The organism is Neorhizobium sp. NPDC001467, assembly GCF_050275975.1.
GTDB lineage: Bacteria > Pseudomonadota > Alphaproteobacteria > Rhizobiales > Rhizobiaceae > Neorhizobium.
Genome location: NZ_JBNNPS010000004.1, coordinates 228,651 through 284,157 on the forward strand (window position 1 = coordinate 228,651; position 55,507 = coordinate 284,157).

Annotated in this window: 53 protein-coding genes, 1 tRNA gene and 1 pseudogene (2 of these 55 only partly in view); 23 read left to right on the top strand and 32 right to left on the bottom strand. The window is 61.6% G+C overall.

Features of this window, described 5'->3' with window-relative positions:
* From ACQKKX_RS11400 to ACQKKX_RS11410, 3 genes are all read right to left on the bottom strand, one after another.
* A protein-coding gene (locus ACQKKX_RS11400; RefSeq protein WP_427570803.1) for a translocation/assembly module TamB domain-containing protein crosses the window boundary here: on the bottom strand, positions 1–3,842 show its 5' portion. It extends 2,581 nt beyond the left edge of the window; only the first 3,842 of its 6,423 coding nucleotides appear in the window; it begins with the start codon at positions 3,840–3,842; its stop codon lies off the left edge, out of view.
* A 49-nt stretch (positions 3,843–3,891) separates the two neighbouring features.
* Entirely contained in the window at positions 3,892–5,787 is a 1,896-nt protein-coding gene (locus tag ACQKKX_RS11405; RefSeq protein ID WP_427570903.1) for an autotransporter assembly complex protein TamA, read from the bottom strand.
* A 300-nt stretch (positions 5,788–6,087) separates the two neighbouring features.
* Complete coding sequence (locus tag ACQKKX_RS11410) at positions 6,088–6,354, bottom strand: glycine zipper domain-containing protein (RefSeq protein WP_427570804.1); 267 nt, start codon at positions 6,352–6,354, stop codon at positions 6,088–6,090.
* Positions 6,355–6,680: 326 nt separating this feature from the next.
* Here ACQKKX_RS11410 and hemA point away from each other — a divergent pair, with 326 nt between their 5' ends.
* Positions 6,681–7,895: a 5-aminolevulinate synthase gene (gene hemA / locus ACQKKX_RS11415; RefSeq protein ID WP_427570805.1), complete on the top strand. Its 1,215-nt coding sequence runs from the start codon at positions 6,681–6,683 to the stop codon at positions 7,893–7,895.
* Positions 7,896–7,969: 74 nt separating this feature from the next.
* Here hemA and dxr read toward each other — a convergent pair whose 3' ends face one another.
* A complete protein-coding gene (dxr, locus tag ACQKKX_RS11420) occupies positions 7,970–9,139 on the bottom strand; it encodes a 1-deoxy-D-xylulose-5-phosphate reductoisomerase (protein ID WP_427570806.1) in 1,170 nt (389 codons plus the stop codon).
* A 148-nt stretch (positions 9,140–9,287) separates the two neighbouring features.
* Here dxr and ACQKKX_RS11425 point away from each other — a divergent pair, with 148 nt between their 5' ends.
* Positions 9,288–10,508, top strand: coding sequence for an FAD-dependent oxidoreductase (locus ACQKKX_RS11425; RefSeq protein WP_427570807.1), 1,221 nt, complete (start codon positions 9,288–9,290; stop codon positions 10,506–10,508).
* Between the two features lie 40 nt (positions 10,509–10,548).
* On the opposite strand, the gene ACQKKX_RS11430 is transcribed toward ACQKKX_RS11425, so the two are convergent.
* The 3 genes from ACQKKX_RS11430 to ACQKKX_RS11440 all read right to left on the bottom strand — a co-directional run bounded on the left by ACQKKX_RS11430 (position 10,549) and on the right by ACQKKX_RS11440 (position 13,860).
* Positions 10,549–12,315: a flagellin gene (locus tag ACQKKX_RS11430; protein ID WP_427570808.1), complete on the bottom strand. Its 1,767-nt coding sequence runs from the start codon at positions 12,313–12,315 to the stop codon at positions 10,549–10,551.
* Positions 12,316–12,548: 233 nt separating this feature from the next.
* Positions 12,549–12,625: transfer RNA gene (locus tag ACQKKX_RS11435), tRNA-Arg, on the bottom strand.
* 71 nt (positions 12,626–12,696) lie between these two features.
* Positions 12,697–13,860 (bottom strand): M20 aminoacylase family protein, encoded by a 1,164-nt coding sequence (locus ACQKKX_RS11440; protein WP_427570809.1) that lies wholly within the window; start codon positions 13,858–13,860, stop codon positions 12,697–12,699.
* A gap of 244 nt (positions 13,861–14,104) precedes the next feature.
* Between ACQKKX_RS11440 and ACQKKX_RS11445 the strand changes: the two genes are divergently transcribed.
* Positions 14,105–15,121, top strand: a complete 1,017-nt coding sequence (locus ACQKKX_RS11445; protein ID WP_427570904.1) for a D-alanyl-D-alanine carboxypeptidase family protein — start codon at positions 14,105–14,107, stop codon at positions 15,119–15,121.
* 48 nt (positions 15,122–15,169) lie between these two features.
* Positions 15,170–16,345 (top strand): CobW family GTP-binding protein, encoded by a 1,176-nt coding sequence (locus tag ACQKKX_RS11450; RefSeq protein ID WP_427570810.1) that lies wholly within the window; start codon positions 15,170–15,172, stop codon positions 16,343–16,345.
* Between the two features lies 1 nt (position 16,346).
* Here the strand turns inward: ACQKKX_RS11450 and ACQKKX_RS11455 are convergent, their stop codons facing one another.
* The 5 genes from ACQKKX_RS11455 to ACQKKX_RS11475 form a co-directional block, all read right to left on the bottom strand.
* The gene (locus tag ACQKKX_RS11455) at positions 16,347–16,595 is read right to left on the bottom strand and encodes a sulfurtransferase TusA family protein (RefSeq protein WP_427570811.1); all 249 of its coding nucleotides are present in this window, start codon (positions 16,593–16,595) and stop codon (positions 16,347–16,349) included.
* 7 nt (positions 16,596–16,602) lie between these two features.
* Complete coding sequence (locus ACQKKX_RS11460; RefSeq protein ID WP_427570812.1) at positions 16,603–17,928, bottom strand: L,D-transpeptidase family protein; 1,326 nt, start codon at positions 17,926–17,928, stop codon at positions 16,603–16,605.
* Positions 17,929–18,123: 195 nt separating this feature from the next.
* Positions 18,124–19,077, bottom strand: a complete 954-nt coding sequence (locus ACQKKX_RS11465; protein WP_427570813.1) for an acetyl-CoA carboxylase carboxyltransferase subunit alpha — start codon at positions 19,075–19,077, stop codon at positions 18,124–18,126.
* A gap of 53 nt (positions 19,078–19,130) precedes the next feature.
* Positions 19,131–20,081 (bottom strand): site-specific tyrosine recombinase XerD, encoded by a 951-nt coding sequence (gene xerD / locus ACQKKX_RS11470; RefSeq protein ID WP_427570814.1) that lies wholly within the window; start codon positions 20,079–20,081, stop codon positions 19,131–19,133.
* A 21-nt stretch (positions 20,082–20,102) separates the two neighbouring features.
* A complete protein-coding gene (locus ACQKKX_RS11475) occupies positions 20,103–20,273 on the bottom strand; it encodes a hypothetical protein (RefSeq protein WP_427570815.1) in 171 nt (56 codons plus the stop codon).
* A gap of 233 nt (positions 20,274–20,506) precedes the next feature.
* On the opposite strand from ACQKKX_RS11475, the gene ACQKKX_RS11480 reads away from it, so the two are divergent.
* The 3 genes and pseudogenes from ACQKKX_RS11480 to ACQKKX_RS11490 form a co-directional block, all read left to right on the top strand.
* A complete protein-coding gene (locus ACQKKX_RS11480; protein WP_427570816.1) occupies positions 20,507–21,118 on the top strand; it encodes a shikimate kinase in 612 nt (203 codons plus the stop codon).
* A gap of 5 nt (positions 21,119–21,123) precedes the next feature.
* The gene (gene aroB, locus ACQKKX_RS11485) at positions 21,124–22,254 is read left to right on the top strand and encodes a 3-dehydroquinate synthase (protein ID WP_427570817.1); all 1,131 of its coding nucleotides are present in this window, start codon (positions 21,124–21,126) and stop codon (positions 22,252–22,254) included.
* An 11-nt stretch (positions 22,255–22,265) separates the two neighbouring features.
* A pseudogene (locus tag ACQKKX_RS11490) lies at positions 22,266–23,129 on the top strand (HlyC/CorC family transporter); the annotation flags it as partial.
* Between the two features lie 32 nt (positions 23,130–23,161).
* On the opposite strand, the gene ACQKKX_RS11495 reads toward ACQKKX_RS11490, so the two are convergent.
* The gene (locus tag ACQKKX_RS11495; protein ID WP_427570818.1) at positions 23,162–23,443 is read right to left on the bottom strand and encodes a BolA family protein; all 282 of its coding nucleotides are present in this window, start codon (positions 23,441–23,443) and stop codon (positions 23,162–23,164) included.
* A 103-nt stretch (positions 23,444–23,546) separates the two neighbouring features.
* On the opposite strand from ACQKKX_RS11495, the gene ACQKKX_RS11500 reads away from it, so the two are divergent.
* From ACQKKX_RS11500 to ACQKKX_RS11520, 5 genes are all read left to right on the top strand, one after another.
* Positions 23,547–24,173: a J domain-containing protein gene (locus ACQKKX_RS11500; RefSeq protein ID WP_427570819.1), complete on the top strand. Its 627-nt coding sequence runs from the start codon at positions 23,547–23,549 to the stop codon at positions 24,171–24,173.
* Positions 24,174–24,238: 65 nt separating this feature from the next.
* Entirely contained in the window at positions 24,239–25,231 is a 993-nt protein-coding gene (gene cobS, locus ACQKKX_RS11505; RefSeq protein WP_427570820.1) for a cobaltochelatase subunit CobS, read from the top strand.
* A gap of 19 nt (positions 25,232–25,250) precedes the next feature.
* Positions 25,251–27,143 (top strand): cobaltochelatase subunit CobT, encoded by a 1,893-nt coding sequence (gene cobT, locus ACQKKX_RS11510; protein ID WP_427570821.1) that lies wholly within the window; start codon positions 25,251–25,253, stop codon positions 27,141–27,143.
* Positions 27,144–27,157: 14 nt separating this feature from the next.
* Positions 27,158–28,165 carry an esterase-like activity of phytase family protein gene (locus ACQKKX_RS11515; protein WP_427570822.1) on the top strand — a complete coding sequence of 336 codons (1,008 nt, stop codon included), beginning with the start codon at positions 27,158–27,160 and terminating at the stop codon, positions 28,163–28,165.
* A 45-nt stretch (positions 28,166–28,210) separates the two neighbouring features.
* Positions 28,211–28,777: a hypothetical protein gene (locus ACQKKX_RS11520; protein ID WP_427570823.1), complete on the top strand. Its 567-nt coding sequence runs from the start codon at positions 28,211–28,213 to the stop codon at positions 28,775–28,777.
* On the opposite strand, the gene ACQKKX_RS11525 is transcribed toward ACQKKX_RS11520, so the two are convergent.
* Both ACQKKX_RS11525 and rpmB read right to left on the bottom strand, forming a co-directional pair.
* Entirely contained in the window at positions 28,764–29,399 is a 636-nt protein-coding gene (locus tag ACQKKX_RS11525; protein WP_427570824.1) for a queuosine precursor transporter, read from the bottom strand. The genes ACQKKX_RS11520 and ACQKKX_RS11525 overlap by 14 nt on opposite strands.
* A gap of 108 nt (positions 29,400–29,507) precedes the next feature.
* Positions 29,508–29,798, bottom strand: coding sequence for a 50S ribosomal protein L28 (gene rpmB, locus ACQKKX_RS11530; RefSeq protein WP_427570825.1), 291 nt, complete (start codon positions 29,796–29,798; stop codon positions 29,508–29,510).
* Positions 29,799–30,034: 236 nt separating this feature from the next.
* Between rpmB and ACQKKX_RS11535 the strand changes: the two genes are divergently transcribed.
* Both ACQKKX_RS11535 and ACQKKX_RS11540 read left to right on the top strand, forming a co-directional pair.
* Positions 30,035–30,808: a DUF3108 domain-containing protein gene (locus ACQKKX_RS11535; protein ID WP_427570826.1), complete on the top strand. Its 774-nt coding sequence runs from the start codon at positions 30,035–30,037 to the stop codon at positions 30,806–30,808.
* A 35-nt stretch (positions 30,809–30,843) separates the two neighbouring features.
* Complete coding sequence (locus tag ACQKKX_RS11540; protein WP_427570827.1) at positions 30,844–31,071, top strand: hypothetical protein; 228 nt, start codon at positions 30,844–30,846, stop codon at positions 31,069–31,071.
* 118 nt (positions 31,072–31,189) lie between these two features.
* Here the strand turns inward: ACQKKX_RS11540 and ACQKKX_RS11545 are convergent, their stop codons facing one another.
* On the bottom strand, positions 31,190–31,618 hold the full coding sequence (locus ACQKKX_RS11545; RefSeq protein ID WP_427570905.1) for a cupin domain-containing protein: 429 nt from the start codon (positions 31,616–31,618) through the stop codon (positions 31,190–31,192).
* 8 nt (positions 31,619–31,626) lie between these two features.
* Positions 31,627–32,397, bottom strand: a complete 771-nt coding sequence (gloB, locus tag ACQKKX_RS11550) for a hydroxyacylglutathione hydrolase (RefSeq protein WP_427570828.1) — start codon at positions 32,395–32,397, stop codon at positions 31,627–31,629.
* Between the two features lie 88 nt (positions 32,398–32,485).
* Here gloB and ACQKKX_RS11555 point away from each other — a divergent pair, with 88 nt between their 5' ends.
* From ACQKKX_RS11555 to ACQKKX_RS11565, 3 genes are all read left to right on the top strand, one after another.
* On the top strand, positions 32,486–33,229 hold the full coding sequence (locus ACQKKX_RS11555) for a class I SAM-dependent methyltransferase (protein WP_427570829.1): 744 nt from the start codon (positions 32,486–32,488) through the stop codon (positions 33,227–33,229).
* A gap of 383 nt (positions 33,230–33,612) precedes the next feature.
* Positions 33,613–34,722 carry a histidinol-phosphate transaminase gene (gene hisC / locus ACQKKX_RS11560; protein WP_427570830.1) on the top strand — a complete coding sequence of 370 codons (1,110 nt, stop codon included), beginning with the start codon at positions 33,613–33,615 and terminating at the stop codon, positions 34,720–34,722.
* Positions 34,719–35,648, top strand: coding sequence for a prephenate/arogenate dehydrogenase family protein (locus ACQKKX_RS11565; protein ID WP_427570831.1), 930 nt, complete (start codon positions 34,719–34,721; stop codon positions 35,646–35,648). Before hisC ends, ACQKKX_RS11565 begins: the two co-directional genes overlap by 4 nt.
* Here the strand turns inward: ACQKKX_RS11565 and ACQKKX_RS11570 are convergent, their stop codons facing one another.
* Complete coding sequence (locus ACQKKX_RS11570; protein WP_427570832.1) at positions 35,649–36,650, bottom strand: DUF2125 domain-containing protein; 1,002 nt, start codon at positions 36,648–36,650, stop codon at positions 35,649–35,651. It abuts the gene before it with no gap.
* A 45-nt stretch (positions 36,651–36,695) separates the two neighbouring features.
* Between ACQKKX_RS11570 and ACQKKX_RS11575 the strand changes: the two genes are divergently transcribed.
* Positions 36,696–37,247: a gamma-glutamylcyclotransferase gene (locus ACQKKX_RS11575; RefSeq protein ID WP_427570833.1), complete on the top strand. Its 552-nt coding sequence runs from the start codon at positions 36,696–36,698 to the stop codon at positions 37,245–37,247.
* 4 nt (positions 37,248–37,251) lie between these two features.
* Here ACQKKX_RS11575 and ACQKKX_RS11580 read toward each other — a convergent pair whose 3' ends face one another.
* The 4 genes from ACQKKX_RS11580 to ftsE all read right to left on the bottom strand — a co-directional run bounded on the left by ACQKKX_RS11580 (position 37,252) and on the right by ftsE (position 40,672).
* Complete coding sequence (locus ACQKKX_RS11580; protein ID WP_427570834.1) at positions 37,252–38,043, bottom strand: lysophospholipid acyltransferase family protein; 792 nt, start codon at positions 38,041–38,043, stop codon at positions 37,252–37,254.
* 120 nt (positions 38,044–38,163) lie between these two features.
* Complete coding sequence (locus ACQKKX_RS11585) at positions 38,164–38,892, bottom strand: YdcF family protein (protein ID WP_427570835.1); 729 nt, start codon at positions 38,890–38,892, stop codon at positions 38,164–38,166.
* A gap of 69 nt (positions 38,893–38,961) precedes the next feature.
* Positions 38,962–39,912, bottom strand: coding sequence for a cell division protein FtsX (locus ACQKKX_RS11590; protein WP_427570906.1), 951 nt, complete (start codon positions 39,910–39,912; stop codon positions 38,962–38,964).
* 100 nt (positions 39,913–40,012) lie between these two features.
* On the bottom strand, positions 40,013–40,672 hold the full coding sequence (gene ftsE, locus ACQKKX_RS11595; RefSeq protein ID WP_427570836.1) for a cell division ATP-binding protein FtsE: 660 nt from the start codon (positions 40,670–40,672) through the stop codon (positions 40,013–40,015).
* Positions 40,673–40,888: 216 nt separating this feature from the next.
* On the opposite strand from ftsE, the gene ACQKKX_RS11600 reads away from it, so the two are divergent.
* The 3 genes from ACQKKX_RS11600 (at position 40,889) to ACQKKX_RS11610 (ending at position 42,763) form a co-directional block, all read left to right on the top strand.
* Entirely contained in the window at positions 40,889–41,638 is a 750-nt protein-coding gene (locus ACQKKX_RS11600) for a hypothetical protein (RefSeq protein WP_427570837.1), read from the top strand.
* Between the two features lie 53 nt (positions 41,639–41,691).
* A complete protein-coding gene (gene hpt, locus ACQKKX_RS11605) occupies positions 41,692–42,252 on the top strand; it encodes a hypoxanthine phosphoribosyltransferase (protein ID WP_427570838.1) in 561 nt (186 codons plus the stop codon).
* A 130-nt stretch (positions 42,253–42,382) separates the two neighbouring features.
* The gene (locus ACQKKX_RS11610) at positions 42,383–42,763 is read left to right on the top strand and encodes a response regulator (protein WP_427570839.1); all 381 of its coding nucleotides are present in this window, start codon (positions 42,383–42,385) and stop codon (positions 42,761–42,763) included.
* A gap of 79 nt (positions 42,764–42,842) precedes the next feature.
* Here ACQKKX_RS11610 and ACQKKX_RS11615 read toward each other — a convergent pair whose 3' ends face one another.
* The 4 genes from ACQKKX_RS11615 to argH form a co-directional block, all read right to left on the bottom strand.
* On the bottom strand, positions 42,843–45,638 hold the full coding sequence (locus ACQKKX_RS11615; protein ID WP_427570840.1) for a TIGR02302 family protein: 2,796 nt from the start codon (positions 45,636–45,638) through the stop codon (positions 42,843–42,845).
* Positions 45,639–45,808: 170 nt separating this feature from the next.
* Complete coding sequence (gene lysA, locus ACQKKX_RS11620; RefSeq protein ID WP_427570841.1) at positions 45,809–47,077, bottom strand: diaminopimelate decarboxylase; 1,269 nt, start codon at positions 47,075–47,077, stop codon at positions 45,809–45,811.
* Positions 47,078–47,090: 13 nt separating this feature from the next.
* Positions 47,091–47,300 carry an LPS translocon maturation chaperone LptM gene (gene lptM, locus ACQKKX_RS11625; RefSeq protein ID WP_427570842.1) on the bottom strand — a complete coding sequence of 70 codons (210 nt, stop codon included), beginning with the start codon at positions 47,298–47,300 and terminating at the stop codon, positions 47,091–47,093.
* A 109-nt stretch (positions 47,301–47,409) separates the two neighbouring features.
* Positions 47,410–48,813 (bottom strand): argininosuccinate lyase, encoded by a 1,404-nt coding sequence (gene argH / locus ACQKKX_RS11630; RefSeq protein ID WP_427570843.1) that lies wholly within the window; start codon positions 48,811–48,813, stop codon positions 47,410–47,412.
* 21 nt (positions 48,814–48,834) lie between these two features.
* Here argH and tlpA point away from each other — a divergent pair, with 21 nt between their 5' ends.
* The gene (tlpA, locus tag ACQKKX_RS11635) at positions 48,835–49,506 is read left to right on the top strand and encodes a thiol:disulfide interchange protein TlpA (protein WP_427570844.1); all 672 of its coding nucleotides are present in this window, start codon (positions 48,835–48,837) and stop codon (positions 49,504–49,506) included.
* A gap of 343 nt (positions 49,507–49,849) precedes the next feature.
* Here tlpA and ACQKKX_RS11640 read toward each other — a convergent pair whose 3' ends face one another.
* The 6 genes from ACQKKX_RS11640 to ACQKKX_RS11665 form a co-directional block, all read right to left on the bottom strand.
* Positions 49,850–50,731 carry a 3-hydroxybutyryl-CoA dehydrogenase gene (locus tag ACQKKX_RS11640; RefSeq protein WP_427570845.1) on the bottom strand — a complete coding sequence of 294 codons (882 nt, stop codon included), beginning with the start codon at positions 50,729–50,731 and terminating at the stop codon, positions 49,850–49,852.
* Between the two features lie 241 nt (positions 50,732–50,972).
* Entirely contained in the window at positions 50,973–51,902 is a 930-nt protein-coding gene (locus ACQKKX_RS11645) for an electron transfer flavoprotein subunit alpha/FixB family protein (RefSeq protein WP_427570846.1), read from the bottom strand.
* A gap of 21 nt (positions 51,903–51,923) precedes the next feature.
* Positions 51,924–52,670, bottom strand: coding sequence for an electron transfer flavoprotein subunit beta/FixA family protein (locus tag ACQKKX_RS11650; protein ID WP_427570847.1), 747 nt, complete (start codon positions 52,668–52,670; stop codon positions 51,924–51,926).
* Between the two features lie 174 nt (positions 52,671–52,844).
* Entirely contained in the window at positions 52,845–53,423 is a 579-nt protein-coding gene (locus ACQKKX_RS11655; RefSeq protein ID WP_427570848.1) for a cob(I)yrinic acid a,c-diamide adenosyltransferase, read from the bottom strand.
* The gene (locus ACQKKX_RS11660) at positions 53,423–53,620 is read right to left on the bottom strand and encodes a twin transmembrane helix small protein (protein ID WP_427570849.1); all 198 of its coding nucleotides are present in this window, start codon (positions 53,618–53,620) and stop codon (positions 53,423–53,425) included. The genes ACQKKX_RS11655 and ACQKKX_RS11660 overlap by 1 nt, the downstream gene beginning before the upstream one ends.
* A 56-nt stretch (positions 53,621–53,676) precedes the next feature.
* On the bottom strand, positions 53,677–54,510 hold the full coding sequence (locus ACQKKX_RS11665) for an SDR family oxidoreductase (RefSeq protein WP_427570850.1): 834 nt from the start codon (positions 54,508–54,510) through the stop codon (positions 53,677–53,679).
* A 115-nt stretch (positions 54,511–54,625) separates the two neighbouring features.
* Here ACQKKX_RS11665 and ACQKKX_RS11670 point away from each other — a divergent pair, with 115 nt between their 5' ends.
* Positions 54,626–55,507, top strand: partial view of a YihY/virulence factor BrkB family protein gene (locus ACQKKX_RS11670; RefSeq protein WP_427570851.1) — the 5' portion only. It continues 87 nt past the right edge of the window; 882 of the gene's 969 nt are visible here — the first part of the coding sequence; its start codon is at positions 54,626–54,628; the stop codon falls past the right edge of the window.

A 55,507-nucleotide genomic window follows, 5' to 3' on the forward strand; every position in this document is an offset into this window, starting at 1 on the left:
TTGCGCTCGCCCGACAGCGCGGCATTGCCGCGTGCAGTAAGTGACAGGTTCTCCGGCCCGTTCAAACTGGCCGTTTCGAGCGTCAGAACCTGGTTTTCCATGCGCCCGGCGACATGCGCCGCAAGGCCGGTCAGTGCGGTGTTTCCCGCACCGAGGGCAAGGCCGGAACCGCTGACATCGAAAACGGCATTTGGAGCCGATAGCGTGCCGCTGGCTTCGATCCGGCCGGAAAGGGAGCCGCTGGCGTTCAAGCCGGGACGAAAGGCATTGGCGAGCCTGGCCGGTAGCGCCGAGATCGTGGCATTCGCTGAAAACGGACGTTCACCCGCAGGATCGAGCCAGCCCGTCGCAGAAAGGTCGACGCCTTGCCCTGTCATCGATAGCCGGTTGAGCGTCACGCGGTTGTTTTCCAAACGTCCCTGCGTCGCGACCTGGAGCGGGCCGATATCGGCTGCCCGCGTCTGGCGAAGGGCGGCGTCGCGAAGGGTAAGGTCGAACGTAGCAGTGGGCGCGGCCAACGTGCCCCTGGCGGCGAGCCTGCCGGTCAGAAGACCCGCGGCATCGAGGTCGGGAACGAAGGCATTCGCGAGTGCTGCAGGAATGTCGGCCAGCTCGCCGTTGAGGTCGATGGGCCGATCCTCGCCCAAACCGATGGAGCCGCGAGCCGAAAGACCGAGCCGACCAGGACCGGCAATCCGGCCATCCGCAATCGTCAGCGTATTGTTCTCGAAACGTCCCGCGGTCTCGACGGTCAGACCGGAAAGACCTGCCCTTCGGGTCTCTGCGGTTTGCGCATCATGCCAGTGGATGTTGAAATCGGCGGTCGGCGCCGACATGACGCCCTTGACGCTGGCGGAACCGGAAATCGTGCCTGACGCGTCGAGGCCGGGGCGAAAACCGTCGGCGATCCTGGCGGGCAGTGACCCGACATCGACAGTGACATCCAGACCGGGGCCGTTTTCTACGAGACTGAGCGTACCATCCGCCGCAAGCGACAGGCCATCCGGGTTTGTGATGCGGGTCGTGCCGAAAGTGACCACATTGTTCTCGAAACGACCATCCGCCTCGATCAGCAGCGGCGCAATCCCCGCGGCCCTGGTCTGGCGCAGTTGCGCATCGCTCCATTGCAGATCGTAGCGAACGACCGGCGCGGCAGCGGTGCCGGTCGCCTCGATCTTGCCGCTAATGGCACCCGCGGCATCGATCTCGGGAACGAAGGCATTGGCAAGCGTGGCCGGAAGGGTCGTGACATCGGCGGTGAGGTTGAGCGCATTGCCCGCCTCGCCGTCCAGAGTTACCCGGCCGTTGCCCGCCTGAAGGGTCAGTTGCGAAAAGGCGGCGCGGCCATCCGCCCACAGGATGCGGGAGGGACGGGCGAGCGCCACGTCTATGCTGCGCGGTCTTGCCGTGAAATGATCGATGGCGATGGCCGTGCCGCGGTCACCGGAGGTCACGGCGGCGGCTGCCGATAGCGGTGCGTTATCGAGCAGGGCCTTAAGGTCGAACAGCGTCGCCTCATCATTCCTGCGGATTTGGAGGGTCACGTCGGTGAGCGCCTGTGTGCCGATGCCGATACCGGCTGCCCTGATCGTGCCATCTGCCGACAGAGAACGGAGATCCGGCATCGCGAGGTCGATCGAAGGCGTGGTGACGGTGAGGCCGCCGCGCGCCAAAATGTTTCCGTTGGCCTTGACGGAGAGCGACGGCCTGTCCTGCGCATTGACGAAATTAAGCGTGCCGCGCAGATCGCCGCGCGCCTGCTGGCCCGCGAAGGAAGCGAGCAGGGCGATTTCGGGGAAGTCGAAGTCGAGATCGCCCTGCGGCAGGAACTGTTCGGAAAAATCGAGCGCGCCGGTCAGCTTGTTGGCGCCAACGCTCAGCTCAAGGTTCGACGCCGACAATCGGTTGCTGACATAGGCGACGTCCGAAGCCGCATTGACCTGCTTGCCGTCGATGCGGGTGGTCAGGCCGATACGACCCCGTGGGGCGGCCAGATCCGCGGTGCCGTCCAGGTTGATGCTCAAGGCCTCGATCATGCGGCCGGAAAGGCGGGCCTCCGCCGAGTTCACGACGCCCTTCACGGTCATGGCCTCAAGAGGACCGCTTGCGGAAATGTCGTAGCCGGCAGCGCCCTTGGCGTCTGGGCGGAACTTGCCCAGATCGGGCAGGCGACCGGCCAGTCGCGCGTTTACGGTCTGGTTTTCGACGACCGCATTGCCATGCCCTTCGACCGTGCCCGAGCGGATCGTCAGGTTTTCGAGCGCCATGCGGCCGCCGATGACGGCGTTGACATAGGCCTCGACGCCGATTGCTTCGGAGAACTTGCCGGCAACGGCAGGAGGCAGCACGGCCGGATTGGCGGTCATGCGGATATTGCCCGTCACCGCCTGTTTCGACAGATCATAGGCGCCGCTGATCGTGCCGTTGAGATTGACGCTTTCGAGCGTTGCCGCATCAAGGCCGATCGCCGGCAATGCCAGACGGATCGGAGCATCGAGCGTGAATGGTGCGCGGATCACGCGGTCGAGGTCGGCATTGACGAAGGCGGAACGGCCGATGGTCAGCCGGCTGCGAACGCTGCCAGCGCGCTCGACAAGATCGAGATCCTCGCTCTCGGCCTGCAGCCGGACCTGTTCGAAGCGTCCCTGCGGCAGTTCCGCCGAACGGATCGCCGCCGTCGCATTGAAACGGGCCGAAGTGGCAGCGCCGGTCAGGGTGAAATTGACGTTATCGACGGAAAGACGCGCCTGCTGACCGCGCTGCAGGGGCCAGTTGACGGCGACCGGGCCATTGGCGCCCGCGATACTTGCGGTCAGGCTGTTGTCGCCCTTCTGATCAAGCGCGCCGGATGCCGATACCTTGACCGCACCGGTGCTGATATTGCCCTTCTCGATATCGATGCGTTCGTCCGTGCCGAAGCGGGTGGCGATATCTATGGCGGTGATGCCGGAGAAAAACGGCCGAAGTGCCGGCGGCAGCATTTCCTGCAACTGGCCGCCACCGGTCAATTGCAGGCGATGACGTCCGTTGTCGGTCAGCGTGTGCTTGCCGTTGACGCTGATGACCGGGGCACCGTCGACCTTGCCGTCCAGATCGCCGGTCCAGTTGGACAGCGGGCCGCTGCCATCGAGCGTCATGGCCACGGACGGGTTGCCCGGCAGTCTCAAAAGTCGCGCGATCAGCCCGCCCTGCGGCTCTGCGACCGAGGCCTGCAGCTTCAATTCGTTCTGCGCGGGCGCATAGACGATATCGGCCTGCGCCATCGCATCGGGCAGATCCTGCCGGTGCGCGGCGAAATTCAGGCCGACGCGCTCGGATGTCGCATCGACGGCTCCACTGGCGGCGAGAGAAAAGTCGCGGCCGGCCAGGGCTTCGGCCAAACGGATGTCAGGCAGTTCGAAACGGTCGATCTTGAGCTCGACAGGGAGCGAAAATCCGCTGCCGCCACTCGTCGTGTCAGCGGCTGTTTCGCTTTCGGCCGGTGCCCGCGTCAGGGATACGGACTGGATCGAAATCTTTTCGGCGTGAAAGGTCGCGGTCAGAAGCGCAAGCGGCGACCAGTCGACGGCAATGTCTCTGATTTCGCCGAACGTGCCCTGACGATCGGAGAGCGACACGCCCTCGATCCGCAGTCGGCCGGTGAGGACGCCCTTCAGACGGGAGATCCGGATCGTCTGGTCTGGTGTCGAGATGAGCGAGGAAAGCGTGTCGGCGGCCATGCGTCCGCCAGCTGGGACAAGCCCGACGAACAGGATGACGGCAATGGCCAGGACGAGCAGGATCGCGACGACACCGGCAACGGCGCGCATGATCCACTTCATCAGGCGAAACAAGACTGTCATCGGACGCGATCAGACCTTTCGAACTTGCCATTCGGCTCGCTGCATTCTTTTAGAACGACTGCCCTATGCCTGCATAGATGCCGTATGAACTGCCGCCTTCATATCGATCGAGCGGCAGGGCGAAATCAATGCGCAGCGGCCCGAACGGCGTGCCGTATCGAAGGCCGATACCGGCACCCATCCGAATATCGGAAAAATCGGGCACGATTTCGGTGGCCACTGTACCGACATCCAAAAACGGCACAATTCCGATCGTGTCAGTAATTTTTATCCGCGCTTCCAACGAGGTTAACAGGTAGGAGCGGCCGCCAAGCGCATCGCCGTTGTCGTTATAGGGCGAGATTTCGCGATAGGAATATCCGCGGACCGACCCGCCGCCGCCTGCATAAAAGCGCCGTGTCGCCGGAATGCTTGCCAAACCGTCGGCGCCGATCAGCGTTCCCGCCGCAAGCTTGCCGGCCAGAACGACGCGGTCTTCCTGGGCGAGCCCCAGATAACCGGAAATCGAACCTTCGAACGAGGAGAACACGCTTCCGTTCAGCGCCTCGTAACTCGGCTTGGCCAGGAGGGTGCCGAAATGGCCCTCCGTCGGATCCAGCTTGTTATCACGTGTGTCGCGTTCGTAGCCGATCGGCAGGCTGAAGGTCAGGTAGTCGTTGTTGCCATAGACGTCACGGGTCTGCGTGTAGGCGATTTCGCCGCCGCCGGTAAACGTGTCCTGATCCGTCAGTTCGTAGGTGAACTGGCCAAGCGCGGTGACGGATTCGGCGTCGTAGCTGTCATAATTTTCCGTCTTCGCTTCCAGGCTGGCATCGAAGGTGATCCGCGGCAGAAACATGCCCGGCTTCCTGAAGTAAACGCCCGCACGGTAGTTGAGGTCGGTGACATCGGTTCCCGCCGTGGACCCGAGACCCGAGACCTCGCCCTCGAAGCGCAGCGATTCCGCCTGGCCGAACAGGTTACGATGGCCCCAATAGCCGGACAGTCCGCCGCCATCCAGAGATGAATATTCGGCGCCGAAACCGAAATAGCGGAATTTTCCTTCCGACACTTCGATCGACAGCGGGATCGAGCCGTCGGGCGCCAGCATCTTGTCTTCCTGGATGGTGAGGCTGGAAAAGACGCTGAGTTCGCGCAGCCGGTCCGCGGCCTTCTTCATCTGATCCGGCGAATACTGCTGGCCCTGATCAAGACGGGAATAGCGCCGGATGAAATCGGGATCGACGGCGCGTGCGCCTTTGACCGCAACGTTTCCGAAGGGCGCCACCGGCCCGCCACGCGCTTCAAGGGTGACGTCCACCTTGTTTGTGGCATGGTCGGCAACGACTTCGCGCCGCGTCAGCGCCGCGAGCGGCCGGCCCTCGTTCTTGAGGTCATGGACGATCGTTTCGCCGGCCTTGATGATGAGGCGTGATCCCGCCTTGCCGTCCGGCACGAGATCGTATTCTTTCGGATCCCGGCCGGCTGCATCGCCGAGCATGGTGATCCGCCCCAACGTGAAGACCGGACCCGGCTCGACGGATACCGTCACCGGAACAGGGTTGCTGCGGTCGAAAGTCGGGTTCGGCGGTAGTCTGTCGAGATCCTGTCCGGCAATCGTGATGGTCACGATGCCGCCGTAGCGGGCCTCCTCGAACAGCACGGCCACCAGCCGGTCACGGTCCTCGCGGGCCTTGATGACGATGCCGAGGTCTCCGGAGACCGGATTTTCCTTGTCGGCGACCAGCGAGGCGGCATTCTCCAGGCGTTCCTCAAGGTCGCTATCGGCATTGCCGGCGTCGAAGGCAACATCGTAGCGAACCGGATCGATCACCTCGATCTTGTCGTCATCGCTTTCGAACAGGGTCAGACCAAAGATTTTCAGCGCATGCGCGCGGTCGATGAGAACGGGTGAGCCTGCCGCAGCCACTGCGAGCGCCACAATCGTTGCGCCTCTGGAAGCCAGGCGAAAAACCGATGCCGAACGAAGGCGCTTCTGCCGTGCTTCTATTTTCCCGCCCTCGCCGGTCGTCGCCGTTGTCTTTAATGCTAATTAATTCGCAAAATCAGGGTGAACATACGTCTTTTAATGAGCCAGGTCGAATCTTTCCGTGAGGTGACCCGGGCGTTAGGCAAGTGGTGTTGCCTCACGGTCGCGCAGCGTACCGTTGGTGCCGATCGGGCTGCGACGGTGCGGGCGATCGCGTAAAAGGCCCGGGGCCATCGGCGCCGGACCTTCGTTTGTATACGGATAGGGCGCGTGGCGTCAGTAGCCGCCGCGCGGGCAGCTGTCGATGTAACGGCGGCCGTAACGGTCGCGATAGTAGCACTGGCCGGGCTGTTCCGAGACGTTGCCGATCACGGCGCCGGCGACACCACCGATCGCGCCGCCCACGGCAGCGCCACGGACATTGCCGGTTGCCAGGCCGCCGATAACGGCGCCCGATGCAGCACCGATGCCGGCGCCGCGTTCGGTCTGCGTGCAGCCTGCCAGCGAAAGGCCGGCCAGAGCGAGGACCATCAGTTTTTTCATAACTCTCTCCACTTCGTTGAAGACGGCTGCAGGGAGTGATCTCGCCTCTCACCGCATCCCGCGAGCAGCATCGTCAACAGCAAGAATAGGATTCGGACGACATATGTCCAGCCCGCCGCCGCCTACCCTTTTCGGAAAGCCCGTTCACGAAAATGCAATCCATCAAAATTTGACATCGATCAGGACGGGGGCGTATGCCCGTTCGATCTCTTGACTAGAACAGTTCAAAAAAGTGGGCCATTTGCCGCAGTGTCCTCTATTAGGCATTGCTGGGGTTGACGGAAGAAAAGGCAGAACTCACAAAAGTGCAGTTTCTGGAGTGTGACATGGATTTCGAGGCATTTTTCAAGAACGAGCTGGATGGACTTCATCAGGAAGGCCGCTACCGCGTGTTCGCAGACCTTGAGCGCCAGCGCGGAAGTTTTCCACGCGCGACGCACCACACGCCTGATGGCACGAAGGATGTCACCGTCTGGTGTTCCAACGACTATCTCGGCATGGGCCAGCACCCCGCCGTCATTGCCGCGATGCATGAGGCCATCGATCACTGTGGCGCGGGTGCGGGAGGCACCCGGAATATTTCTGGCACCACCCACTATCACGTTCTTCTGGAGCGTGAGCTCGCAGATCTGCACGGCAAGGAAGCCGGCCTGATTTTCAATTCCGGCTACATGTCCAACTGGGCCGCCCTCGGCACGCTCGGTCAGAAGATCCCGGGCATGATCATCTTTTCCGATGCGCTCAACCATGCGTCCATGATCGAGGGTATCCGCCACGCCAAGTGCGAGCGCGTCATCTGGAAACATAACGATCTCGCCGATCTCGAAGCCAAGCTCGCCGCTGCCGATCCGGGCGCGCCCAAAATGATCGCATTTGAGAGCGTCTATTCCATGGATGGCGATATCGCGCCGATCAAGGAAATCTGCGATCTCGCCGACAAATACGGCGCCATGACCTATCTCGACGAAGTGCATGCGGTTGGGATGTACGGCCCGCGCGGCGGCGGCATTGCCGAGCGTGAGGGTCTGATGGACCGCGTCACCGTCATGGAAGGCACGCTCGGCAAGGCGTTTGGCGTGATGGGCGGTTATATCACGGCATCAACCGCGCTTTGCGATTTCGTCCGTTCCTTCGCATCCGGCTTCATCTTCACCACGGCACTGCCGCCGGCTTTGGCCGCCGGTGCGATCGCGTCCATCCGGCATCTCAAGGGCAGCCAGTTCGAGCGCGCCCGTCATCAGGAGCGCGTGCGCAAGCTGCGTTCGATGCTGGATGCCAAGGGCATTCCGCATATCACGAACCCCAGCCATATCGTGCCGGTCATGGTCGGCGATGCTGCCAAGTGCAAGTGGATCTCGGATCTGCTGATGGACAATTGCGGCATCTACGTGCAGCCGATCAACTACCCGACCGTGCCGCGCAAGACCGAGCGCTTGCGCATCACGCCCACGCCTTTGCATTCGGATGCCGATCTCGACCACCTGGTCGATTCGCTGCACCAGTTGTGGTCGCGTTGCGCGCTGGCCCGCCAAGTGGCGTGACCTCCGTCGCGAAGGATGACTGCGCAAGGCCCGGTCGCGTTCGAACCGGGCCTTTGTCGTTCCGAGCGTTCTGCTCAGCCGATATGCTGGGCCGCGAGACGGCGGGCCTCGGCATCGGCCGCAAATACATCATCCATGCTCGATGCCGGCGGCAGTGTCGCCAGATCGGTCATCACCTTTTCGGTGATCTCCGCCATTCTCAGAAATCCGGTGCGGCCCGCGATGAAGGCGTCAAGCGCCACTTCCTTGGCGCCGTTCAGCACGGCACCCTGCACGCCGCCGCGTGTCATGGCGAGCCTCGCCAGCCGTAGCGCGGGAAAGCGGGTCTCGTCGGGCGCCTCGAAGTCCAGCCGCGCTAACTTGGCGAAATCCAGCCGTTCGACGGCCAGGCTGGCGCGCTGCGGATATTGCAAGGCGTAACCGATGGCGGTGCGCATGTCCGGACAGCCGAGCTGCGCCAGAACCGAGCCATCGCTATATCCGACCATGGAATGGATGATCGATTGCGGATGCACGATCACTTCCACCTGTTCGGGTTTGAGGTCGAACAGGTGTTTCGCCTCGATCATCTCCAGCGCCTTGTTGAACATGGAGGCGCTGTCGATCGAGATTTTCAGCCCCATCGACCAGTTGGGGTGAGCGCGTGCGACCTCGGCCGTCACCCCGGCCATCTGTTCAAGGCTGTATGTACGGAACGGCCCGCCCGATGCGGTAATGATGACGCGCTCCAATGCGTGGCGCTGGTCTTCCTGAAGAACCTGAAAGATCGCATTGTGTTCGCTGTCGACGGGCAGCAGCGCGCCGCCGCCGCGTTTCACCGCATCAATGAACAGGTCGCCAGCCGAGACGAGGCATTCCTTGTTGGCGAGCGCGATATCGGCCCCGCGTCTTGCCGCTGCCAATGTGGGTGCAAGGCCGGCCGTGCCGACGATTGCCGCCATGACCAGGCCGGCATCCATCTGCGCCGCCTCGATCAGGCCGCTGCGACCGGCCGCCACCCGAATGCCGGTCCCCGCCAACGCATCCTTGAGGTCGCCGTAACGGCTTTCGTCCGCGGTCACGGCAAGCTTGGCATCGAAGGCGCGTGCCTGTTCGGCGAGAAGGCCGATATTGCCGCTGCCGGTCAGGGCCGCCACTTCGAAAGCCTCGCGTCCAAGATGTTTAACCACATCCAGCGTGCTGACGCCGATCGAGCCCGTGGAACCGAGAACGGTGATGGAACGCGAATGCTGCGTCGATGCCATGAAATACCCGTCTGCTTTTCAGATCGCCGGTCTATCGCCGAATGGGCGCGCTCACAAGTCCCGGCCGGAGTGGTGCGCAGAGGGCTGCGACACTGCACTGGCTTGATCCGGTCGCGCCGCCGGTAGAAGGTAGGGTATGGACAACAAAATGACGCCCCTGGTCGAACAGATCGAAACCACTTGTGCCATCGTCGGCGGCGGCCCCGCCGGGCTGATGCTCGGATTGATGCTGGCGCGGGCCGGGGTCGACGTCGTCGTTGTGGAAAAGCACGCGGATTTCCTGCGCGACTTCCGCGGCGATACCATTCACCCCTCGACACTCGAAGTCATGCGCGAACTCGGCCTCGACGAGACGTTTCTGCAATTGCCGCATACGAAGGCCCCGAAACTCTCCGCGGAGATCGGCGGGCGGCAGATCACCATTGCCGATTTTTCAAGGCTGCCGGTGCAACACAAGTTCATCGCCTTCATGCCGCAATGGGAGTTTCTGGATTTTCTCAGCCGTGAGGCGGCGCGCTATGCGAACTTCCGGCTGATCATGCAGGCGCGTGTGGAGCAGCTTGTCGAGGATCAGGGGCGTATCGCGGGGCTTTGCGCCTCCACGCCTGAGGGCGCGATCGAGATCCGCTCCCAGCTCGTGGTTGGCGCCGATGGCCGTCATTCCGTAGTGCGTGCAAAAGCCGGGCTCGAGGTCGAAACTTTTGGCGCACCGAGCGAGGTCGTCTGGATGAAACTGTCCAGGCAGCCGGGCGATCCGGTCGAGACGATGGGCCATGCCGGACCACGCCAGGGTCTCGTGTTGATCGATCGCGGCGATTTCTGGCAATGCGGCTTCGTCATCCGCCGCGGCACGTTCGCCCAGATGAAGGCCGGGGATATCGACGCCTTCCGTCAGGCGGTGATTGCGGTCTCGCCGCTGCCGGCCGAACGGATGGCCGAAATAAGGAGCTGGGACGATGTCAGCCTGTTGCAGGTGCGCATAGATCGGCTGCGGCGCTGGTGGCGGCCGGGGCTCCTGTGCATCGGCGATGCGGCACATGCGATGTCCCCGATCGGCGGCGTCGGCGTCAATCTCGCCATTCAGGATGCGGTCGCCGCCGCCAATCGTCTGGCCCTGCCGCTCAAGACGGGCACGTTGACCGATGCCGATCTTGCCGCAGTCGAGGCCCGCCGCGCCTTTCCCACCCGCGCGACGCAGAAATTGCAGCTGATGATGCGCAGCTCTCGCCGTGCGGACGAGGGACATGACGAAAGGCGAAAAGGCCCGCCCGCCTTCATTCGCGGCATTGCCCGTTTTCCGCTGTTGTCGCATCTTGCCGGACGGCTGATCGGGTTGGGCTTTCGCATGGAACATGCGCGCAGGCGGTGATGCCAGCAAAAAGGGTGCGGTCGCAGGGTGGGCGTTACCCTTATTGCTGGAACAGCGACAGGATGCTTTGCGAATTGGTGTTGGCGATCGAAAGCGCCTGGTTGGCAAGCTGCTGCTGTGTCTGCAAAGCCTTCAACCGCGTCGAGACTTCGTCCATATCCGCATCCACCAGCCGGCCCACCCCTTTGTCGATGACGTCAGTCAGGTCGGCGGCGAGATCGCTCTGCATGTCGATACGGGTTTTCAACGCTCCGAGCGTTGCCGCCGCATCAATGATGTCGGCACTGACGACGTTGATGTAACCGATATATCGATCCAGCTTTTCCGGGTGTTCGACGATGTCTATATCGACGAAATTCTGATCGGCCAAGGGTTCGATGCTGACGCGCATACCGGTAAAGCCGATAGCGGTCCGCAGGCCCGACAACCGGTCCCACCCCGTATCCGACCGTACGGAAATGCTGCTGGTGCCCGTTGCCTCGATGATCAGGGTCGGCCAGTCATCGTCCAGAAAGGATTTGAGCAGCGTGACCATTTCCTCTGCGGTTTCGATCTTGCCGGTATCCTTGCCCAGCAACGCGTTCACGTACGGCCTGTCGAACTCGTAGGTCTTCGGCGCGGCACCATTGACCGAAAAGCTGAAGGATACGGAGACGCCTTCGGGATTGTCGCCATCGGTATAGACCTCGAACGGGTCGAAGGTCAGGGACATGCCGGATCCACGAACCCCATAGGTGAGGACATCGGCAAGTCCGCCGCCTCCCACATCGCTGGCGAAGTTGCGAACTTCGACCGACGAACCGTCGAGGCCGGAATTCTCGTTGGTCCAGATGGCGACCCGTTGCGGAATGACATTACCCTGGTAGTCATAGACGCGCCCTCCGGATGCGCCGCTGCCTGCCGCGGACAGCGCCTGGCCGAGGATCGTCGCATACTGTGTATAGGTCGACACGACGCCGTTGGCTGCCGGGTAGAGGCTGTCCACCAGCGCGCGATCGATGGTGATATGGGTGGATTTGCCCGGGTTGTGGGGGCCGGGCAGGTCCGCCGGATTGTCGGCGTCGACGACGATGTCGAACTGGATCGTGTCGCCGGGATCGAAGGTCAGCGGACCGGCGAAGGTGAAAGTATGCTGGGCGTTGTCGCCGCGGACTGTGTTCGACTGGTCCATATGGATGATGCCGTCGCTGTCCATGTACGTATCGAAGTTTCTGATCCCGCCCAGCGTCTTCAGGTGACGCGTATCTGCCTGCAGCAGGCCGCCGCCATTCGCATTGAACAAGGCGATCTCCGACAGGTGGAAGTCGGTCTTGCCGAGCGAAACGCCGTCATCGGTGCGGATGAAGGAAGAGACCATCTCGACACGGTTGAGATCGCTGTCATTGATATCCGACACATTCGTGCTCAGCCAGTTCACGCCGTTGAAGCTGGCCGATCCGGCGATGGTGGTGACCTGATCCTTCAACTGGTCGAGTTCGGCCTGGATTTTGCTGGGACCGACGCCGGGTTCCTTGGCGGCCACCAGCTTGGCCTGGAATTCGGCCATGATGTCGATAACCGCTTCCATGCCGGTAGAGGCGACATCGATCTTGGCGGCGGCGAAATTGAGGGTATCGGCAACGGCGAGCATCGCTTTGTTGTCTGACCGCATCGTGGTGGAGATCGACCAGTATGCGGCGTTGTCGGCCGCCGCCTCGATACGGTATCCGGACGCCACCTGGCGCTGCGTCACCTCCATCTGGCCGCCGATGGAGCGAAGGGTCCGAAGGGCTGAAACGGCTGCGGTATTCGTATTGATGCTGGTCATGACACGCTCTCGTGGACAGCCGCTGGTTTATGCTGGTTGCAGCCGCATACAACCGATACATGGTTAACGAGAGGTAAATTTTAACTGCGAGAACCGTTGGGGAAAAATACCCTTTGGTTGTATTGGAGGTGGGAAAGCTGGGGGGCTGGATGGCGGAGCACGAGGAGGAGACGTCGGCAGATCGGTTCGACTGGCGCCACAAATCCGTCTGTTGCGACAACGTGGTGCGCAAATGGTGATTCCGACGCGATTCGAACGCGTGACCCTCAGATTAGGAATCTGATGCTCTATCCTGCTGAGCTACGGAACCACTGGTGCCATCCATACAAAAGGCCGGGCGGCAAGCCAAGCCCTTTTAAGGGATAGGCGTCGCCTGTTCTGTCAGCCGCCCAGGCGTTGTTCCGCCAGTCTCGCCCAAAAGGAAATGCCGTAGCCAATCGCCTCGTCGTTGAAGTCGTAGGCCGGGTTGTGCAGGCCGGCGCTGTCGCCGTTGCCGATGAAGATGAAGGCGCCGGGGCGGGCGTTGAGCATGAAGGAAAAATCCTCGCCCGCCATCATCGGATCGGTATCGGTGTCGACCTTGGCGGCGCCGGCGATGGCGATCGCAGCTTCGGCCGCATGAAGCGTTTCGGCGTCGTGGTTGATGGTTACCGGGCAGGCCCGCTCGTATTCGAATGTCGCTTTCGCGCCGTGGACGGATGCAATGGTCTCCACCAGTTGGCGCAGGCGCCCCTCGGCGAAATCGCGCACCGCCTCGTCAAGTGTTCTGACCGTGCCTTCGAGTTCGGCCGTTTCCGGAATGATATTGTGCGTGGTACCGGATTGGAAACGGGTGACGGAGACGACGATCGAGCGCAGCGGATTGACGTTTCGCGCGGCAATCAGCTGGATGTTGCTGACGATGTGCGCGCCGATGGCGATCGGGTCGATCGTGTTGTGCGGTTCGGCGGCATGGCCGCCGCGGCCGGTAAGCGTGATGGCAAACTTATCGGGCGCGCCCATGATGGCGCCCTTGCGGATGGCGAAGTGGCCAAGCGGAATGCCCGGACGGTTATGCATGCCATAGATTTCCTGGATGCCGAAACGCTCCATCAGGCCGTCCTTGACCATCGCATCGGCGCCGCGCCCGCCTTCCTCGGCGGGCTGAAAGACAACCGCCAACGTGCCGGTGAAATTGCGGGTCTCGGCAAGATATTTGGCAGCGCCCAGAAGCATGGCCGTGTGGCCGTCATGGCCGCAGGCATGCATTTTTCCAGGTGTTTTCGATGCCCATTCCGCACCGGTGACCTCGGTCAGCGGCAGCGCGTCCATGTCGGCGCGAAAGCCGATCGTGCGGCTGCCGGGATTTTTGCCGCGGATGATGCCGACAACACCCGTCTGCCCGATCCCTGTCTCAACCGCATCGACGCCGAATTCCTTAAGCTTTTCCGCAACGAAATCGGCGGTATGGTGGACATCGTAAAGAATGCCGGGATTTTCATGGATATGGCGGCGCCAGCCGGCAACTTCGTCCTGCAGTTCGGCAGCTCTGTTCAAGATCGGCATCCGGTATCCATTTCCATCGTGCGCATGTCATTGTCTTGTCCGTGCCATATTGCGCTGCGGAATTGACGGAATCAACGATCTTTGCCATTGCTAGGCCATAGTGGTCCAATAACGGCCATGCTCGTCACGCCAGAGATTGTACGAGGACGACCCCTTGCCCAAAGCGCAGACTGCTTTCCCGCTCGCATCGAGATCGATCGGCGCCCTTGTGGCTTTCTCGCTTGTGTCGGCTGGTTTTGCACCAATGGCCCATGCCAACCCGAAGATGGTGGTCGATGTGCGCACCGGCCGGGTGATCAGCCATACGGAAGCCTTTCGCAAATGGTATCCCGCCTCGCTGACCAAGCTGATGACGGCCTATGTCACCTTCCGTGCGATCAAGAGCGGCCGCCTCAGCCTCGATAGCGTCGTGACGATGAGCAAGCGGGCGGCCGACCAGCCGGCCAGCAAGATGTATTTCAAGCCGGGAACCCGGCTGACGCTCGACAATGCGCTGAAGATCACGCTGGTGAAATCGGCCAATGACATGGCCGTCGCCGTGGCGGAGACGGTGGGCGGTTCGCATGACCAGTTCGTGGCGATGATGAATGCGGAAGCCGCGCGGCTTGGCATGAATGCGACGCGCTTCATCAATCCGCACGGTCTGCCGGGCAAGGGCCAGTACACGACGGCGCGTGACCTTTCGATCCTGACCGTGCAATTGAAACGAGAGTTTCCGGAATATGCCGGTTATTTCTCGATCGAGGGCATTGATGTCGGCAAGAAGCAATATGCCAATTTCAACATGCTGATTGGCCGTTTCGACGGCGCCGACGGCATGAAGACCGGCTTTATCTGTGCCTCCGGTTTCAACCAGATCGGTTCGGCCACGCGCAATGGACGATCCGTCGTCACGGTCGTACTCGGTTCCGACAGTCTCGCGGGCCGGGCCGACGATACCGCAAACCTGCTTCAGGCGGGCCTGACCGCCGGTGCGAACCAGGGCACGCCGCTTGCCGCGCTGGCGCCCTATGGCGATACGGCCGCCGTCAACGATATCAGCGCCGAGATCTGCAATCCGAAGGCGGCCAAGATGCGCAGCGAAACGCGCGACGAAGCCGGCCGCATGATTACCCATTCGCCCTATATCCGCGAATTGTCCCATCCGATTTCCTACACATTCGCCGGGCCACTGCCGGGCACGGAAACGGTTACCGTTGCCGGCGGTGCCGGCCCGTCCGCCAATGTGCCGATCCCGATCCCGCGTCCGAGCACGTTCTGACGGCGTCGATCCGGTCCGGTTTGAACAGCAAGTCAGAAAGTACAGACCATGCCGACATTGCGTGACCGCATTCCGGTTGCCATCCTAACCGGTTTTCTCGGTGCGGGAAAATCGACCCTGCTGAACCGCATTCTCAAGGATCCGGCGGCCAGAGATACGGCAGTCATCATCAACGAGTTCGGCGAGGTGGGGATAGACAATCTTCTGGTCGAATCCTCCGGCGATACGCTGCTGCAGCTTTCCAACGGTTGTCTGTGCTGCACCATCCGCGGCGAGCTTGTCGATACGCTGGCGACCCTGATCGATCAGGTGCAGACGAAAAGAATTCAGTCTATTCGACGCGTCGTCATCGAAACTACCGGGCTTGCCGATCCCGCGCCGGTGATGCAGGCGGTGATGGGCAATCCGGTCATCGCCCAGAATTTCGAGCTGGACGGCGTGATCACGGTCGTCGATGCGGTCAACGGACTTTCGACGCTCGATCGTCACCCGGAAGCGGTCAAGCAGGCGGCGGTTGCCGACAGGCTGATCATATCCAAGCAGAGCATGGCGGATAGGGACACGCTCGCGGCGTTGAAGGCGAGGCTCGGCGCGCTTAATCCGCGTGCACCGATGATCGATGGCGATAGCGGCGAAGCGGCGATGGCGGCCGTCCTCGCCAATGGGCTTTATGATCCGCAGACCAAGATCGCTGATGTCGACCGTTGGCTGCGTGACGAGATGGCTGCGGACGCGCATGATCATCAACACCACGATCATCACGATCATCATGGTCACCATGACCACGGTCGTGACCACCACGATCATGGCCATGTTCACCATCACCACCACGATTTGAACCGTCATGGCGAGGACATACGTTCCTTCTCGATGGTCCACGACACCCCGATCTCGCCGATGGCGATCGAAATGTTCGTGGATCTCATGCGCTCGGCGCATGGCGAAAAGCTGTTGCGCATGAAGGCGATCGTTGCGTTGTCGGATAATCCGGATCGACCGCTGGTGCTGCATGGCGTGCAGAGCATTTTTCACCGGCCGGAACGGCTGGCGAAATGGCCGGAAGGCAGCGATCGGCGCACACGCATGGTGCTGATTACCCAAGGCATGCCGGAAGCGTTCGTGAAGGATCTGTTCGCCGCCTTTACCGGTGAGCCGCGGATCGATCGTCCCGATCGTGCGGCGCTGGAGGACAATCCGCTGGCCGTGCCCGGCCTGAAACTCTGAGTCAGACCGCGGGCCCCTTGCGGATCAGGAAACGGTGGCCGTCCCCGGTCTTTTCGGATGACAGGATCGTGTGGCCGTCTGACCGGCAGAAATGCGGAATGTCGATACCGGCAAGCGGGTCGCTGGTCTCTATGAGAAGGGTATCGCCTGCCCGCATGTCCTTCAGCCGCCGGCGCGTCTTCAGCACCGGCAGCGGGCATTTCAGGCCCCTGAGATCATATGAAATGGTCGGGTCGCTGCTGTCGCCCATGTGGCGACTACCACAGCTTCCAGAATGCCTTCTTCTCTTCCGGTGCGGGGGCAGGGGCCTGCGTATAGGCCAGAGGGTTCTGGGCGGGAACCGGAATGGCGCCGGTCGTCGTCGTGCCGTCGCGGTCCGTCTTGGCGGCCACCTTGGTCTGTGCGTTCGCGACATCGGCCACGGCGGAAGCGCCACGGCGTTTCTGCGTCTCCGCTTCCATCACGGCAGCGGCGCTGCTGCGGGGCGGCGTTGCCGGAGCGCCTGCCGAACCGTCGGCCGGGGCGGATGCGACGATTGGACCGGCCGGCTTGGAGCCGCTGCCCATGCGGGCCGCCATCATCTTTTCGAACTCGGCCTGTTTCATCAGCTTGCCGGCCTCGAGCGAGGTGCCGGTGGGGGCAAAGGCCAGTTCGCGGCCCTTGCGCTTGTCGGCAACGACGGCCTTGCGCTCGGCTTCGCTGGGTTCGTACCAGACCATGCCGTCAAGCTTGTTCACGGCCTTGGTATAGGCGAGATCGTAGTTTTTCTCGTAGGATGCAAGCGCTACGTTGAGCGCCGGAGGCGTCGACATGGTCGGGCAGGCGCCGCCGGCACTGAAGTTGCCGCTGGCCTGCTGGTTGAAGACATATTTCTTCTCGCAGACATTCACTTCGGGCGGACGCTTGGTGACTTCGAAATTGTCGTAGCCGACCTTCAGCATCTTCCAGAATTCGAAATGTTCGCTGCCGCGGTGGCGCGCCATGTTTTCCGCCGTCATACGGAACGGAAAGGCCTGCAGCTGCACGGATGTCTGGCCGCCCTTGAAGGCGTCGCGAGCAAAGCCGTAGATTTCCAGGATCTGCTCGTCCGTCATCGAATAGCAGCCCGAGGAGGAGCAGGCGCCGTGGATCATCAGATTGGTGCCGCTGCGACCGTTCGCGGCATCATAACGATTTGGAAAGCCGGTATTGATGGCGAGGTAATATTTGGAATTAGGGTTCAGATGCGCCGGTGTCAGGCCGTAGAAACCTTCAGGCGCCTGTCGGTCGCCTTCCTTCACCTTCGGGCCGAGTTTGCCCGACCAGGCGCAGATCTGGTAACTGGTCAGCTTGTCGAACCGGTTGTCGGCCTTGGCCTTCCAGATTTCCAGCACGCCTTCTTCCTTGAAGATGCGGATCATGATCGGCGAGGTCCGCGGCATGTCTTTCTTCTGCATTTCCGCAATGATGCGGGCAGACAAAGGCTGCTCGACCTTGTTCTTGACCTTGGAAATATCGATGGTCGATGCCGAATCCAGCGTGTCGTTACAGCCGGTCAGGACCGTCCCGACGAGAAGGGCGAGGGCGATGTGTTTTAGGCGCATCACGGACAACCACGTATTGCTGACGATACGAACGAAGCAGGGCGGTGCCAAGCTTCCCATCCATTCTCAATAGAATGGTAATCTTTACATCTTCCTAACCGCATACGACGATGCCGGTCGCAAATCAAGCGACCGGCATCGACTAGGATGGCAATTTGACCGTCAATGCGGTGGTTTCGCGGCGAGCTGGCCCGATTACAGGTTTCTGCCGATCGCCAGAAATTTCTGGCGGCGAGCGTTGCGCACGTCCTCGCCCGACATCTGGCCGAGTTCGGCCAGCGCCTTTTCGATGACGTCGCCGGCGGCATTGATGACCGTTTCCGGCTCGCGATGGGCGCCGCCCAAGGGTTCGGCAATGATCTCGTCGATGACGCCAAGGCTCTTCAGATCTTCGGCGGTGATCTTCATGTTGGTGGCGGCTTCGCGGGCGCGGGTCGAATCGCGCCACAGGATCGAGGCCGCGCCTTCCGGCGAGATGACCGAATAGATCGAATGTTCGAGCATATAGACCCTGTTGCCGGTCGCGATCGCGATCGCGCCGCCCGAGCCGCCTTCGCCGATGACCAGCGAAACCATCGGCACTTTGAGGCCGAGGCACATTTCGGTCGAGCGGGCGATGGCTTCCGCCTGGCCACGCTCTTCGGCGCCAACACCGGGATAGGCGCCGGCGGTATCGATCAGCGAAATGACCGGCAGGCCGAAACGGTCGGCCATTTCCATGATGCGGATCGCCTTGCGATAGCCTTCCGGCCGCGGGCTGCCGAAATTGTGCTTGATGCGGGTCTTGGTATCGTGGCCCTTTTCCTGGCCGATCAGGGCAACCGGCTGGCCGCGGAAACGGGCAAGACCTGCCTGGATCGCGGCGTCTTCACCAAAGGAACGGTCGCCGGCCAGAGGCGTGAACTCGGTGAACAGGCTTGCGGCGTAATCGACGAAATGGGGGCGCTGCGGGTGGCGCGCGACCTGTGTCTTCTGCCAGGCGGTCAGTTTTGAATAGATGTCCTGGATCGCTTCGCGAACCCGAACTTCGAGGCGCCCGATCTCATCCGAAGTGTCGATGCTTTCGTCTTCGGAAGCGAGCTTTTTCAGCTCATGGATCTTGCCTTCGAGATCCGCGATGGGTTTTTCGAAATCGAGATAAGTCTGCATAAGAACCGTTTTCCGATCTTGCTGGCTGATGGCTGGCCGCGCGTTTGCCCGCTCTATTCCCGGTTTTTGGCCTGTTTTGCAAGAGGGTGATGCGTTTCCACCAGTTCACGGAGCCTTTCTTCCAGAACATGTGTGTATATCTGAGTGGTGGAAATGTCCGAATGGCCAAGCAGTTCCTGCACCACGCGCAGATCCGCACCGTTGGCGAGAAGATGGCTTGCGAATGCGTGTCTCAGCACATGCGGAGAGATCGCCGACGGCGGCAGACCCGCCCTGATCGCAAGGTCCTTGAGGTCGCGGGCAAAGACCTGGCGCGGCAGGAAACCCTGCTTGCCGGATGAAGGGAAAAGCCACGAGCTTTCCTCTCCGCCCTCCTTCTCTTTCGCCGCTTCCGCCTTGGCTGCGCCATAAGCGCGCATTGCATCGATCGCAGCGCGCGACAGCGGCACCAGCCTTTCCTTGTTGCCCTTGCCCTTGATCACGAGGAAACGACCCTGCTGGTCGAGCACGCGGGCCGGCAGGGAAACCAGTTCGCTGACGCGCATGCCGGTCGCATAGAGAAGTTCGAGCAGCGCCAGCATTCGCAAGCGGGAAAGGCGGCCGGGCGCAGGATCCTCGGCTTCCGCCGCCGCCAGCGCCAGCAGTTTGCCGACATGATCCTCGCTCATGGTCTTCGGCAGCGGGCGACCTTTCTTGGGCGCATCCAGGATGGAGGTCGGGTCGTCCGGGCGAAGGTTCTCGGCGTAGAGGAATTTATAGAACTGGCGCATGGCGGACAGTCTTCTTGCCTGCGACGACGCGGCAAAACCCTGCCGCCCCAGATGGGCGAGGTAAGCGGAAAGATCCGTGCTCGTCGCCAGCGCCAACGTCTGTTTCTTGCCAAGAAAGTCGCGCAGGTCGGTGAGATCGCGCTCATAGGAAGCAAGCGTATTTGCGGCGGCTCCGCGCTCCGCGCTCATCATTTCCAGAAAGGCTTCCAGATGTGCGCCAGAAAGGTCCATCACATCACGTCCGGTCCGTTTCGTTCAAGGTCTGGCCGGGGCGACCGGTGCCGGCGGGTTCAGGCGCTCGGAAGGCACATGCACCGTTACATCACGGTCCTTCGGTTCCACCAGCAGAACGAGCGCCATCATGCTTCCGTAGATCACCCCGGCGATGACGGCGAGGATGAAGAGAAACCGGAAGAGTGAGGGCATGCGGGGCTCCGTGTGATTGGCCCCTTTATGAGCAAAGCCTGGCGGCAAGGCAAGCAAGGATCTGCGAACATTCGGAAGTCTTGGAAGGGTCTCGTATCGCGGCGCGGATCGCCTGCGCAACGTCGCGACGATCAGCCGGTTGCATCTTTCCAGGGCGACAAGCCTTGACGCTGCCGGTGCATTTGTCGATAGGGTTTGACATGGAAGACCCCAAGGAACAGGCCCACCGGGCAATGACGGATCTTGTTATGCCCGAGGCGCTGAAGGCAGCGCCGTCGCTAAGCGACAGGGCGCGCGAGGCGCTGGCTGGCCGCAACCTAATCTTTGTCGGACTGATGGGGGCGGGCAAGTCGGCGATCGGCCGGCTAGTGGCGCAGCAGCTGTCGCTGCCGTTCGTGGATACGGATGCCGAAATCGAAAAGGTTTCGCGCATGACGATCTCGGAACTGTTCGCGGCCTATGGCGAGGCGGAATTCCGTGCCCTCGAAGCCCGCGTCATGGAGCGTCTGCTGCATCAGTCGCAACGGGTGGTTTCGACGGGGGGCGGTGCCTTCATCAACGAGCAAACGCGTTCGCATATCAAGGCCGGCGGCCTGTCTATCTGGCTGCGGGCCGATCTCGAGCTGCTATGGGAGCGCGTGCGCAAGCGCGATACGCGGCCCTTGCTGAAGACCGAAAATCCGAAGCAGACGCTCAGAAACCTGATGAACCAGAGATACCCGATCTATGCGGAAGCCGAACTGACCATCGAGTCCTGCGATGTCCGCAAGGATGCCATGGCGCATAATGTGCTGGCTGCGATCGCCGGGCTTTCGAACAGCCGGCAAGCCACCGGCGGAAAGTGATGGAAATGACGAGATCGGCTGTGCAGGACGAACGATTGGTGCATGTGCCGCTGGGGGATCGCGCCTACGATATCCTGATCGGGCCCGGCCTCATCGCACGTGCAGGCGGCGAGATCACCAGCCGCATCAAGGGGCGCAAGGCGGCCATCGTCACCGACGAGAATGTCGCGCCGCTTTACCTCGAACCGCTTACGGATGCCTTGCAGACGGACGGTATCGAGGTCGCGTCGCTGATCCTGCCGGCCGGCGAGAAGACGAAAAGCCTCGATCATCTGGCCGCCGTCTGCGACATGGCGCTGGCGGCCCGCGTTGAACGCAATGATGCGATCATCGCGCTGGGCGGCGGCGTCATTGGCGATCTTGCCGGTTTTGCGGCCGGCATCGTGCGTCGCGGCGTGCGTTTCGTGCAGATGCCGACCTCGCTTCTGTCGCAGGTCGACAGTTCCGTCGGCGGCAAGACCGGCATCAATTCGCGCCACGGCAAGAACCTGCTCGGCGTCTTCCACCAGCCGGATCTGGTGCTTGCCGATACCGATACGCTGAATACGCTGAGCGAGCGGGAATTCCGTGCCGGCTATGCCGAGGTTGCCAAATACGGGCTGATCGACAAGCCGGACTTCTTCGATTGGCTGGAAAAGAACTGGCAGGACGTGTTTTCCGGCGGCCCCAGCCGCGCGCAGGCAATTGCCATCAGTTGCCAGGCCAAGTCGGATGTCGTCGTCGAGGACGAGTTCGAGAACGGTCGCCGCGCGCTGCTCAATCTCGGCCATACCTTCGGCCACGCGCTCGAAGCGGCGACCCAGTATGACAGCAGCCGTCTGGTCCATGGCGAAGGTGTCGCCATCGGCATGGCGCTTGCCTATCGCTTTTCCTCAAGGCTCAATCTGGCCAGTCCCGATGATGCCGAACGCGTCGAGGCGCATCTGAAGGCTGTCGGCCTGCCGACGCGCATCAGCGACATTCCGGGCGATGCGCTGCCGGTCGAAAGGCTGATGGACGCCATCGCGCAGGACAAGAAGGTCAAGAGCGGCAAGCTCACCTTCATCCTCACCCGCGGTATCGGCGAGTCCTTTGTTGCCGACGACGTGGCGGCTTCCGAGGTCCTCACCTTCCTGGAGCAGCAGCCGGCACGATGACGTCGAAAGCAGGGGTTCTATCACGCCTGGTCAATGCTCTCGTGCGCGGCATGCTGCGCGCGACGGGCACGTCGCTTTCTCCCTCGACGCTGACATTCGCCTCGCATGACGATCTCCATCAAGCGCTCGACGAGGTGCATCGCGAAGGCGCCTTCGACAAGCAGGATCGCGATCGCCTGCGTGGCCTGTTCGATCTGGAGGAACTCGAAGTCTCCGACGTCATGGTGCATCGCATGGCCATGCGCGCCGTCAACGCCGCCGATCCGCCGGAACAGGTGGTGCGCACCGTGCTGGAAAGTCCCTATACGCGCATGCCGGTCTGGCGCGGGACGACCGAAAACATCGTCGGCGTGATCCATGCAAAGGATCTGTTGCGGGCGCTGTCAGAACCGGATGTGCAGCCGCAGACCGTCGACATCGTCAAGGTTGCGCAAAAGCCGTGGTTCGTGCCCGATACGACCACCCTCAAGGACCAGCTCAACGCCTTCCTGCGGCGCAAGGTGCATATGGCAGTGGTCGTCGACGAATATGGCGAGATGCAGGGCATCGTCACGCTGGAAGATATTATCGAGGAGATCGTCGGCGACATTTCCGACGAGCACGATCCATCGCTGCAGGGCGTGCGGCAGGACGCGGACGGCTCGATCCTCGTCGATGGTTCCGTGCCGATCCGCGACCTCAACCGTGCGCTCGGCTGGAGCCTTCCCGATACGGAAGCCACGACGATCGCGGGCCTTGTCATCCACGAATCGAAACTGATCCCACAGGAACGGCAGGCGTTCACCTTTTACGAAAAGCGTTTCATCGTGCTCAAGCGCGAAAAGAACCGCATCACGCGCCTGCGCATCCGGCCAGCCGTCGCGCCGATACCGTAAGTCTTGCTCGCGGGATCGTCATCAACGGATTGTTACCAACGGGTCGGCTCGCCCGGCGCCGATGCTTCGACCGCCAAAGCATGCAGGCCGGCTTGAAGTTCGGGCTTCAGGATATCATTTATGATGCGGTGCCGCTCGACGCGGCTTTTCCCCTCGAATGCCCTCGATACGATGCGGACCCGCATATGGGTTCCGCCCTGTCCGGCAAATTCCGGCTTGTGGCCGGCGTGCTGATGGCTTTCGTCGATAACGTCCAGCCGTTCCGGCGCAAGGGCATGGGTCAGGCTCGCTTCGATACGGGCTTTTGTCGTCATGATTTTGCTCCGAAGCAGCGTGAAAGGGCATCCCACAAACCAGCAGCAAAGGGATTTGTCAATTCTTGTCCTGTCTTGCCATGCAGCCCATAATGTACGCCTCATGAACCTCGATTCAAAATATTTCGACCGTATCCGGACGCGACGGAACCGCAAGCAGGAGGAGCCCGCGCAGGCTCCGACCTGCCAATGGGACGGCTGCGACAAACCGGGCGCCCACCGCGCCCCCGTTGGCCGCAACGCCGAGGGGCAGTTCTTCCTGTTCTGTTTCGAGCACGTGAAGGACTACAACAAGGGCTATAACTATTTCTCCGGCCTCTCCGACAGCGAGATCGCGCGCTACCAGAAGGAAGCGATCACCGGGCATCGCCCGACCTGGTCGGTTGGCGTCAACAAGGACGTCAAGGATGCGCCTTTGCATGCGACCGTGCGCTCCGGCGGCGCTGCGAGCCATAACCGCATCAAGGACCCGTTCGGCTTCGTGCGTGAGGGGCGGGCTGGCGCCGGCACGCGTGCGCCCCAGGCGCGCAAGCTGAAGACGCTGGAGCAGAAGGCGTTCGATACGATGGAATTGACGGCGGGGGCGACTTCGGCGGAAATCAAGAGCCGCTACAAGGAGCTCGTCAAGAAGCATCACCCCGATGCGAATGGCGGCGACCGCGGATCGGAAGAACGTTTTCGCGCGGTCATTCAGGCATATCAGTTGTTGAAACAGTCCGGTTTCTGCTAAGCCGTTACGAACAGGATGCAGCAAGAATTGCTGCCGGGCCTTCGTCCGTCCGGCATGGAGTGGTGATGAGCAAAATTGATCTTGATATTTCCAACCTTCCCGACACGACCGTTTCGGTCAGAGACGTCTTCGGCATCGATACCGACCTGAAGGTTCCAGCCTACAGCAATGGCGACCCCTATGTTCCGGACCTCGATCCCGACTATCTTTTCGACCGCGACACGACGCTCGCCATCCTCGCCGGTTTTGCCCATAACCGCCGCGTCATGGTCTCCGGTTTCCACGGCACCGGCAAATCGACCCATATCGAGCAGGTCGCCGCCCGCCTCAACTGGCCCTGCGTGCGCGTCAACCTCGACAGCCATGTCAGCCGTATCGATCTCGTCGGCAAGGACGCCATCGTTCTGAAGGACGGCAAGCAGATCACCGAATTCAAGGACGGCATCCTGCCCTGGGCCTACCAGCACAATGTCGCGCTCGTGTTCGACGAATATGATGCCGGCCGCCCGGACGTGATGTTCGTCATCCAGCGCGTGCTGGAAAGCTCCGGCCGCCTGACGTTGCTCGATCAGAGCCGCGTCATCCGTCCTCACCCCGCCTTCCGCCTGTTCGCGACGGCAAACACCGTCGGCCTCGGCGATACGACCGGCCTCTATCACGGCACGCAGCAGATCAACCAGGCGCAGATGGACCGATGGTCCATCGTCACCACGCTGAACTACCTGCCGCACGAAAAGGAAGTCGATATCGTTGCCGCCAAGGTGAAGTCTTTTGGCAGGACGGCCGAAGGTCGCGAGACGGTTTCCAAGATGGTTCGCATCGCCGACATGACGCGCTCGGCCTTCATCAACGGCGACCTGTCGACCGTGATGAGCCCGCGTACCGTCATCACCTGGGCTGAAAATGCCGAGATCTTCGGCGATGTCGGTTTCGCGTTCCGCGTCACCTTCCTCAACAAGTGTGATGAACTGGAGCGCACGCTGGTGGCCGAACAGTACCAGCGCGCCTTCGGTGTCGAGTTGAAGGAAAGCGCCGCCAACATCGTTCTCGGGGCTTGAACGCACGGAAGCACTAGGCATGGCAGGTCGCGGAGACAATTCGAAACCCAAGGCAGGCGGTCCGGTCGATACCGAGCCGTTGCGCCGGGCGATTACCGGGTGCGTCCGTTCGGTCGCAGGTAGTGGCGAAGTGGAAGTTACTTTCGCCAACGAGCGTCCCGGCATGGCCGGGGAGCGCATTCGGCTGCCGGAAATTTCGAAACGTCCGACGGCGCATGAGCTGGCTGTCACCCGCGGTCTCGGCGATTCGATGGCGCTGCGGCTTGCCTGTCACGATACCAATATTCATGCGAGCATGGCGCCGCAGGGTTCCGATGCGCGGGCCATCTTTGATGCGGTGGAGCAGGCGCGCGTCGAATCCATCGGCTCGCTGCGCATGGCCGGCATGGCCGCCAATATCGGCAGCATGAACTCGGAAAAATACGCCAAGGCCAATTTCACCGGCGTCGAGCGTCAGGAAGACGCGCCGATCGGCGAAGCCATGGCCATGCTGGTGCGCGAAAAGCTGACCGGCGTTGCGCCGCCGGAAAGTGCGGGCAAGGTGCTCGATCTGTGGCGGCCGTTCATCGAGCAGAATGCCTCTTCCGACCTCGATAACCTCAAGAGCGTGATCGACGACCAGCAGGCCTTCGCCAAGCTCGTCCGGCACATGCTGTCCTCGATGCAGATGGCCGAGGATTACGGCGACGAGGAAAGCGAGCCGGAAGAACTCGAAAATCAGAGTGAGGAAGAGCAGGCCCGCAGCAACGAGACCGAAAACGAAGAGGTCGAGGAAGAGGCGGGATCGGACGCGGCGCCGGCTGAACAGAGCCAGGCCGCCGAAGACGAGATGGATGACGGCGAGATGGACGGCGCCGAAATCTCCGACGACGACATGTCGGAGGAGAGCGACGAACATTCCGAGACGCCGGGCGAGACCAAGCGTCCCAACAGCCCGTTTGATGATTTTAACGAGAAGGTCGACTACAAGATCTTCATCAAGGAATTCGACGAGGAAATTACCGCGGAGGAACTTTGCGACGAAGCCGAACTCGACCGGTTGCGCGCCTTCCTCGACAAGCAGCTGGCGCATCTGCAGAGTGCCGTTGGCCGTCTCGCCAACCGCCTGCAGCGCCGCCTGATGGCGCAGCAGAACCGGTCCTGGGATTTCGATCTGGAAGAGGGGTATCTCGATCCGGCGCGTCTCGTGCGCCTCGTCATAGACCCGATGCAGCCCCTTTCCTTCAAGAGGGAACGGGACACTAAATTCCGCGATACGGTCGTCTCGCTGGTGATCGACAATTCCGGGTCGATGCGCGGCCGCCCGATTACGGTTGCCGCATCTTGCGCCGACATTCTCGCCCGCACGCTGGAACGCTCCGGTGTCAAGGTTGAGATTTTGGGCTTTACAACAAAGGCCTGGAAGGGTGGACAGAGCCGCGAAAACTGGCTCGCTAGCGGCAAGCCGGCAACGCCGGGCCGTCTCAACGATCTGCGCCACATCATCTACAAGTCGGCCGACGCCCCTTGGCGCCGGTCACGCCGTAATCTCGGCCTGATGATGCGCGAAGGCCTGCTCAAGGAAAACATCGATGGTGAGGCGCTGATGTGGGCGCATAACCGCCTGATCGGTCGCCGCGAACAGCGCAAGATCCTGATGATGATTTCCGACGGCGCGCCGGTCGACGATTCGACACTGTCGGTCAATCCGGGCAATTATCTCGAGCGGCACCTGCGCGCCGTCATTGAGCAGATCGAGACGCGCTCGCCCGTGGAACTGCTCGCGATCGGTATCGGTCACGACGTAACGCGCTATTATCGTAAAGCTGTCACCATCGTCGATGCCGACGAACTGGCGGGCGCCATGACCGAGCAGCTGGCTTCGCTCTTTGAGGAAAGCACCGGGACCGGCCGCGGCCGTCGCACGGGGTGAGAGCCGGCCCGCGCATGCGCTACACGGTTTCCGGTTTTCGCATTTCAGTCGTCGCGGTTTCGCTGATGGCGGTTGTTCCGCTGCCTTCGAAGGCGGCGCAGGTTGATGCGCCGATCAAGGCGCGTGCTTTCCAAGCGTTCAAGGCGGGCCAGCCGGACAACCGGTTCGGTGCGCTCGAATTTGTCGGTGGCATTGAATACACGTCCGACAACGAGTTCGTCGGAGCCGTCTCCGGCATCCGCTTCCGGCCGGACGCAAAGAACTTTGTAGCCGTGCTCGATACCGGGCACTGGATGACCGGCACGATCGATCGCGACGGACAAGGGCGCCTGTCGGGGATGCGCGATGTCCGCATCCTGCCCATGGTGGATGCCACGGGGCGGGAGCCGCGTTCCAAGGGTGATATCGATGCCGAGGGTGTGGCGCTGCGCGACGGCGAGGCTATCGTCAGTTTCGAGCGGCGCCACCGCGTGGACGTTTATCCCGATCCGGGTTTTGAAACGTCCCGCCCGACAAAGACGCTGGATTTTCTCATTCCGCGCCGTGAGTTGCGGGCCAATGGCGGCATGGAAACGGTCGTCGCTGCACCGAAAAACGGCCCGCTTGGCGGTGCCATTGTCGTGGTTGCGGAAAAGAGCGTCGATGAGGACGGCAATTTCTACGCCGCCATCATGGAAGGGCCGCGCAAGGGCCAGTTCAAGGTCAAGCGCCATCATCCGTTCGATATTACCGATGGCGCCTTTCTGCCAAATGGCGACCTCGTTCTCTTGGAGCGGTCTTTTAGCGTGCTCGGTGGCGTCGGCATGCGCATTCGGCGCATCGATGGCGACAGCCTTAAGTCGGGCGCGCTGGTGGATGGCGAGATGTTGATCGAGGCGGATATGGGCCAGCAGATCGACAATATGGAAGGCCTCGATGTGGTGGCAGGACCGGATGGTGCGCCACATCTGATCGTCGTGTCCGATGACAATCATTCGATCTTCCAGCGCAACCTGATGCTGGAGTTCAGGTTGATGCCGTGATCGTGCTTCTCTATCCTTCGCGTCCGGCGGTTTGGGAGGAAAGAGATGGTTCGTATTCATGTCATGGGCGCATCCGGTTCCGGCACGACCTCGCTCGGCATGGCGCTGGCGGAAAAGCTCGGCATTCCGCATCTCGATTCCGATGATTTTTACTGGATGCCGACCGACCCGCCTTATACAACGCCGCGCGAGATCGGTGCGCGTATCGCCATGCTGGAAGAGCAGGCTTTGCCGGATGACGGATGGGTGCTGACCGGCTCGGCCCTCAAATGGGGCAGGTCGATAGAGCCGTTTTATCATCTGATCGTGTTTCTGAGGCTGGATCCGGCTGTGCGGATGGAGCGCATCCGCAAACGGGAAGCGGCGCGTTATGGCGCAAGGATCACCGCCGGCGGCGATATGGCGCACAAGAGCCAAGCATTTCTGGAATGGGCGGAAAGTTACGATACGGCGGGGCCGGAGCAGCGCAGCCTTGTGGCGCATGAGGCATGGCTGTCAGCGCAGACAGCGCCCGTTCTGCGGCTGGATTCGATAAGCCCGGTGACGGAGCTTGCCGAGGCTTTCTCCGTCATCCGATTTTCAGGACGGGTGTTCGCGTTTAGCGGGCGGTAACCTGCGGCATGGGCTTCAGCACGTTCATAAGCGCGCCATAGGGCAGCAGCAGTACGACGCCGACCACGATCTTGACGACGAGATCACCGAGCGCCCAGGAGATCCAGCGTGGTGCTTCCGTCGCCATGACGCCGAGGATCGGTGCAGGGGCTACCGCAAAATCGAGGTTGGGGCCGATGAAGGCGAAGAAGGGTGCGAAGGCGATCGAGAAGAACAGGATAGTATCGAGAACCGTGCCGATCATCGAGGCTGCCAGCGGCGCCTTCCACCAGCTCTTGCGGCGCAGCTCGTTGAAGACCGAGATGTCGAGCAACTGGCCGACAAGGAAAGCTGTGCCGGAGGCGATGGCGATGCGCGGCTCAGACAGCCAGAAGGAAAGCGCCACGCCGACGACAAAGCCGACATAGACGATGCGGCGCGCCACGGCGGGGCCGAACTGGCGATTGGCGAGGTCGGTGACGAGAAAGGCGACGGGGTAGGTGAAGGCGCCCCATGTCAGGAGATCGCCGAGGGCAATGCCGAAAAGCGTTCCCGTCAGGTGAAACTGTACAAGAATGTTGGATGCGACCACGATGGCCGCCATGACGAGAGCATAGGTAAGGGTGTGACGTGTCGTCAGCATTTTTTTATCCTGGGTGATGCCACCAGTTGACGTTTAGCAAAGGAAAAGGCCTGTGCGACAAACGCCCAAGCCTTCACCAGAACCGATGATGTGTAATGTCGAAGCTGATTAAGCGGCTTCGGCGGTCTTCTTGACGATCTGGCGGCGCAGCAGACGAGCGCGCATCGACAGTTCGGTTTCATCCGACTTGATGAGGAAGGCATCGAGGCCGCCACGATGTTCGACCGAACGCAGGGCGTGGGCCGAAACGCGCAGGCGGAAACGCTGGCCGAGAGCGTCGGAGATCAGCGTGACCTGGCAGAGGTTCGGCAGGAACCGACGACGGGTCTTGTTGTTGGCATGGCTGACGTTATTGCCGGTCATTACGCCCTTGCCGGTCAGTTCGCATACACGAGACATGGGATACACCTTTGTTTTCTTCTGCAATCGGAGGCTCATCCGGGCAATGCCCGTCACGCCGATCCAACTGGTCCTGATTGGAAAGTTGCGGTTCTATAGTCAGTGGGGCCGCGCGCGTCAAGCCAAACCTTCAGCCGAATCGGGATAATCCCGGGGCAGGCGCCACAAGCCGCTATTTTCTTGCCATAGTGACACGCCTATATGACGTCAACAATTCTTAAGGTCAGGACTGGTTCATGGTCGCCAAGGCTTCCGCTGCATTCGTCGCCGCCATCGTTAGCGTCTGCACGGCTCTGCCCGCCGGCGCCGCCGGCATCCGTCACACGAGTGAATACAGCGTGTCGCTCGGCATCCTGCCGGTGGCGAGAATGTCGTTCGCAAGCGAGTTCAACGAAAAGTCCTACACGATCAACGGCAGTTTCCGCTCCGCAGGCCTCGTTGACGTGATCGCCAAGACCTCGGCCGAGACGACGGTCAAGGGTTCGATGGGCAATGATCGACTGCAGGCCAATTCCTACACGCTGGTCTATACGACGAAAAAGAAAACCCAGACCTATGACGTTCAATATCGCAACGGCAACGTCGTCTCGACCACGGTGAAGCCGGAGCCGAAAGCGCGACCGGCGAGCTGGGTGCCGATCGGTGACGGTGACCTGCGGGCGGTGCTCGATCCGCTTTCCGGCATGATCTTTCCGGCCGATGCGAAGATCTGCCCCGGCAGACTGCCGATCTACGACGGCGAGTCCCGTCTCGATCTCGTGCTGACGGCCAAGGGCACGGAAAAATTCTCCACGTCCGGCTTCAAGGGCGATGCCATCGTCTGCTCGATCCGATATGTCCCGAAGTCCGGCTATCGCAAGGGTCGCAAGGATATCGAATACCTCAAGACGGTTTCGATGGAGGTGTGGTTCGCCAAGGCCGATGGCGCCAATGTCTATGCGCCGGTCTACGCCTATATCCCGACGCGGATGGGGCCGCTTTATGTGAAGGCGACAAAATACGGCGGGTGAGAAATACAGCAAATCCGGCTTGGGGGAGTTGGGGCATGTCGGCCATTCATAACGAGCAGACGAAATATATTGCGAATGCCTTTGATCGCGCGTCGACGTCCTGCCTCACGGTGGGTGTTTTCGCGCCCATTGCGGCGGCTGTCTACGCGCCTTTGGCAACGGGAGGCGGCATGCTTCCCTTGATGTTCTTTGGTGTCTGTTGGCTTTTCGCCGCCGCCATATTACATTTATCGGGTAAAACGATCTTGAGGAGACTGCGATGACCGGTTTGCAGATTTATGCATTCATTGTGCTGCCGCTCTCCATCGCGGCGATTGGCTGGACCTACGCTTATCTTTGGGTGCGCAACGATAAGCGCAAGCACGGCGAATAACGCCGGCTTCAAAGCCGATCCGGCTGCCAGTCTGCCGGCGCCATTTCGAAACTGGCGAAATCAAAGCCGGGCGCCACAGTGCAGCCCACAAGCGTATAGGCGCCCAGCGGTTCGGCGGATTGCCAGGCATACGCCGGCACCACCGCCTGTGGCCTTTGACCGGCTGCGAGCTCGTTTCCGAGCGTCACCGTTCTTGTCGCGCGACCATCGGTGGAAATTCTAAGGAGCAACGGATCGCCGGCATAGAAATGCCAGACCTCGGAGGCATCGCGCACCCTGTGCCAGTGCGAGCGTTCTCCGGCCTGAAGCAGATAGTAGATCGCCGTCGAGTGTCCGCGCGGCGCACCGTGTTCATCGCGAAAGGTCTCGACATACCATCCGCCTTCCGGATGGCGCTGCATGCCGAGCGTCGCGATGATCTCTTCGACACGGCCCATGGCAGGCATCAGAAATTGTCCTTGCGCTTGCGGATTTCAGCAAACACTTCCTCATTGGTCTTGCCTTCCATGATCAGGTTGCGGCGGATCGACGGGTCCGCGGCGCGCAGAAACGGGTTGGTTTCCTTCTCCAGCCCCATCATGGTCGGGATGGTAAAGCGACCCTCGGCGCGGGCTTCCTCGATCTGGACGACACGGCGCTGCAGGGCTTCGTTGTCGGGATCGATGGTCAGCGCAAAGCGGGCGTTGGCAAGCGTGTATTCGTGGCCGAAATAAATAGCGGTTTCATCCGGCAGCACAGCCAGTTTCTGCAGCGAATGCCACATGTCGGCGGCCGGACGTTCGAACAGGCGGCCGCAGCCGAGTGCGAACAGCGTGTCGGCGGCAAACAGAATCTTGTCTTCGGAAAAATGGAAACAGATATGACCGGCCGTATGGCCCGGTGTCTCGATCGCCCGCACCAGATGTTCGCCAAACAGGAATTCGTCGCCATCTTCAACGCTGCGATCAAGGCCCGGAATGGCCACGGCCTCGTTGACCGGGCCAATGATTTCCAGATCGAACCGCGCCTTCAAGGCGAGATTGGCCTCGACATGATCGGTGTGATGATGGGTCGTGAAAATGTGGCTGATGGTCCAGCCGCGGCGTTCGGCGGCGTCCACGATCGGCTTTTCTTCCGGTGCGTCGATCGAGGCCGTCAGGCCGGTCTCGGGGTCATGCACCAGCACGCCGTAATTGTCGCTACGGCATGAAAAGACTTCGATCTCCAGCGATTTCATCAATCCGCCTCTCTTGCTTGAATGGCCCTGCGAACAATGTAGAGGGTGAGACGCTGAAGTCCAACCGCTTGTCCGATAGCAAATTGCCATGCACGCCGATATCGTCGATCTGAGAGAATTCTATCAAACCCCGCTCGGCCGTGTGACCGAACAGTCGATCGCGATGGCTTTGTCGTCCGTATGGGCACGGCTGCCACAGGAGCGGCTGGTCGGCCTGGGATACGCCGTTCCCTATCTCGACCGGTTCCGCAGGGACACGGAGCGGACATTCGCCTTCATGCCGGCCGGACAGGGAGCGGTGAACTGGCCGCCCGGCGAGCTGTCTTCGACGGCCTTGGTGTTCGACGAGGAACTGCCGCTACCGGATTCTTCGATCGATCGGTTCTTGTTGGTGCATTCACTCGAATTTGCCGAGAACCCGCGGGAAAGTCTCAAGGAGATCTGGCGGGTTCTGGCACCCGGCGGGCGTCTGGTCATCGTCGTGCCCAATCGCCGTGGGGTCTGGGCGCGGATGGAGCATACGCCCTTTGGTTCGGGCAGGCCCTATTCGCGCGGCCAGCTCACATCGCTGCTGCGCGAAAGCAATTTCACGCCGTCGGCAAGCGCCGAGGCCTTGTTCTTCCCGCCCTCCAAATTGCGGTTCCTGCTGAAACTGCGGCATCTCCTCGAACAGGGCGGGCGACGTTTCTGGCCGGTGTTTTCAGGCGTGATCGTGGTGGAGGCGCAAAAGCGGCTCTATCAGGGACTGCCGGTGGCGGCCCGCGCCTCACGCCGCGTATTCGTGCCGGTCCTCGCACCGCAGGGCGTGCCGACCACGCGCAACCGCGACTAGAGCAAGTCGCAGCTAATCTGCGCCATTCTGTTGGCTTAGACGGCGTCGGATATTCGTTCGGTTGGCGCGCGTCGTCGCCAAAGCATACGGCCAAGCCGGCCGAACGAATAGGCGGCCCGTATCAGCCACCCCCCCATTTGATCAGAAGGAAGGGAGCCGGGCATCTTTCCGCCAGGATCAGAGGCGATCGACTTGAACGTACCTTAAGGTATGCCCCTCGCCAATCGCCTCTGCCCTGACGAAAACCTGCTCCGGCCGAATGGCGCAGATTAGCTGCGACGTGCTCTAAGACCGACGCCACTCGACAAGACGGCGCTTCCGTTTTATTGCCTCAAGGCAATTCTTCGCCGGCTTTTCCGGCGTGTTCCCTGGAAGGTCTGTCGATGAGCACCGAGATGATGAAACCCGTTCCGCGTCCGGGTATCCTGGATATTGCCGCCTATGTACCCGGCAAGGATCATGCGGGAGGGGTCGCTCGCGTCTACAAGCTCTCGTCCAACGAAACGCCGCTCGGTGCCAGCCCCAGGGCGATCGAGGCGTTTCGCGAGGCGGCCGGCAATCTCGAACTTTACCCGGATGGTCAAGCGCATGCCCTGCGCGAAGCGATTGCTTCGGTCAACGGCCTGAACGCCGCCAACATTCTCTGCGGCAACGGGTCCGATGAATTGCTCGGCCTTCTCTGCCACGTCTATCTTGGCGCGGGGGACGAAGCTGTTATCACCGAGCACGGTTTCCTCGTCTACAAGATCCAGATCATGGGCGCGGGCGCCACGCCGGTCACCGTGCCTGAGAAGGACTATACGGTCGATGTCGACGCTATTCTTGCGGCCGTGACGCCAAAGACCAAGCTTGTCTTCATTGCCAATCCGGGCAACCCGACGGGAACCTACGTGCCTGTTACCGATATCCGCCGCCTGCAGGCCGGACTGCCGAAAAACGTCATTCTCGTTCTCGACGCGGCCTATGCGGAATATGTGCGCCGGAACGATTACGAAGCCGGTATTGAACTCGTATCGTCCAACAGCAATGTCGTGATGTGCCGAACCTTCTCCAAGGTCTACGGTCTGGCGGCGCTGCGTATCGGCTGGATGTATGGCCCGCTCGAAATCGTCGATGCGATGAACCGCGTGCGCGGACCCTTCAACCTCAATGCTCCAGCGATCGCTGCCGGTGCCGCCGCCATGCGCGACCAAGCTTTCATCGGCAATGCGGTGGAATATAACAAGCTGTGGCTCGACAAGTTGACCCACGCCTTCGAGGCGATCGGGCTCACGGTCACGCCTTCCGTCACCAATTTTATCCTCATCCATTTCCCGGATGTCGATGGCAAGCGCGCGCCGGATGCGGATGCCTTCCTTTCCAGCCGCGGTTACATCCTGCGCGCCGTCAAGGGTTACGGCCTGCCGAACGCGCTGCGCATGACGGTCGGCCCGGAAGAGGCAAACCGTGGCGTCATCGAAGCGCTCGGTGAGTTCATGGCGAAAAGCGCATGACCGACCCGCAGTTTAACCGCATCGCCCTGATCGGCATCGGTCTGATCGGCTCCTCCATCGCCCGCGATGTGAAGGCGCTCGGTCTGGCCGGTCAGGTGGTGATTTCCTCGCGCAGTGCTGAAACGCTGAAGCGCGCGGAAGAACTCGATCTCGGCACGCATTACGTATCGTCCGCGACCGAGGCCGTGAAGGATGCGGATCTCGTCATCGTGTCCGTCCCGGTCGGATCCTCCGGCGCAGTTGCCGAACAGATCGCGCCGAACCTCAAGCCGGGTGCGATCCTGACCGATGTCGGCTCGACCAAGGCGTCGGTCATCGCCCAGATGGCGCCGTTTGTGCCGGAAGGCGTACACTTCATTCCTGGCCATCCGCTGGCAGGCACGGAAAAATCCGGACCCGATGCCGGGTTTGCGGGCCTGTTCCAGGACCGCTGGTGCATCTTCACGCCATTGCCGGACACGGATGCCGCCGCTCTGGAAAAGCTCAAGGCTTTCTGGATCGCGCTTGGTTCGCGGATCGACGAGATGGATCCGCAGCATCACGACAAGGTGCTCGCCATCGTCTCGCACCTGCCGCATATCATCGCCTACAATATCGTCGGCACGGCGGATGATCTTGAAACGGTAACGGAATCGGAAGTCATCAAATATTCCGCCTCCGGTTTCCGCGATTTTACCCGCCTGGCCGCGTCCGATCCCACCATGTGGCGGGATGTCTGCCTGCATAACAAGGATGCGATCCTTGAAATGCTGGCGCGCTTTTCGGAAGATCTCGCCTATCTGCAGCGGGCGATCCGCTGGGGCGAGGGCGACAAGCTGTTCGAATTGTTTACCCGCACCCGCGACGTGCGCCGCTCGATCATTCAGGCCGGCCAGGACGTGGACGCCCCGGACTTCGGACGCCACGCGCTGGACCAGAAAAAATAATCAGATCGGCGGAATTTCACCCACCTGGATGAAGCCGCCGACCAGAATTTTTCCGTTCCTGATGGTGAAGTCGATCGAAGCGCGATCGCCGCCACCGAGCGCCGACAACATGTTGGTGGCGTTGTTCAGCATCGGACCAATGCCGGGAACGACAGTTTCAAGGCTCTGTTTCCATGCTTCCAGCTTTTCCACGCGTAGCTTCATCTTACCGTTGATGCGCCCATCCGCCGTGACGCTGAACGGGCCCGACAGGCTGATGATCCGCCCGTCGCCCAGATCGGCAGACAGATTTCGGATAGTGCCTTCGGCGCCGTAAAGCGAGACGTTGCGATCGCTGCCATCGATCAGCCCGGCCTTGCCGGCCAGCGTCACGTCGGCGCTGGTCGTCAGCGCCGGCAGGCCCTGCGGCACGCTTTCACCCGTTACGCTGGCATTGGTCACGGTCATCGCGGCATCGAGATCGGCGCCGTTCTGGCGCAGATGCATTTCGGTATTGGCGGCCGCAAGATTGAAGGTCTGGCCGCTGGCGGACGAAACGATCGCAGATTTAAGCGCGGCGATGGCGGTGGAGGACCGCTCCACGCCTCGACCCTTGGCGGTAAGGCTCGATTGCAGGCTTTCCCACTGCGAGGAAATGCTCAGGCCGTGGCCGGTGCGGATTTCGGAAGGTCCGTCGAGTTCCCAGACGACATGTTTGGGATCGTAGACCTGGGCGGCCGAACGCAGGCCGCCAAACGTCGCCGAAACGCCGTTGTTGCGATCCTCCACCGAAACGCGTGAGCAGAAAAGGCCGATGCGGAAAGGATAGCCGCGATATTCGGCATCCGTGCATTCGGCGATCACGCCGGCCTTTTCCTGGCTACCCAACAGCGTCAGGGTGCGGTCCTTCAGCAAGGAGGCGGCGTAGAACCAGCCGCCGGTATAGACGCCGATGAGCAGAATGATGACGGTTGCAAGAGCCCAAATCCTGCCGCTGACGCTCCGCCGGCTTGACGCTGCCATGATGTTCTCCAATGGTGCTTCGATTGCAGAGGTGTTGCGTCGGATATGGACGAATTTTGGGTGTTTGGCTACGGCTCGTTGATGTGGAATCCGGGCTTCGAATATGAAGAGCGCATGGCGGCGCGCGCTTTCGGATATCGCCGGTCACTGTGCGTGCGGTCCTTTGTACATCGTGGAACGCCCGAAAAGCCGGGTCTGGTTCTGGGTCTCGACCGCGGCGGCTCATGCCGCGGCGTGGCGTTTCGGGTGCGTGGCGCGCTGCACGGACCGGTCATGACCTATCTCGCCGAGCGCGAACTCGTGACAAATGTTTATCGCGAACGCATGCTGCCGCTGATGCTGGCCAATGGTGTGAAGGTCTCGGCGGTCGGCTATGTCGTCGATCGGGGTCATCTGCAGTATGCCGGCGCGCTCGGTGTCGAGGAGGCGTCGCGTATCGTGCATGCGTCCAGTGGTCGGTCCGGGCCGAACGATGCCTATGTTCTCAGCACGCTGGATCACCTGCGCGAGATGGGCATTCGCGATCTGTGGCTGGAAGCCGTGGGTGCGCGTGTTCACGCCCTGCAGGCGCAGGATGAAGCCTCGGCGGTCGGCTGATCGGTCAGGAGACTGTCTGCGCCTGCAGCTCCGTCAGACGCTTGACCGCCGTCGGCGGCAGCGGCAGATGCGGGTTGTTGATCGCGGTCTGGACCAACAGTTCGTCGCTTGCCTGTTCCAGTGTCGCGATCAGATGGGTGTAGAACGCATCCGGCTCCATTCCCGGCTGGATCGGCGGCAGGATTTTCACCTTGAAGCGGCCGGGGTGCTTGATCAGCTTGCGGCGGCCCCAGAACAGACCCCAATGGGCGACGATCGGCACAACCGGAACCTGCACGTCGCGATAGATGCGGGCAATACCATAGCGGTAATCTGGCGCATCACCCGGCGCGCGGCGCGTGCCTTCCGGATAGATGATCAACTGCCGGCCGGAATCCATTTCCTGCCGCGTCCGCTTCATCATCTCGACCATGACCTTGCCGCGCGCGCCGCGATTGACCGGGATCATCCGCTGCTTGGCGACATACCAGCCGAACAGCGGGATCCACAGCAGTTCGCGCTTGAGGATATAGACCGGATCGCGCTGGTAGGGCAGGAGGGCAAACGTGTCCCAGGCCGACTGGTGCTTTGGTGCAAAGATGCAGCCGCCTTCGGGAATGTTTTCCATCCCTTCAATTTCGAACGTCGCGCCGACGATCTTCTCCATCAGCCAGTTGTTGGAAGCCGCCCAGGCTTTCGGAATGCGATAGGCGACCCTTCGCGGCAGCAGGAAATAGATCGGCGAGAGCACGATCATGCGGACGATGGTGTTGGTATAGAAGGCCGTGTTGAACAGGACCGAACGCAAGAGCAGCATGAACGCATTTCCGGATAAGGGACTAGGCGCTGCCTACACGATATCGAGAGACGAGGAAAGCTGGCTTGTCCGGGTCGCGCATCGGTTGCCTTGTGTCGGCGGCGTGGGGTGCAGGAAAGATCACTGACCTTTGGAGGGCGTATTGTCGGCGTCGGTCCGCAATCCGCTGCCCTGGCTCATGCCCGCCCAGTCGCGCATCATCGCGGCGGCCATCTTGCCGTATTCCCCCAGCATGATGCGCAGCGCGTCGGGGTCGGTGAACCACGCCTTGCGGGCAAGGTCGGCATTGATGACCGGATAGGGAATGAAAGTCGTCTGCGCATCGCGCTGGCGCAGTTCGTGCAGGCTGCGGGGCATGTGGTAATTGTTCGTGACGACCAGAACCGAGCGGTAGGCATGGTCATGGATCCAGCGGATGATTTCGTTGGCGTTGCCGATCGTGTCGATCGCGTCATAACCGATATCGACGCAGCAGGCGAACAGATCGGCCGAAACCTGCGTTGTCTTGCGGATCTGGCTGGGTGTGGCCGAAGGATGCGCGCCTGAAATCAGCAAGCGCCTTCCTGCGCCATCTCGCAACAGGCCGACGGCCTGGTCGATGCGCTGATAGCCACCCGTCAGAACGACGATCGCATCCGCCCGGGCGCTGTCCGGCGCCTTCAGCGACGTGACCTCGTTGGCAAACCAGAGGAAACCGCCGCAGAACACCGCAATCAGGGCGAGGCCGGCAAAGATCACCCGGCGCGCGAAGCGGCGGAGCGGACTGCGGCGTGACAACCAGCCGCTGCGTTTCCGGCGTTCCGGCTGGCGCTGCGGGTCCTGATCAGTGCTGGTCTTAACCGATGTCATGCTCAGTCCTTAGCCCGAGATCTGCGGCAAGAACAGGGCCATATTTCGGAGCGGATCGCTCATGGACGGTCAGGACGAGGGCAACCCGTCCGAGCGCGCCGGATCGGACCGGATCAGGTCGATCTCGTCGATCGTGCGCATCACCGTGAAACGGGCCGTGAGCGTCGTCAAAAGCGCAATCACCGCAATCGTGGCGACAATGCCGACATATCCGCCGAGCCCGATCGTGAACGTACCGAACAGAACCGTTGCCTGGTCGCTTTGCGGCGTGGCCAGCGAGCGGCTTTGCCAGAAGCCGGCAACCGCGAACAGAATGGCGGCCAGCACGCCGCCGGCGGCCGAACCTTTGAGGCTGATCATCAGGAAGTGTTTCTGGAATTCCCGAGCGACAAAGCCGCTTTCGGCGCCGACGAAATGCAGCACCTCGACGATATGGCGATTGCCAGACAAGGCGCCGCGCGTGGCAAACACGACGGTGAGGATCATTGCGGTGAACACGAGAACGAGAATGCCGGCGCCGATCATGACGGTGGTGCGGGCCATCGAGACCAGACGGTCGACCCAAGTGCGGTGGTCATCGAGAAAGGCCTGCGGAATTTCGGCATGCAGGCGGTCGCGCATGGCCTGGAAATCCGGTGGGTTGCTTTCATCGATGGTGATGATGACAAGGCGCGGGACCGGCAGTTCCTTGAGATCGAGGCCGCTGCCGAGCCAGGGCTCGAGCAGGCGCGCGGTGGCGCCGTCATCCATGATCGTGCCATTCGTCGTGCCGACGAAGCCGAGCGCGATGTCGCGGGCCTTTTCGAGCGTCGCATTCATGTCGAGCCCGTCATCGGGCTTGATCTGGATGGTGATCTCCCGCGAGATCTGGCTTTCCCAGCTGGAGGCTGTGGCGCGAACCATGCTGACGCCGCCGAGCGTGAGGCAGGCGAGAAAGGACATGATGGCGATCACCACCATCAGCGCATTGCCCTGGATGTTCGATGGCGGCAGGATCGGACCTGTCGGGCGGACATGCATTCCGGTGCGGCGCGGCTGCTGTTCCGGCAGGTCATCGGTGGCAGGAATGGATCGCTTCAGATCCGTCTTCGGCAGGCGCGACCGCCTGATGCGCTCGAACTCATTCATAGATATCGAGCCGCCCTTCGGTAAGGATCATCCGGCGCGCATCCACCTGGTCCATCAGCGCCAGGTCGTGGGTGGCGATGACGACGGCGGTGCCGAGCCGGTTGAGTTCGAGGAACAGGTTGAGCAGGCGGCGCGCCATCGGCGGATCGACATTGCCGGTCGGCTCGTCAGCCAGAAGGATCTCCGGCTGATCCATCAGCGCGCGAGCGATTGCGGCGCGCTGCTTTTCACCTCCGGACAAGACTGCCGGCAGGACGTTGATACGCTCGCCAAGGCCCACCCATTTCAACAGCTCGATCACGTCGTTGCGATAGGAGGTCTCCTCCTTGCCACGCACGCGCAAGGGCAGCGCCACGTTCTCATAGGTGGTCAGGTGGTCGAGAAGGCGAAAGTCCTGATAGACGATGCCAACACGCCGGCGCAGCATCGGCATTTCGCTGCGGGGGATCTGCGACAGGTCGCGGTCGAACATGCGGATCAGACCGCGGGTCGGCTGCAGCGACAGAAAAAGCAGGCGCAAAAGCGTGGTCTTGCCGGCGCCTGACGGGCCGGTCAGGAACTGGAACGAGCCGCTCGGGATGTCGAACGTCATGTCCCGAAGAATTTCCGGACCCATCCCGTACCGCAAACCGACATTTTCGAAATGGATCAAGCGATCGTCCAGTCCTTGAGCTTGTGTCTTGCGCGTGCGTAAACCTCGAAGGTTTACGGAGCATGAATCGTCCGAGGAAAGCAGCGGCCTGCTGCGCCGTCTTTGCGAAGCATTAACCATTTAAATTTACGTCTGGGCGGGATTCGTTTCAATGCCCCGCCTTCGGCCCTTCACCGGACCCCGGGGATAACGAGGCTGGAGGAGGCCGGTAACGCCATGAGCGCATTCCGTTCACGCCACGATGGTCGTTCACACCAACGGAACACGACCGCTGACTACGACATCCTGCCGCCCGCGCCAAGCCGTCGTTCGCAGGCGCAGGACCGACCGGGTTTTGGCGGCGCGGCATGGGGCCGGCACGCAGCGGGCCGGCCGACACAGGCGGAGGCTGTCGACGCACATTTCGTGACGGTTCGCGATACCCGTTCGCGCCATCCTGCCGAGACCGCTCCCCGCAACGACAACCGCCGCGCCCCGCGCCGTCCGGCGGTTAACCGTCCCGCGCCACACACCGGTCTGCTGGCGCGGACGCTGGATCGATGCGAGCAGGCGCTGATGCGGCTATCGGCGGATTTCTTCTCGGCGATTGTCGCGCTCGTCTTCGTTTTGGTGTTTGGCGCGTCCGGTGGTTTCTCGCTGATCGCCGGGGGCCCGGCAGATGCGGCATCGGTCAGTGCTCTCGGCCTTACCCATGTGAACCTGACCCCGCAGGATGCCAATGGCATGCCGGTGATGCTGATTACCGGCATGATCGAAAACAGCGAGGCCGACGTCCGTTCGCTGTCGCCGATCCGCGCGGAACTCCTGCTCGACGGGCGGGTGGTGGCGCAGACGATGATCGCACCGCCGGCCGCCACGATCGGGCCGAAACAGAGCCGCGGGTTCTCCGCAAAGATGGCCTATGCCGGTGGAAAAAAGCCGGAGTTGCGCCTCTCCATGATCGACAATGGTGCCTCAGGCTCCTGATTGTGCTATCGGCCCGGTTTCACACCAGAGGCACCAGGCCCAAGGAGATGCATATGCCCGTGGTCCGCGGAAAGAATATCGAGCCGCTCTACACTGCCGAGCAGATTGCCGAGCGCAACCATGCGATCGCCGCCCAGATCGCCAGCGGTCCGACCAAGGACCTGTTGGTCATCGCCATTCTCAAAGGCTCCTTCATCTTCGCCGCCGATCTTCTGCGCGCCATGCACGACGTGGACCTCGCCCCGGAAGTCGAGTTCATCACGCTTTCGAGCTATGGCACCGGCACGGTTTCGCAGGGTGTCCGCATCGTCAAGGATATTGACAGCGACGTGCACGATCGCGACGTGCTGCTGATCGACGATATTCTCGAATCCGGCCGCACGCTGAAATTCGCCAAGGAACTGCTTTACGAGCGTGGCGCCCGCAACGTCACCATCGCGGTGCTGCTCGACAAACGCGTCAAGCGCAAGGAAGAGCTCGAGGCCGATTATGTCGGGTTCGAATGCCCGGATTATTTCGTCGTCGGTTACGGCATGGATGTCGCCTATGCCTTCCGAGAACTGCCCTTCGTCGGCGTCGTGACCGGCGATGCCGGGGCAGATCCGGAAGCGTGACGGTGTCCTAAACCGATGCAGTGACACGGCCCGTTAACCACGTTGCTTATCCATAGGACCGGCGTTTACTCCTTGCAAAGGAAAGACCGGTCATCTGGGTGCCAAATCGAAGCACGGGAGACTGATCGCCATGGCAAAAATCCTGATCACCGAAGATGAGGATTCCCTGCGTCGTTTCGTGGCCCGCGCACTGCGGCTCGATGGTCATGAAACCTGCGAGGCTGCCGATGGCGCCGAAGGGCTGGCGCTGCTGGAAGAGGGACCGTTCGACCTTCTCCTTTCCGACATCCGCATGCCGATCATGGACGGAATCGAGCTTGCCCATCAGGCCTCGGCAAGATTTCCCGATCTGCGCATCCTGCTGATGACCGGTTATGCCGAACAGCGGGAACGCGCCGACGACCTGATGACCAAGGTGATCGATGTCGTCGACAAGCCATTCGCGCTGCCGGATATCCGCAAGGCCGTAGCGCAGGCGCTGTCCGTGCAGCGCGAGACACGGGCGGCCTGAATTTTCAGGATTTCAGAATGGGAAAGGCCCGGAAGCGATAAACTTCCGGGCCTTTTGCTGTTCGATGACCACTTGCGAATCAGCGCATTTCCAGCAGACGCTCGAGATAACGCCGCTCGGCTTCACCGGACAGCGCACCGCCCAGCTTCTCGCGGATGGCATCGAGGATTTCGCGGGCGCGTTGCACGTCGATTTCGTCCGGCACCTTGACCTGATCGCCGAATTCGGGGCCGGAGCTGGAGCGCAGACGGCCGAGCGGGTCACGGCCGTTCTGGCCGCCCTGATTGGCCATGCCTTCGCCTTCGCCCTGACCCTGCTGCTGGCCCTGACCCTGCATGGCCTGCATCATCTGCTGCATCATGCTCTGGGCGCCCTGACGCAGAGCATTGAGCGCATTGCCCTGACCTTCGACGGCCTGTTCGCCCTGGCCTTGGCCCAGCGCCTGACCGGCATTGCCCATCTCGCGTTCGGCCTGACCAAAACCGGGGCCGGGGTCCATGCCGAGTTCCTTCAGGCCCTTCTGCAACTCGCCAAGCTGCTTGCCAAGACCTTCCTGCTGGGCGCGCAGGTTTTTCAGCGCCTCGCGCAACTGTTCGGCGGTCATCTGGTCCGTCGATGGCTGGCCCTGTTGACCTTGCTGACCCTGGCCCTGTTGGCCTTGCTGGCCCTGTTGACCTTGTTGACCGGGCTGCTGGTTCTGGCCTTGCTGCTGGTCTTGTCCCTGCTGGTTCTGACCCTGTTCATACGGGCTTTCGCCCTCTTGTTCCGGGTCGCCGCGTTGCAGGCGGTCGCGCAGGGCCTGATCGAGCTTGAACGTCTCGTCCATCAGCCGCTGCTGCTGCTGCATGATCTCGCCAAGCTTGTCGATCTGCTGGCGCATCTGGCTATTCTGCTGCTGGCCCTGTTGACCCTGCTGGCCGCGCTGGGGGCGGCCGGCCTGCAGGTTGTTCATCATCCGCTGCAATTGCTTCAGCATCTGCTGGGCGGCATCGCGATTGCCGGAACGGGCCAGATTTTCGATCTGGTCCATCATGTTCTGCAGGTCGCGCTGGCGGATCATGTTTTGCGCCTGCATGTTCTGCTGGCCCTGCGGCGCGTTCTGCATGCGCTGCGCAAGTTCGTTCATGAACTGCTGCATGGCTTCGCGCAGTTCCTGCGTCAGCTTGGCGATTTCTTCGTCGCTCGCGCCTTTTTCGATGGCGTCGGACAGGTTCTGCTGCGCATCGCGCAGACGTTTTTCCGCAGCTGACAGGTCGCCGTCCTCGATCCCGAGAGCGATTTCCCAGAGATATTCGGCGGTCTCTTTAAGCTGTTCCTCGCCGCGCGCCAGTTTCATGCGGCCATGGGCGGACTGGATCAGCAGAAAGTGGCTGAGGTTCGGAATGGTCTCGTCGGGGCGGATGGTCAGTGCCTCGTTGAGCGCGATGGCTTTCGGTATCTGGCGTGTATCGAGCGCAAACACCTGACGTTCTTCCGCGACGGCAGCCGCCAGCGGTTCGGTGAAATTGCGCGAGGGCAGCACCATTTCCAGCGATGGACTGCGGCCTTCCTGGCCGGCGCCATCGGTGGCGACCAGCGTGATGCGTACGCGTTTGCCGGCGAGCGGATGTTCGGTGAGGTTGCGGCTGGACAGTCCCTTGGCCTCGCGATTGTTCTGGCGCGGGATGTCGAGCTTGTAGTCGGGCAGCGGGTAAAGCGGAGTGGCCTTGTCTTCGACCTTGTCTACCGGCTCGATCAGCGCCTGTGCCTTGGTGATCCCGTAATCGTCCTTGGCGCGAAAACCGATTTCCAGTGCGCCATTGACGGCGCGGCGCGGTTGGTTCTCGAAGGCGATTTCCGGTGCCTTGTCGGGGATGACGTCGAACATCCATTGCTGGCCGTTGACGCTGAGGTCACCGCTTGTCCCGACCTTCATGGCGTAGGTGCGTGGGGCCAACGGCCTGTTGCCGTCATCGGTGGCGGTGGCTGGTTCTGCGGATGACGGCGCGCTGCCGGGCGCGGCAGGATTCTGCGGTTTCTGTTCATTGGCAGCCAGAATGCGGGCCTCGCCCCCCTCAAGTGGGGAAAAGCGAACAGTCTCCTCGCCTTCGCCACCGGTCACGCGCACGGTCAGTTCCGAATTTTCCGGGATCTGGACGGTCTGCGTCGCTGTTGCCTGGCGGCCGGTGAGGAAAACCGGGGCCTTGCCGGTGTAGCCGGGTGGCGTCAGCCAGGCGTCGACGCGCAGGTCAGGATTGATGCGAGCGGCGGGTGCCGACGGTATCAATGCGTCTGATGGTGAGCCGCCGCCGTTCGAAAAGGAATAGCCGAAGGCTGCCACAAGGATCAGCGCGGGAAGGGCGCGCAGGCCGTAACGGTCGTGGTTGGCGATGCCGGGACGGGGCAGGCCGGCATCGAGGGCAGCGATACGCTCGGCCATGCGCGTCTGGTGCTCGCGCCAGAGGGCGCGGGAGAAAGGTGTTTCGAAGGCCGGTTCGTCATCCTGCACGGCCACCGGCTGGTGGGGCAGGTTGTTGCGGTCTTCGAGCAGCCGGTCGGCATCAGCGGCGTTTGGAAACCGCAGGCGCGCCAAGGGCAGCAGCGAGGCGAGAAAGGCGAAGGTGAAGGCAAAATTCAGCGTCCAGCGCAGCCAGTCCGGCGAGAGACGCAGCAGGCCGAACCACGAGACGGACAGGAACAGCGCCACCACGCACAGGGGCGCGATGGCCAGAGGCAGCAGGCGTTCGAGGAAGAGCACGAGACGCGCGACGCCGCGTTTCAGGGAAATACGCCGCGCCAGTTCCGGCTTCAGCGCGAAAGCACCCTTTGCCGTGCCGGAGCGGTTATTCTTGCCGGTGGTGTCGCCCGTATTATCGCCCGTATTATCGATTGTCATGCGGTCCGTCTCCGTCGTGGCGGCGCAAATCGGCGGCGCGGCGCGTCTTTGAGCGCTACCCTTCACGGCGCAAGGATAGCGATCTTTGTGGCGAAGACGAGGGGGCAGGGGCCGAAGCCCCCGCATTTTGCCGGATATCGCTCAATCGTGAACGTGCCGCATAGCGGGCATCACGCCAGCCAGGCAGGGATGGAATCGAGTGCGATCAGCTCCTCATAGGTGCCGCGCGGACGGATGACGTGGAAAGTATCGCCCTTGACCAGCACTTCGGGCACCAGAAGGCGGGTATTGTAGGTGCCGGCCTGCACGGCGCCATAGGCACCGGCGGAGGAGACGGCAAACAGGTCGCCGGGCTTGGGCGCCGCCATGTCGCGATCGAGCGCCAGATAGTCGCCGGTCTCGCAGACTGGGCCAACGACGTCGGCCTTGATGTGGACGGCATCCTTTTGCGGCAGAATGACCGGGCGCAGGCCGTGATAGGCTTCGTAGAGCGTCGGGCGGATCAAATCGTTCATGGCGCCGTCGACGATGACAAAGGTTTTTTCGCCGGCATCCTTCACGTAAAGCACTTCCGTCACCAGAATGCCGGCATTGCCGACGATCAGGCGACCGGGTTCGGTGACGATACGGCAGTTAAGGCTTTTCAGGCCTTCGGTGACGATTTCCGCATAGGCCGTCGGTTCCGGCGGCGGGTTGTTATCGTCGTGATAGGGGATACCAAGGCCACCGCCGACATCGACATGGGTGATGGTGTGGCCATCGCCGCGCAGGGTTTCCACCAGCTCGCGCATCAGCCTGAAGGCATCGGCAAAGGGCTGCAGCTCGGTGATCTGGCTGCCGATATGCATGTCGATGCCGGCGACCTCGATCCCGGGCAGGGTTGCGGCATGCGCGTAGACCTCGCGGGCGCGTTTGAAGGAAATGCCGAACTTGTTTTCCTTCTTGCCCGTCGAGATTTTCGCATGCGTGCGGGCGTCGACATCCGGGTTGATGCGGAAGGAAACGTGCGCCTTTTTGCCAGCCTTGACGGCGCGCAGGTTCAGCACTTCCAGTTCCGGCTCGGACTCGATGTTGAAACAGTAGATGCCGGCGTCGAGCGCGAAATCCATTTCCGCATCCGTCTTGCCGACGCCGGAAAACACGATGCGTTCGGGAGGAATGCCGGCGGCGAGCGCCCGGCGCAGTTCGCCGCCCGAGACCACGTCGGCACCGGCGCCGAGACGGGCAAGCGTCTTCAGCACGGCCTGGTTGGAATTCGCCTTCATGGCATAGCAGACCATGGCGTCGAGACCGTCGAACGCTTGCGAAAAAACCTTGTAGTGCCGTTCCAGCGTCGCCGTCGAATAGATGTAGAACGGCGTCCCGACGGCCCTGGCGATCTCGGGTACGGGAACGTTTTCGGCGTGAAGCACGCCGTCGATATACTGAAAATGGTTCACGGATCGGCCCGGATCAGAGAAGCGAATCGAGAATGAAAGGCTTTTCGGGCGTCTTTTCCTTCGGCGCCTTGCTGTCCTTGCGAATGTTCTGCTGCTCGATCGGCGTGCTCGGTTTGTCGAGATTGCCCTTGCGGCCACAGCCAGTAAGCACAAGGCCGGCAACGGCTGCTATAACCGCGACCCGGCCCGCATGATGCCCCAAATTCAGCAGCGATTTCGACATTCCCGTTCCCTTACATCAGCGTGGCGGACGACGATGTCATAACCAGTTTCATCGTCCTTGTGCAGTCATATTCGCGAAGCCGGGCGGCTGGCCCTCGGCTTCATGGCTCTCAGTTGCGTTCGCGCCACCAGGCGATCTGTTTTCTGACCTCCGCCGGCGCGGTGCCGCCGAAACTGGTGCGGCTGGCGACGGAAGCGTCGACGGACAGAACGTCGAAGACGTTTTGCGTGATCGCCGGGTTGATGTCCTGCAATTCGGCAAGCGGCAGTTCCGACAGGTCGCAGCCTTTCGATTCCGCCAATGCGACGGCGCGGCCGGTGACATGGTGGGCTTCGCGGAAGGGCAGGCCCACTTCGCGCACCAGCCAGTCGGCAAGATCGGTCGCGGTCGAATAACCGGCGCCCGCGGCTGCCCGCATCTTGTCGGCGCGGATGGTCATGTCGCGCATCATGCCGGTCATGGCGGCGATCGCCAGTTCCAGGTTTTCGGCGGCGTCAAACACCTGTTCCTTGTCTTCCTGCATGTCCTTGGAATAGGCGAGCGGCAGGCCCTTCATGACGGTCAGCAGCGCCACCAGCGAACCGTTGATGCGGCCGGTCTTGGCGCGCACCAGTTCGGCGGCATCGGGGTTCTTCTTCTGCGGCATGATCGACGAGCCGGTGGAAAAGGCATCCGACAGGCGCACGAAGCCGAATTGCGGCGTCGACCAGATGACGATCTCTTCGGCCAGACGCGACAGGTGCATGGCGCAGATGGCCGCGACCGACAGGAATTCCAGCGCGAAATCGCGGTCGGAGACGGTGTCGATCGAGTTGCGGGTCGGTTCGCGGAAACCAAGTGCGGCGGCCGTCATGTGGCGGTCGATCGGGTAGGGGGTCCCAGCAAGGGCTGCGGCACCGATCGGGCTTTCGTCGAGGTGGTCGATGGCGTGGCGCACTCGGGCGCGGTCACGGCCGAACATTTCGACATAGGCCATGCAGTGGTGGCCGAACGTGACCGGCTGCGCGGTCTGCAGGTGGGTGAAGCCGGGCATGACGGTATCGGCGTGTTCTTCAGCGCGATCGAGGAAGGCGGCGATCAGGTCGCTCAGCATCTTTTCCGTCTTGGAGAGCTCTTCCTTCACCCAGAGACGGAAATCGAGCGCCACTTGGTCGTTGCGCGAGCGGGCGGTGTGGAGGCGGCCGGCGGCGGGACCGATCAGGTCGGCCAGCTTCGCCTCAATATTCATGTGAATGTCCTCGAGCTTTCGCGAGAACTGGAACGAGCCTTGCTCGATCTCTGACATGATCGTGTTCAGCCCGGCGATGATCTTGTCTTTATCTTCTTCCGAAATGATGCCTTTTTCGGCGAGCATGGTCGCATGCGCGATCGAGCCGTGAATATCCTGGGCATAGAGCTTCTTGTCGAAACCGATGGAGGCATTTATTTCCTCCATGATGGCATCCGGCCCGGAAGCGAAACGCCCGCCCCACATCTGGTTGGAGGATATTGCGTCCTTCGTGCCGTCAGCCATGATGCCCGTCCTGGAGTAGTTATGACAGAGAAACGACCCTTGGGCCTTCCGTCTGCCAGATTGATTGCCATCGCCGCCACCGCTGGGATCCTGGCGGGAGCCGTGGCGGTATACGTGACGAACATGGGGTCTGGCAATGCCGGGGACGTGGCCGGTGGCGCCTGTGAAGGAGCCGTCAAGCGGGCGGCGACGGTCTCGGAACTTGCGAAAGGCGAAGTGGCGGCGATGAGCGGCGTGGATCGGCCGCGCTTGATCGGCAACCTTGTCTTCAAGGACGCGACAAAGGGTGACGGCGCGCCGGACCTGACCATGGCCGATTTCGCCGGCAAGACGGTTCTTCTCAATCTGTGGGCCACATGGTGCGTGCCCTGCCGTGAGGAAATGCCGGCGCTGAACACGCTGCAGCACGAGATGGGCAGCGCCGGTTTCGAGGTCGTGGCCATCAATATCGACACCGGCAGCGACCAGAAGCCGAGGACTTTTCTCACCGATACCGGCGTCGATGCGCTGGGTTTCTACCGCGACAGTTCGATGGGCGTGTTCAACGCGCTGAAGAAGGAGGGGCTTGCTTTCGGCTTGCCCGTCTCGCTGCTGCTCGATGACAAGGGCTGTTTGATCGGGTCGATGAATGGTCCGGCCGAATGGGCGAGTGAGGATGCGAAGACGTTGATCACGGGCGTGAAGGGGGGATGATTCTTGACTGCGACGTGCTGTCGCGTTCGGCGACTTTACGGCCAAAGTCTTTTTGTTATTCTTGTTCTGGTTGCATTGACGGAAGCAGATGCGCCCTGCCAGGCGTCTCGGAGAGGGTGGCCACTCCGACCTAGGCGAAGGCCTCGTCATCCAACCGGAGGGTGATCTATGTGGCCTATGCCATTTAGAATCACGTTTATCTTACGGAAAACCCGCACGAGCTGGCAGGCAAGCGTGCGGGTCGAATTCCGAAAATAAACCAGAGAGGCGGGCGCAAACTCGCCTCTCACTCGCAAATATACCCCTTGACGGCATTCTGTGCAAGACGGGGGGGCGCTGCGAACTACCGCGTCGGCACCGGCACTTCGCCGCGATAGTCGTAGAAACCGCGGCCGGACTTGCGGCCAAGCCATCCGGCTTCGACATATTTAACGAGGAGCGGGCAGGGACGATACTTGCTGTCGGCGAGACCATCATGCAGGACCTGCATGATCGACAGGCAGGTGTCGAGACCGATGAAATCTGCCAGCTGCAGAGGCCCCATCGGATGATTGGCGCCAAGCTTCATGGCCGTGTCGATCGCCTCGACAGAGCCGACGCCTTCATACAGCGTATAGATCGCCTCGTTTATCATCGGCAGGAGGATTCGGTTGACGATGAAAGCAGGGAAATCCTCGGCAACGGTGAAGGTCTTCTCAAGCGTTGAAACAAATTCCTTGGCAGCGTTGAAGGTGGCTTCTTCCGTCGCGATGCCGCGCACCAGTTCCACCAGCTTCATAACCGGCACAGGGTTCATGAAGTGGATGCCCATGAAACGTTCCGGCCGGTCGGTAGCGGCGGCAAGGCGGGTGATGGAGAGCGACGACGTGTTGGTGGCCAGAATGGCTTCCGGCCGCAGGACGGGACACACCGTCGCAAAGATCCTGCGCTTGATTGCTTCGTCTTCCGTTGCCGCCTCGATCACCAGATCCATCGAAGCAAGATCATTGACGTCGGTCGAGCCGCTGATCCGCGACAGGGCCGCCTTGCGGTCCTCTTCGGTCAGCTTGCCGGCGCCGACCTGGCGGGCGAGCGTGCCATTGATGGTGGCAAGTGCTGCCTCGATACGGTCGTGGGCCAGATCGTAGATCTGGATCCTGTAGCCGGCAATGGAGGAAACATGTGCAATGCCGCAGCCCATCTGGCCCGCGCCGATGATGCCGATGTTCCTGATGGCCGTGGACATGCTTGCTCCTGCGTCTTTGCCGGTGTTCGTTCTGGATGAAGAAGGCCGGTAAATGAAAAATGCCGAACTCCCGCGCATCGGCCCAACCAAAAACGAGACGTTTTAGTGTGGCCCGATGCGCGGAATTATAAGTCTTACAGCGTCCTTTGTGCGCCACAAGTGGCGCACGGCGCTGTAATCGGGTCCGGCAGATTGTTATTCATGCAGGCGGTGTTTTTCCAGCCCCTTTTGGCAGGTTCGGTTAAAGCGCCTTTTCCAGCTGCGGCAGGATTTCGAAGAGGTCGCCCACAAGGCCGTAATCGGCGACCTGGAAGATCGGTGCTTCCTCATCCTTGTTGATGGCGACGATGACCTTCGAATCCTTCATGCCGGCAAGATGCTGGATGGCACCGGAAATGCCGACGGCGATGTAGAGCTGCGGTGCGACGACCTTGCCAGTCTGGCCGACCTGCCAGTCGTTCGGTGCGTAGCCTGCATCGACGGCGGCGCGTGATGCGCCAACGGCGGCGCCAAGCTTGTCGGCCACCGGAAGGATGACTTCCTGAAATTTTTCCGAGGAACCGAGCGCACGGCCACCGGAAATGATGACCTTGGCCGAGGTCAGTTCCGGACGTTCGGAATTGGCCAGCGCGTCGGAGACAAAGGTCGACAGACCGGAATTGCCGGCAGCAGTCGCGTTCTCGACCGTTGCCGAGCCGCCCTCGGCCGTGGCCGCGAACGAGGCGGTGCGGACGGTGATGACCTTCTTGGCATCGCTTGACTGGACAGTCTGGATGGCGTTGCCGGCATAGATCGGACGCTTGAACGTATCGGCCGAGACGACCTCGATGATTTCCGAGATCTGCATGACATCAAGCAGCGCTGCGACGCGGGGCAGGACGTTCTTCATCGACACGGAAGCCGGTCCGAGGATGACGTCATAGGCGGGAGCCAGCGACACGATCAGGTCGGCCAGCGGCTCGGCGAGATTGTTGGCGTAAGCGGCATCGTCGACCAGCAGAACCTTTGCGACGCCCGAAAGCTTTGCAGCGGCATCAGCGGCAGCCTTGGCACCGGAACCGGCGACCAGCACGTGAACGTCGCTGCCGATTTGGACCGCGGCGGTCAGGGCCTTGGCGGTCTGGTCGGACAGGCTGGCATTGTCGTGTTCGGCGAGAAGAAGAATGGTCATGATATACTCCTGTCCTTACCGTTAGATCACGCCGGCGGTCTTGAGACTGGAGACCAGCTCCTCGACCGACGTGACCTTGATGCCGGCCTTGCGGCCACCCGGTTCTTCTGTCTTCAGAACCTTCAGCCGTGGTGCGATATCGACGCCGAAATCACCGGGTGCCTTCTTGTCGAGCGGCTTCTTCTTGGCCTTCATGATATTGGGCAGCGAAGCATAGCGCGGCTCGTTGAGGCGCAGGTCCGTGGTGACGATGGCCGGAAGCTTGACGTCGATGGTCTGCAGGCCGCCATCGACTTCGCGGGTCACGGTCGCACTGTCGGCAGAAAGTTCGATTTTCGAAGCGAAAGTAGCCTGACCCCAGTTGAGAAGGGCCGCCAGCATCTGGCCGGTCTGGTTCGAATCGTCGTCGATCGCCTGCTTGCCGACGATCACGAGACCCGGCTGTTCGGCCTCGACCACGCCCTTCAGAAGTTTGGCGACGGCGAGCGGTTCGACGGCTTCGTCGGTCTCGATAAGGATGCCGCGATCGGCGCCCATGGCAAGCGCCGTGCGAATGGTTTCCTCGGCCTTTGCCGGGCCGATCGAGACGATGACGATTTCCTCCGCCTTGCCGGCTTCCTTCAGCCGCAGCGCTTCCTCGACGGAAATCTCGTCGAACGGGTTCATCGACATCTTCACGTTGGTCAGTTCGACACCCGTATTGTCCGGTTTCACCCGGATTTTCACGTTGTAATCGACCACACGCTTTACCGGCACAAGGATCTTCATGGCTTCCTTCCTCTGGACATCACGCCGCCGCAAGATGCGACGTCTCCCACGCGTTCAGTTGTCAATTGGCGACATGGGTAAGCATTTTTCGAGCCGAACACAATGTGGTTGTCCCATGATCGGCAGTGTCGTTTTGTCATAACGCCATTCCCGCCACCGGCTGCGTTCCCGCCTTTAGCGGTTCTGCCCCGGCACCCACAAAATATCAGCCCGACCGCCGTCGTTGGCATGGCGCGCAGCCACGAACAGGAAATCGGAAAGGCGGTTGACATATTTGAGCGCCGGCTCGCTGACCACTTCACCGGCTTGCTGCGTCAGTGCCACCATGATGCGTTCGGCGCGCCGCGCTGTCGCACGCGCGACGTGCAGCCCGGCGGCCGCCGCGCTGCCGCCGGGCAGGACGAAGGATGTCAGCGGATCAAGGCTTTCGTTGAGCTGGTCGATTTCCGATTCCAGACGGTCCACCTGCGACTGGACGATGCGCAGCGGTTCGTATTTCGGGGCCGCGCCTGTATCTGGCGTGGCAAGGTCGGCGCCGAGATCGAAAAGGTCGTTCTGGATGCGAAACAGCATCGGATCGAGCGTGGCCATGCCGCCGGTATGCAGTCGGGCAAGGCCAAGCAGCGAATTGGTTTCGTCAACCGTGCCATAGGCTTCGACCCGCAGGTCGTGCTTGAGGCGGCGCGGGCCGTCCACCAGTCCGGTCGTCCCGTTATCGCCCGTGCGGGTATAGATCTTGTTGAGCTTGACCATTAGCGGCCGCCTCCCGAGAGCCAAAGAGTGAGCATGATCAGACCGATGGCGACCGCCTGCAACAGCACGCGCAACTGCATCAGCTTGTTGGACCGGTTTGCATCCTGCCCCTTGACCATGTTGAACAGACCGCGGATCAGCACGAGCGCGACCAGGCCCATGACGATCACCGCAAGGACGGTGGTGAAACTGGACATGGTGGCTTCCTCCCCGATGATATTACTGGTCTTGCTGCGCCCGTCGATCCGGTTTGTCAGTCGAACCGGCGCATCAACCGGTAGAAGAGATCAGCCGGCAACAGCCATTTCAAGACCATGCCCTGCTGTGCCGGTCTGGTGACGAGATAATGTGGTCTCGGCCTCTTCGCGGTCAAGGCATGCATCAACACCTTGTGGACCGCGTCGGGACCGAGCTTGTGGCGGTTGGCCGGTCCGGACCCGTCCAGCCGTGCAAGCTGTCTTTTGTAGTCCGACGCGTGGGCGGAGCGTTCCACATCGATGTGCCTGCGAACCGCCTCGAGCGCATTCGCTGTGAAGCGCGAGGCGATCGGGCCCGGCTCGATCAGGCTGACATGGATGCCGGACCCTTCGAGTTCCATGCGCATCGTGACGGTCAAGCCTTCGAGCGCGTGTTTGGAGGCGTTGTAGGCGCCGCGATAGCGGTAGGGGATGAGGCCGAGAATGGAGGAGCAGTTGACGATACGGCCATGGCCCTGGGCGCGCATGAGCGGGATCACCCGGCGCGTCAGTTCGTGCCAGCCGAACAGGTTGGTCTCGAATTGCAGGCGCAAGACATCGGTGGCAAGGTCCTCCACGGCGCCCGGCTGGCCATAGGCACCGTTGTTGAACAGCGCGTCGATGCGGCCGCCGGTTCGGGCGGTTACCGTGTCGACCAGTGCGGCGATCGTGTCTGTTCTAGTGTAATCCATCAGCAGGGCTTCGATGCCCTCGGCTTCAAGGGATGCGAGGTCCTCGGCCTTGCGAACGGTGGCGAACACCCGCCAGCCTTCGGCTTTCAGCGCCCTGGCGCAATGGGCCCCGATGCCGGATGAACAGCCGGTAACAATAATGCTGCGCTGCTTGCTCATCGGAAAAACCTTCCTGCTTGTGACGGACATGGCGTCCTGTACAAAGGCAGGGCGTTTCCCATATTTCAGGATCGAAGACAACGGAGCGGCGGGTTGCAGGACCTGTCCGGGAAGAATGCGCAAAACCGCTTGGTACAGCCTCGCCTTTACGGTCCTGTCGGATGCCTATAATCATTTCCACGAGGATGACGGCTGGGCGATGGCGAGCCACGTGGCGCTCTCGGGTCTGCTGGCGCTGTTCCCATTCCTGATTTTCGGTACGGCGCTGGCCGGTTTTCTCGGCGCCAGCACGTTTTCCTCGACCTCGGTGCATCTTCTGTTTGATGCCTGGCCGGCGGATATAGCCGATCCGCTGCAGGCCGAAATCCGCCGTGTGCTGGATATTCCGCGGGGCGGGCTGCTGACGGTTTCGGTTCTTGCCGCTGCCTATTTCGCGTCCAACGGCGTCGAGGCGCTTCGCATCTCGCTCAACCGCGCCTACCGGGTTACTGAGACCCGGGCCTGGTACGTGACCCGTCTTGCCAGTCTCGGCTACGTGATCGTCGTTGTCGTCGTTTTTGCCGCCATCAGCATTCTGCTCGTCGCCATTCCGATTGCGTTGCGCTTTGCGGGGACAAGATTTCCCTGGCTGCAGGACTGGCTCGCAAGCCTGATGAGCTACGGCCTCTATGGCACGATCGTGCTCGTGGTCATCGGTCTTATCGCGGCGCATAAATGGCTGCCGGCCGGCAGCCGCCGTCTCGTTGATATCCTGCCGGGCGCATTCCTTACCATTCTCTTCTGGGCGGGCGGGGCCCTAGCCTTTGCGTCCTACATCTCCACCTTTGCAAATTACGCCGCCACTTATGCCGGGCTTGCCTCGGTGATGATCGTGCTGGTTTTTCTCTATATGGTCGGGGTGATCTTCATGCTGGGGGCGGAAGTGAACGCAGCGCTGATGAAATACCGGGTGTTTTCCGTGGTAACTCACCGTCTGCGTACCGGACAGATGCCGGGT

What these genes read in the sequence shown, in the direction of transcription:
- ACQKKX_RS11410 (WP_427570804.1), bottom strand. Translation starts at nt 6,354, where the DNA reads ATGAAAAAACTGATGGTCCTCGCTCTGGCCGGCCTTTCGCTGGCAGGC.
- hemA (WP_427570805.1), top strand. Translation starts at nt 6,681, where the DNA reads ATGGATTTCGAGGCATTTTTCAAGAACGAGCTGGATGGACTTCATCAG.
- dxr (WP_427570806.1), bottom strand. Translation starts at nt 9,139, where the DNA reads ATGGCATCGACGCAGCATTCGCGTTCCATCACCGTTCTCGGTTCCACG.
- ACQKKX_RS11425 (WP_427570807.1), top strand. Translation starts at nt 9,288, where the DNA reads ATGACGCCCCTGGTCGAACAGATCGAAACCACTTGTGCCATCGTCGGC.
- ACQKKX_RS11430 (WP_427570808.1), bottom strand. Translation starts at nt 12,315, where the DNA reads ATGACCAGCATCAATACGAATACCGCAGCCGTTTCAGCCCTTCGGACC.
- ACQKKX_RS11440 (WP_427570809.1), bottom strand. Translation starts at nt 13,860, where the DNA reads ATGCCGATCTTGAACAGAGCTGCCGAACTGCAGGACGAAGTTGCCGGC.
- ACQKKX_RS11445 (WP_427570904.1), top strand. Translation starts at nt 14,105, where the DNA reads ATGGCCCATGCCAACCCGAAGATGGTGGTCGATGTGCGCACCGGCCGG.
- ACQKKX_RS11450 (WP_427570810.1), top strand. Translation starts at nt 15,170, where the DNA reads ATGCCGACATTGCGTGACCGCATTCCGGTTGCCATCCTAACCGGTTTT.
- ACQKKX_RS11455 (WP_427570811.1), bottom strand. Translation starts at nt 16,595, where the DNA reads ATGGGCGACAGCAGCGACCCGACCATTTCATATGATCTCAGGGGCCTG.
- ACQKKX_RS11460 (WP_427570812.1), bottom strand. Translation starts at nt 17,928, where the DNA reads ATGCGCCTAAAACACATCGCCCTCGCCCTTCTCGTCGGGACGGTCCTG.
- ACQKKX_RS11465 (WP_427570813.1), bottom strand. Translation starts at nt 19,077, where the DNA reads ATGCAGACTTATCTCGATTTCGAAAAACCCATCGCGGATCTCGAAGGC.
- ACQKKX_RS11475 (WP_427570815.1), bottom strand. Translation starts at nt 20,273, where the DNA reads ATGCCCTCACTCTTCCGGTTTCTCTTCATCCTCGCCGTCATCGCCGGG.
- ACQKKX_RS11480 (WP_427570816.1), top strand. Translation starts at nt 20,507, where the DNA reads ATGACGGATCTTGTTATGCCCGAGGCGCTGAAGGCAGCGCCGTCGCTA.
- aroB (WP_427570817.1), top strand. Translation starts at nt 21,124, where the DNA reads ATGACGAGATCGGCTGTGCAGGACGAACGATTGGTGCATGTGCCGCTG.
- ACQKKX_RS11495 (WP_427570818.1), bottom strand. Translation starts at nt 23,443, where the DNA reads ATGACGACAAAAGCCCGTATCGAAGCGAGCCTGACCCATGCCCTTGCG.
- ACQKKX_RS11500 (WP_427570819.1), top strand. Translation starts at nt 23,547, where the DNA reads ATGAACCTCGATTCAAAATATTTCGACCGTATCCGGACGCGACGGAAC.
- cobS (WP_427570820.1), top strand. Translation starts at nt 24,239, where the DNA reads ATGAGCAAAATTGATCTTGATATTTCCAACCTTCCCGACACGACCGTT.
- cobT (WP_427570821.1), top strand. Translation starts at nt 25,251, where the DNA reads ATGGCAGGTCGCGGAGACAATTCGAAACCCAAGGCAGGCGGTCCGGTC.
- ACQKKX_RS11515 (WP_427570822.1), top strand. Translation starts at nt 27,158, where the DNA reads ATGCGCTACACGGTTTCCGGTTTTCGCATTTCAGTCGTCGCGGTTTCG.
- ACQKKX_RS11520 (WP_427570823.1), top strand. Translation starts at nt 28,211, where the DNA reads ATGGTTCGTATTCATGTCATGGGCGCATCCGGTTCCGGCACGACCTCG.
- ACQKKX_RS11525 (WP_427570824.1), bottom strand. Translation starts at nt 29,399, where the DNA reads ATGCTGACGACACGTCACACCCTTACCTATGCTCTCGTCATGGCGGCC.
- rpmB (WP_427570825.1), bottom strand. Translation starts at nt 29,798, where the DNA reads ATGTCTCGTGTATGCGAACTGACCGGCAAGGGCGTAATGACCGGCAAT.
- ACQKKX_RS11535 (WP_427570826.1), top strand. Translation starts at nt 30,035, where the DNA reads ATGGTCGCCAAGGCTTCCGCTGCATTCGTCGCCGCCATCGTTAGCGTC.
- ACQKKX_RS11540 (WP_427570827.1), top strand. Translation starts at nt 30,844, where the DNA reads ATGTCGGCCATTCATAACGAGCAGACGAAATATATTGCGAATGCCTTT.
- ACQKKX_RS11545 (WP_427570905.1), bottom strand. Translation starts at nt 31,618, where the DNA reads ATGGGCCGTGTCGAAGAGATCATCGCGACGCTCGGCATGCAGCGCCAT.
- gloB (WP_427570828.1), bottom strand. Translation starts at nt 32,397, where the DNA reads ATGAAATCGCTGGAGATCGAAGTCTTTTCATGCCGTAGCGACAATTAC.
- ACQKKX_RS11555 (WP_427570829.1), top strand. Translation starts at nt 32,486, where the DNA reads ATGCACGCCGATATCGTCGATCTGAGAGAATTCTATCAAACCCCGCTC.
- hisC (WP_427570830.1), top strand. Translation starts at nt 33,613, where the DNA reads ATGAGCACCGAGATGATGAAACCCGTTCCGCGTCCGGGTATCCTGGAT.
- ACQKKX_RS11565 (WP_427570831.1), top strand. Translation starts at nt 34,719, where the DNA reads ATGACCGACCCGCAGTTTAACCGCATCGCCCTGATCGGCATCGGTCTG.
- ACQKKX_RS11570 (WP_427570832.1), bottom strand. Translation starts at nt 36,650, where the DNA reads ATGGCAGCGTCAAGCCGGCGGAGCGTCAGCGGCAGGATTTGGGCTCTT.
- ACQKKX_RS11575 (WP_427570833.1), top strand. Translation starts at nt 36,696, where the DNA reads ATGGACGAATTTTGGGTGTTTGGCTACGGCTCGTTGATGTGGAATCCG.
- ACQKKX_RS11580 (WP_427570834.1), bottom strand. Translation starts at nt 38,043, where the DNA reads ATGCTGCTCTTGCGTTCGGTCCTGTTCAACACGGCCTTCTATACCAAC.
- ACQKKX_RS11585 (WP_427570835.1), bottom strand. Translation starts at nt 38,892, where the DNA reads ATGACATCGGTTAAGACCAGCACTGATCAGGACCCGCAGCGCCAGCCG.
- ACQKKX_RS11590 (WP_427570906.1), bottom strand. Translation starts at nt 39,912, where the DNA reads ATGCATGTCCGCCCGACAGGTCCGATCCTGCCGCCATCGAACATCCAG.
- ACQKKX_RS11600 (WP_427570837.1), top strand. Translation starts at nt 40,889, where the DNA reads ATGAGCGCATTCCGTTCACGCCACGATGGTCGTTCACACCAACGGAAC.
- hpt (WP_427570838.1), top strand. Translation starts at nt 41,692, where the DNA reads ATGCCCGTGGTCCGCGGAAAGAATATCGAGCCGCTCTACACTGCCGAG.
- ACQKKX_RS11610 (WP_427570839.1), top strand. Translation starts at nt 42,383, where the DNA reads ATGGCAAAAATCCTGATCACCGAAGATGAGGATTCCCTGCGTCGTTTC.
- ACQKKX_RS11615 (WP_427570840.1), bottom strand. Translation starts at nt 45,638, where the DNA reads ATGACAATCGATAATACGGGCGATAATACGGGCGACACCACCGGCAAG.
- lptM (WP_427570842.1), bottom strand. Translation starts at nt 47,300, where the DNA reads ATGTCGAAATCGCTGCTGAATTTGGGGCATCATGCGGGCCGGGTCGCG.
- argH (WP_427570843.1), bottom strand. Translation starts at nt 48,813, where the DNA reads ATGGCTGACGGCACGAAGGACGCAATATCCTCCAACCAGATGTGGGGC.
- tlpA (WP_427570844.1), top strand. Translation starts at nt 48,835, where the DNA reads ATGACAGAGAAACGACCCTTGGGCCTTCCGTCTGCCAGATTGATTGCC.
- ACQKKX_RS11640 (WP_427570845.1), bottom strand. Translation starts at nt 50,731, where the DNA reads ATGTCCACGGCCATCAGGAACATCGGCATCATCGGCGCGGGCCAGATG.
- ACQKKX_RS11645 (WP_427570846.1), bottom strand. Translation starts at nt 51,902, where the DNA reads ATGACCATTCTTCTTCTCGCCGAACACGACAATGCCAGCCTGTCCGAC.
- ACQKKX_RS11650 (WP_427570847.1), bottom strand. Translation starts at nt 52,670, where the DNA reads ATGAAGATCCTTGTGCCGGTAAAGCGTGTGGTCGATTACAACGTGAAA.
- ACQKKX_RS11655 (WP_427570848.1), bottom strand. Translation starts at nt 53,423, where the DNA reads ATGGTCAAGCTCAACAAGATCTATACCCGCACGGGCGATAACGGGACG.
- ACQKKX_RS11660 (WP_427570849.1), bottom strand. Translation starts at nt 53,620, where the DNA reads ATGTCCAGTTTCACCACCGTCCTTGCGGTGATCGTCATGGGCCTGGTC.
- ACQKKX_RS11665 (WP_427570850.1), bottom strand. Translation starts at nt 54,510, where the DNA reads ATGAGCAAGCAGCGCAGCATTATTGTTACCGGCTGTTCATCCGGCATC.